The sequence below is a fragment of the Aeromonas caviae genome (assembly GCF_000819785.1).
GTDB classification, from domain to species: domain Bacteria; phylum Pseudomonadota; class Gammaproteobacteria; order Enterobacterales; family Aeromonadaceae; genus Aeromonas; species Aeromonas caviae.
In genome coordinates this window covers 1-57294 of record NZ_CDBK01000048.1, presented here as the reverse complement: position 1 = coordinate 57294, position 57294 = coordinate 1, and the positions used below count along the sequence as shown (strand labels likewise).

Genomic DNA, 57294 nt, shown 5'->3' with positions numbered 1-57294 from the left:
CATGCAGCCATTCCAGTATATCGCCATCCACCAACAAAGAAGCCCCTCGCAAGGGGCCTCTTTCATCATGCTGTGAGCGGCGTCGCCATCAGGCTTTCTTCGCCTTGGGCAGGCTCTCCTGCCATTTTCCGTTGTCGTAATGGGCTGTCCAGCCGGTCGCCTTGCCGTTGACCTCGGTCATCACGTACTGCTCCTTGGTCTTGCGGCTGAAGCGCACCACGGAGGCGTTTCCGTCAGGATCTGACGCCGGGGCATCCGCCAGGTACTGGTGCTTGGGGGAGAGGCGATCACGGAAGCGCTTGAGCTCCTCCACCAGGGGCGCACGGGTCTCGCGGGATTTGGGGAAGTTGCTGGCGGCCAGGAAGAGACCGGCAGCGCCGTCCCGCAGCACGAAGTGGGCGTCGGACTGGGTGCATTTCAGCTCGGGCAGGGGTACCGGATCCTCTTTCGGCGGTGCAATGTCGCCATTTTTCAGGATCTTGCGGGTGTTCTTGCAGCTCTCGTTGGTGCAACCCATGTATTTGCCGAAGCGGCCGTTCTTGAGCTGCATCTCGGAGCCGCAGCGATCGCACTCGATGCTCGGCCCTTCGTAGCCCTTGAGCTTGAACTGCCCCTGCTCCACCTCGTAGCCATCGCAATCCGGGTTGCGACCGCAGACGTGCAGCTTGCGGCTGTCGTCGATGATGTAGGCGTCCATGGCGGTGCCGCAGATCCCGCAACGATGCTTGGCACGCAGGGCATCGGTTTCCGCCTCGTCCCCGTCGGTGGCGGAGACGAACTCGTCCGCACTGACCAGGTTGATGGTCTTCTTGCAGCGCTCCTTGGGCGGCAGGGCATAGCCGGAGCAGCCGAGGAAGACGCCGGTGGTGGCGGTACGGATACCCATCTTGCGGCCACAATCCGGGCAGTCGATGTCGGTCAGCACCATCTGGTTGGCACGCATGCCCCCCTCTTCATGGGGCTTGTCGGCCTGCTCCAGCTCCTGGGTGAACTCGGCGTAGAAGGCGTCGAGCACCTTCTTCCACTCCAGGCTCCCCTCTGCGATGCCGTCGAGCTTGTCTTCCATCTTGGCGGTGAACTCGTAGTTCATCAGCTCGACGAAGTTCTCCACCAGGCGGTCGGTGACGATCTCCCCCATCTTCTCGGCGAAGAAGCGGCGGCTCTCGACCCGCACATACCCACGGTCGACGATGGTGGAGATGATGGAGGCGTAAGTGGACGGACGGCCGATGCCGCGCTTTTCCAGCTCGCGTACCAGGGCCGCTTCGGTGAAGCGGGCGGGCGGCTTGGTGAAGTGCTGGCGCGGATCCAGCTTGACCAGTTTCAGCACCTCGCCGACGGTCACCGCCGGCAGCTGGCTGTCTTCACCCTTGCGGCCCATGGGCGGCAGGGCCTTGGTCCAGCCGGCGAAGCGCAGGGTGCGACCGCGCGCCTTGAGCTCGAACTCCCCTGCCTTGACGGTCAGGGTGGAGGAGTCGTACTGGGCCGGGGTCATCTGGCAGGCGACAAACTGGCGCCAGATGAGGTCATAGAGCCGCATGGCATCGGGCTCCATCCCTTCCAGCATCTCGGCAGTCACCTGGACGCTGGAGGGGCGGATCGCCTCGTGGGCCTCCTGGGCATTGGCCTTGGCGCCGTAGAGGTTCGGATCGCTCGGCAGGTAGGCGGCGCCATACTGCTCGCCGATGTATTCCCGCACCGCGTCCACCGCCTCTTTGCTGAGGTTGGTGGAGTCGGTACGCATATAGGTGATGTAACCCGCTTCATAGAGACGCTGGGCCATCATCATGGTCTTCTTGACCCCGAAGCTCAGACGAGTAGAAGCGGCCTGCTGCAGGGTAGAGGTGATGAAGGGAGCGGACGGCTTGGAGCCGGTCGGCTTGTCTTCACGGTTGACCACCTTGTAGTCGACCCCTTCCAGGGCCGCCACGGCGGCGAAGGTCTCGGCCTGGGTCACCGGCTTGAAGTCGGCACCATTGCGGCTGACCACCTCCATGCGCAGCTCACTCTTCTCGGCGGTGAGCAGGTCGACGTTGAGATCCCAGAACTCCACCGGCACGAACGCCTTGATCTCGCGCTCCTTGTCGACGATGAGGCGCACCGCGACCGATTGCACCCGACCGGCGGAGAGGCCGCGGGCCAGCTTTTTCCACAAGAGCGGGGAGACCATGTAGCCCACCACCCGGTCGAGGAAACGACGGGCCTGCTGGGCGTTGACGCGATGAATGTTCAGCTCGGACGGCTGGGCGAACGCCTCCTGGATGGCGCTCTTGGTGATCTCGTTGAACACCACGCGCTTGTAGCGGCTGTCGTCGCCACCGATGATCTCGCGCAGGTGCCAGGCGATCGCTTCCCCCTCTCTATCCAAGTCGGTTGCGAGATAGATGGTGTCGGCCTTGGCGGCCAGACTTTGCAACTCGCTGACCACTTTTTCCTTGCCGGGCAAAATCTGGTAGTTGGCCTGCCAGCCTGCGGTCGGGTTGATGCCCATCCTTGAGAACAGGGCGTTGCGATCCTTGGCCGCCTTCTCGGATTCGCTGAGCTTGATGCCGCGAATGACAGGTTTTTTGGGCTCGGTGCTGGCGCTGCCGCTGGTCGGCAGATCGCGCACGTGGCCTACGCTGGATTTCACCACGTAGTCCTTGCCCAAATATTTGTTGATGGTCTTGGCCTTGGCCGGAGACTCCACGATGACCAGTGATTTGCCCATGCTGTAACTATTATCCTCATTGCACCCGACGGGGTTGGCGTGCGGTTTTGTGGGGCTGTATAAGAGATTTGACGGGAAAAAGCAATCTTGCGGGTCAATTTGCCCGACAGCCCGAACCGCCCTGCTTCTTTATTTATTAATGCGAAGCCGGGGCGCGGGAAGCAACCGCTTTTTTGTTTTTATGCTATATCCCCCCCTTTTTTAGATTGGAAATGACATATCCAGCCACCCTTGTGACATAAAAACCCATTCTGGTTATCAGCTTGTTACAAAGGATGAAATCTCTTTATAATGGCCGCACACCGCAGCTTTGTGCGCGGAAGGAACCGCTCCCCATATAAAAATCGAAAGGATGTGATCATGAAGCACTTCGAGGTCAACTTCGACGGCCTGGTCGGCCCCACCCACAACTATGCCGGCCTCTCCTATGGCAACGTCGCCTCCCAGAGCAACGCCAAAGAGGCCTCCAACCCCAAGGAAGCGGCCAAGCAGGGGCTGCGCAAGATGAAGGCGCTGACCGACCTCGGCATGGTGCAGGGCGTGCTGGCGCCACAGGAGAGACCGGATCTCGCGACCCTGCGCCGCCTGGGCTTCACCGGCAACGACGCCAGCGTCCTGGCCCAGGCTGCCAGACAGGCCCCCGCCGTGCTGGCCGCCTGCTACTCCGCCTCCAGCATGTGGACTGCCAACGCCGCCACCGTCTCCCCGAGCGCCGACACCCAGGATGGCCGCATTCACTTCACCCCCGCCAACCTGACCAACAAGTTCCACCGCTCCCTGGAGCCCGAGGTCACCGGGCGCATCCTGCGGGCCGTGTTCAACAACGATCGCCACTTCTATCACCACCAACATCTGCCGGAGAACGACCACTTCGGTGACGAAGGCGCCGCCAACCACACCCGGCTGTGCCGCGCCTATGGCGAAGCGGGGGTCGAGCTGTTCGTCTATGGCCGCAGCGCCTTCGACGTCTCCCAGCCCGCCCCCAAACGCTATCCGGCCCGCCAGACCCTGGAGGCGAGCCAGGCCATCGCCCGCCTGCATGGCCTGGGGGATGAGAGCGCGGTCTTCATTCAGCAGAACCCGGACGTGATCGATCAGGGGGTGTTCCACAACGACGTCATCGCGGTGGGCAACCAGAACGTGCTCTTCTTCCACCAGCAGGCGTTCCTCCATACCGAGGCGGCGCTGGCCGAGGTGCGTACCAAATTCGGCGACGGGGAACTGCACTTCATCGAAGTGCCGACCAGCGAAGTGTCGGTGCAGGATGCGGTGAAATCCTACCTGTTCAACACCCAGATCCTCACCCTGCCATCCGGCGAGATGGCGATCATCGCCCCCACCGAATGCCGCGACAACCCGGCGGTGTCCGCCTATCTGGCCAGGCTGGTGACCCTGGGCACCCCCATCAAGGACGTCCACTACATGGACGTGAAGCAGAGCATGAGAAACGGCGGCGGCCCCGCCTGTCTGCGCCTGCGGGTCGCCATGAACGACACCGAGCTCGCCGCGGTCAACCCGGCCTGCCTCATCACCGACAGCCAGTTTGCCCGCCTGGATCAGTGGGTCGAGAAGCACTATCGCGACAGCCTGGCGCTGGACGATCTGCGGGACCCCTCCCTGGTGCTGGAGACCCGCACCGCCCTGGACGAGCTGACCCAGATCCTGAAACTCGGCTCCGTCTACCCCTTCCAGCGCTGAGGATCTGTCACGATCTGACTGCCAGGTCGCGTTCAAGACTCCTGCACTGCTCTTTCCCTTGCTGACGGCTTCTCGCGACAGCTCGTAGACAGGTGCCAAGCCGCAACAAAGCCATCAAAAAGCCGGGCAATGCCCGGCTCTCTTTTTTCATTCAACAAGACGCCTCAGCGCCAGGGGCTTTGTTGCCACAGCCGACCAAGGCCGGCCTCCAGCCCCAGTGCCGCCTGCTTGCCAAGCTTCTGGGTCAGGCTCCTGGGTTTGCTGTAGCGGATGCCGACCACCTTGTGATGGCTGGCCTGGGCCAGCAGGTAGTCATCGCTGGTGCAAAGCGCATCCACCAGTCCGAGCTGCTTGGCCTGGCTCGCCAGCCAATGCTCGCCGGTGGTCACCTTGTCGATGTCGAGACCGGGTCTGTGCTCGGCCACAAAGGCCTTGAACTGTTCGTGGATGGCCCCCAGCTCCTCGCGAAACTTCTCCCGCCCCAGATCGTCGTTCTCGCCGAACATGGTGATGGTGCGCTTGTACTGGCCTGCGGTGTGCATCTCGAATTCGATGTCGTGCTTCTTGAGCAGCTTGTTGAAGTTCGGCATCTGGGCAATGACACCAATGGATCCGACGATGGCGAACGGCGCCGCCAGGATCTTGTCCGCGACGCAGGCCATCATGTAGCCACCGCTCGCCGCCACCTTGTCGATGGCCACGGTCAGCGTGATGTCCTTGTCCCGCAGCCGCTGCAACTGGGAGGCGGCCAGGCCGTAGCCATGCACCACACCGCCGCCGGATTCGAGGCGCAGCAGCACCTCGTCCCCGGGCCGGGCCACGCCTATCACGGCACTCACCTCTTCCCGCAGGGAGGCCACTTCCTTGGCATCCATGCTGCCGTTGAAGTCGATGACGAACAGCCGGCTGCGCTCATCCTCCCCCTTGGCTTTGGCCTTGTGCTCGGCCTTGCGGGTCTTCTCCATCTGCTTGCGCTCGGCCTTGCCCGCCAGGGCTGCCTGCAGTTGATGGCGCCCCTGCTCCAGCTCGCCGGAGAGATCGGTCACCACCAGCTCCCCCTTGCGGGATTTGGGCTGGCGGCTGCTCGCCACCATCAGGATGACGGCGCCGATGGCCAGCAGGAAGGTGAGGGTCTTGGCCAGAAACAGGCCGTACTCGGTCAAAAATGCCACTTGATGCTCCGCGCTATGTTCGGTTTTTTCACATAGTAAGGAGTTTGCCCCCCTCGCGCAAAAACTCTGCCATCTCCCGTGCCAAGGACGGAGGGATCGACGCTATCGCCCTGTTTTATTCACATTTTTGCCGTCTCATACTGGTCAACTGCCGGGCCGGGTCAGTACACTTGCCCACTCGATTCGTTGCGCCAAGCCGCCAGGCATTGTTAACAGGAGTCCACATGCTCGACTATCAGGCCCCCCGTGATCTGCTCAAGGACAAGGTCATTCTGGTGACGGGTGCCGGTGACGGCATCGGCCGCGAAGCGGCCCTCACCTATGCGGCCCACGGCGCCACCGTGATCCTGCTCGGGCGTACCAGTGCCAAGCTGGAGGCGGTCTACGACCAGATTGAAGCGGCCGGTCACCCCCTGCCCGCCATCGTGCCGGTGGACTTGAAAGGGGCTACTGCCGCCCACTACCGCGGCATGGCGGAGACCTTCGCTCAGCAGTTCGGCCGCCTCGACGGCGTGCTGTTCAACGCCGGGCTGCTCGGCACCCTGTCGCCGTTCGAACACATTCAGGAGCAGGAGTGGGACGAGGTGATGCAGGTCAACGTCAAATCCGAATTCCTGCTGACCCAGGCGCTGCTGCCCCTCCTTCGCCAGACCGCCAAGGAGCACGGCGAGGCGTCCATCGTCTACACCTCCTCCAGCGTGGGCCGCAAGGGGCGCGCCTACTGGGGCACCTATGCCATTTCCAAGTTCGCCGTCGAAGGCATGATGGAGGTGCTGGCGGACGAGCTGGAGAACACCACTGTGCGGGTCAACACCCTGAACCCGGGCGGCACCCGCACCAGGATGCGGGCCAGCGCCTTCCCGGCGGAAGATCCGCAAACCCTCAAGACCCCGGCCGATCTGATGCCCCTCTATCTCTACCTGATGGGGCGTGACAGTCAGGGCCAGAGCGGCAAGACCTTCGTGGCCCAGCCCAAATAAATCAACAAATCAACCGGATGGGATTACAGTGAAGAGGGGGTGCCAAGGCGCGCCCTGTTGAATCCCATCGGCCCCAGACAGGTTGCACTATGTTTCGTCCCAAGAGCACGTTTGAGCAATGGCGGATCTTTCAGGCGGTGGTGGACTGCGGCGGTTATGCCCAGGCTGCCGAGGCGCTGAACAAGAGCCAATCCTCCCTCAATCATGCGGTTGCCAAGCTGCAACAGAGTCTGGGGGTGGCCCTGCTGGAGGTGCGGGGGCGCAAGGCGGTGCTGACGCCAGCGGGGGAGATCTTCCTCAAGCGGGCGCGCCAGCTCAGCCAGCAGGTGGAAGAGCTGGAAAACCTGGCCAACAACCTGGAGCGGCAGTGGGAGCCGCAGATCAACCTCTATGTGTCCGTGGTGCAGCCGCGGGAGCGCCTCTACCGGGCGCTGGCCCACTTCTATCCCCGCAGCCGCGGTTGCCGCATCAACCTGCACGAGCGGATCCACTGCCACTTCAATGCGCTGCAGGCGGGAGATCTGATGCTCTCCGAGCACCTGCCCCAGGATCGCACCGGCCTGCCGCTGGACGAAGTCTGTCTGCTTCCTCTGTGCGCAGCGGGCCACCCCCTTGCGGAGCAGGGAGAGCCCATCACCGCCGAGGTGCTGGCCAGCCACAACCAGATAAGCCTGCATCCCCCCATCCACCGCTCGGTGGACTGGAACGATGCGGACGACACCGGCTGGAAGGCGACCCACTATCATGAGGTGCTCAACATGGTGCGCCTTGGCATGGGTTACGCCTGGGTGCCCCGCCACCTGGTGCAGGAGGAGCTCGCCGAGGGCTCGCTGGTGCAGCTCGACCTCACCGGCGGCAACGAGCGCTATCTCTACACCTACCTGCTCACCCCCTCGGTGGAGGCGCTGGGGCCGGCGGCCGAGCTGCTGCTGCGCTGCCTGCGCATCGAATACCAGGGAGACAACCCCAGGTAAGGCCGCTTCTTCCCCGCACGACCGGGGCACTGGTGCCGGCACAGCCGGACATCGGCTCCCCTTTGCATCCCCTATACGTTGGGGACCCGCCAGCAGGCGGCCAGTGCCATCAGCGCCAGGGCCGCCGCCACCATGAAGACCCCGTGGAAGCTCCAGAGCTCCGCCACCGTCCCCGCGATAGCCCCCGCCATGATGGAGCCGGTGCGGATGCTGTTGGAAAAGAGCGTGGTCGCCACCCCGGCGCGCCCCGGCATCAAGTCCTGGAAATAGGACATGCCGATGCCGGCCACGATGCCGATGAAGATGGCATTGAGCAGTTGCAGCGCAATGAGGGCATGCTGGCTCGACAGGGTCACAAGACCGCCATAGAAACCGACCCCGGCCAGCACCGCCAGCAGCATCATGGGCCGCTTGCCGAAGCGCCGGGTGTAGTAGCCCGCCAGCAGCATGAAGGGGATCTCCAGGGCCGCCGCCGTGCCCATCAGCAAACCGGCCAGCTTCTCCTCCAGCCCCAGCTCGCGGGTGATGTAGAGGGGCATGTTGATGAGGTACATGCTGTTGCAGGTCCACATCAGGGTGGAGGCGATGAAGAGCGCCCGCACCGACGGGTCCCGCCAGCTGCTCACCCGCTCCACCTCGCTGTCCATCACCGGCAGCGGCAGGGAGGGAAGCCAGCGCCACACCACGAAAGCGCAGATGACATAGGCCAGCGCCGAGGCCAGATACATCACCTCAAAGCCGTAACCGATGGCGAGCGCGAAGGCGATGGGCGGCCCAATCACCCAGGCCAGGGAGAACTGGGCCCGCAGCACCGAGCTGAACATGTCGGCCTGTTTGTTGCGGCTGTCGGCGTATTCCCGCGCCAGGGCGAACAGCTGCGGGCTGGCGGTGGCGGTCAGGCTCGCCAGCAGCACCCCCAGGCTCACCAGCAACCAGTACTGCCGGTTCCAGGCAAACAGCAGGGAGAGCACGATGCCGGCGAAGCAGCAACGCAGGATCAGCTGCTTGCGATCCCCCTTGTTGTCGGAGCGGTGGCCGAGCCACTGGCTGATGAGGATGCCGATCACCGCGTTCACCGTGTAGAAGAGCCCCACCAGGAAGGGGCGCACCTGCACCTCCTCGGCCAGAAACAGGCTCAAGGTCGGCACCTGCAGCGCCACCGCCACCCCGGTCATGAAGGTCACGGCGAGAAACGAGAGAGAGACGGGATCCGGCCTCTTGCGGGCAACAGACAGCAAACTCATAGAGATACCATTGATATGGAAGAAAAAAAGGAGCCAGATGCGGGCGGGCTTGGCGTATGGCGGCGGCTATTTTATGTCATTATCAACAGCCACCTCAAGGGTTGCGGGGGGGCGTCCAAGTCCGTACATTGGAAGCCCATCCAGCGCCAGTACAAGGATTTAACATGTTTGATTTTGACCGGGAAATAGATCGCAGCGGTACCATGAGCCTGAAATGGGACAAATACAAGGGCCAGGATGTCCTGCCCATGTGGGTCGCAGACACCGACTTCGTCTCTCCCCCCGCCGTACTGGAGGCCCTCACCAAACGGGTCGCCCACGGCATCTTCGGCTATTCGCGCCCCTCTCCCCGGCTCATCGAACTCATCGTATCGCGTCTGGCCAGCCGCTATGGCTGGACCATCCAGCCCGAATGGCTCGTCTTCCTGCCCGGGGTGGTGCCGGGCCTCAATCTCGCCTGCAAGGCCTGGAGCCAGCACGGGCGCGGCATCATCACCCCCAAGCCGGTCTACTACCCCTTCCTGCAGGCGCCGGGGTTCAATGACCGCCCCCTGCTCACCGTCCCCGTGGTGGAGGAAGAAGGCCGCTGGGTGCTGGATCTCGAAGAGCTTGAGCGTCAGGCCCCCTCGGCGGATCTGCTGCTGCTGTGCAACCCCCACAACCCGGGTGGCACCGTCTTCACCCGGGAAGAGCTGCTGGCCATCGACGCCATCGCCGAGCGCCACAACCTGGTGATCTGCTCCGACGAAATCCACTGCGATCTGCTGCTGGACAAAGATGCCCGCCACATCCCCTATGGTGCCCTGAGCCCGGAGGCGGCCGAGCGCTCCGCCGTCATGATGGCGCCGAGCAAGACCTTCAACATCGCGGGCCTGTGCTGCTCCTTCGCCGTGATCCCCAATGCCCGCCTGCGGCTCAAGCTGCAACAGGCGATGCGCGGCATCAGCGCCGACGTCAATCTGCTGGGGTTCGTGGCGGCCGAGGCGGCCTATGAGGGGGGCGAGCAGTGGCTGAATGAACAGCTCGACTACCTGACCGGCAATCTGGCCCTGATCGAGCAGGCCGTGGCCCGCTGGCCCGGCGTCAAGCTGGCCCGCAACCAGGCCACCTACCTCGCCTGGATCGACATGAGCGCCCTGGGGCTGGACGATCCCGTCGCCTTCTTCGAACAGGCGGGCGTGGGTCTCTCCCCCGGAGCCCAGTTCGGCAACGGCCAGTTCGTGCGGCTCAACTTTGGTTGCACCCGGGCCCGTCTCACCGAGGCCCTGGCCCGCATGGAGAAAGCCATTCTCCAGACCCGCTAGCGAACCGTCCCGGGCGGCGGCCCCAGGCCGCCCGGTGCGCGCAAAAGCGGTAAAATCCGTTCAGCTTCCCGTCTGATACGGATAAGATGAGGCTCATCACCGGATGAGCCCGCCTCCTCCTTATGTTCAGCCACGGTTTCGGTCCACTATGCGCCCATTCGCCTTCTCTGCCCTGTTGCGTCTGCCACGTACCGCCCTGCCCTGGCTTGCGGCCGTGCTGGCGCCCTCCCTCTTCGCCTCCCCCGCCTATGTCACCATCGGTACGGGAGCCCTCAACGGCGTCTACTACCCCACAGGGGGGGCCATCTGCCGCCTGCTCAACGAGGAGAGTGCCCGCCACGGCCTGCACTGCACGGTGCAGAGTACCTCGGGCTCCATCGCCAATCTGGCGGCGCTCGCCAAGGGAGAGGTACAGCTCGCCCTGATGCAGTCGGATGTGCTCTACCATGCGGTGCACGGCAGCGGCCCCTTCGCGGGCCAGGCCCCGGGCGATCAGCTGCGCAGCCTCTTGCGGCTCCACAAGGAGTCCCTGACCCTGATTGCCAGCGCCACCAGCAACATCACCACCCTGGCCGACATCAAGGGCAAGCGGGTCGATGTCGGCGCCCCCAACTCCGGGGACAGGGTCACCAGCCGGGCCCTGCTCGATGCCATGGGGTGGCGGATCGCCGACTTCAGCCGCCCGCCCGTGATCTCCCCGGGCAACCGGCTGGAGGGGCTCTGTGACGGCACCCTGGATGCCGCCTTCGTGGTCGCCGGTCACCCCAATCAGGCCATCGGCGATCTCACCGGCCGCTGTCAGGCCCGCCTCATTCCCATCGAGGGGGAACAGGTGGACAAGCTGCTCAAGCAGCACCCCTACTACGATCGCAGCCGCATCGGCGCCAACCTCTATCCGGGGCAGACAAGCGGCGTCAATACCTTCGCCGTCACCGCCGAACTGGTGGCCCTGGCCAGCCTGCCCGAGAGCGAGGTGCGCACCCTGCGGGACGTGCTGAACGAGCGGCTCAAGCAGTTCACCCGGCTGCATCCGGCACTGACCACCCTCACCTGGGAAGGCATGCAGGCGGGCAGCATCGCCCTGCTCCATCCCGGCATGCTGGATGCCGTGCCCACCCTCCCGGCGGACACCCTCACGGCATCCGGGGCCGGGGCGACCTCGGGCGCCCTGCCAACCTTGCCCCCGGCGAGCAGCGCGGCCACACCGACCGATGGGGCAGGCCCCCAGGAAGGCACCGCGCCACTGGAGGGGTCCGACACCTTGCCGGAGCAGCCGACCGCCGCGACCCTCTCAACCAGTTCGGGGGCGGCCTCCACCAACCAGGCCCCGGCCCTGACCGAGCCGCCCACACCGGGCAGCGCAACCCTGGCGCCAGGCCATCCCCTGAGCCCGCCTGAAGCGCCCGCCTCGTCGGCAACGCCGCTGGAGGCGCCATCACCGGAGGCCATGCCGGCCAGCCCGGCCAGCCACGCGGTGGGGACCACAACCCCCGCCGGGCAATGAACACCAACCAAGAGGCCACCCCAGGGGTGGCCTCTTGGTTATCGGGAACGGGCGCCTGGCCTGTCACGGCGCCAGCAGCAGCGCCGGATTCTGGATCTCCTCCTCCACCCAGTGCAGCAGCTGCTTGATGGCCCGGGACAGCACCTGGTTCTGGCGCACCACGTACCCCAGGCTGGTACCGGGAAAATCGGTGAGCCGGGTCACCGGGGCGGTCAGCTTGAGCCTGGGGTGCAGGGAGAAATCCGGCACGATGGCGACGCCAAAGCCCGCCTCGGCCCAGTCGAGCTGGGCATCCACGCTCCCCACCTCCATGATGCGGCAGCTCGGCAGGCCGAGCAGGGGCAGGGAGGGATCGATCAATGCCCGGGTCCGGGTGTCGTGCCCCAGCAGGATCAGGGTCGGCTCGTCCAGAGGATCGCTCTCCCCCGAGCTGGCCCGCGCCTGCCAGCGGGCCAGGCCGTGCCCCAGGGCACACCAGGTCACCTGCTGCAACTCGGTGTAGAAGAGCGGCTCGCTGCGCTTTTGTGCCATCACGAAGCCCAGATCCGCCTTGCCCGCCCGCACCAGATCCGCCGCCTGATCCGAGGTGGTGTTGAACAGGGTGAGGTCGATGCCGGGGAAGGCCTGCTTGAAGCGCTGGAACGGCTGGATGAGCAGCAGGCGCGAGATGATGTCGCTGGCGGCGATGGCGAGCGTCCCCTGGCTCAACTGGCTCAGGGCATTGAGATCGGACTGGCAGAGCTGCAACTCGTTGATGGCGCGCTCGGCGCTTTGCAGCAGCCGCTCCCCCGCCTGGGTCAGGCGAAACGGGCTGCGCTCCACCAGCTTGACCCGGGTCGCCTGCTCCAGGTTCTTGAGGTGCAGGCTCACATTGGGTTGCGTCATGTGCAGTTCGGTGGCCGTCTGGCCGAAGTGCTGCAACCGGGCCAGGGTGACGAAGGTGTGCAGCCAGTGAATGTCCAGCATGGGGTTCCTCTTCTCCCGGGTCGATGGCAGGGCCAGCGCCGCCAGGGCACGGGCACCACGCAAGGGAGCGCGGTGTCGATAATTGCACCGGAATTATATGGCTTCCTTATCGGAATTATAAAGATAATTAATTTTTCTAATCCTCACGGGGCTCCTAGGATGGACGCCTAACGTCTTAGGAGAAAGAGTCATGTCGTCTATCGTAGTCGTAGGTGCTAACTGGGGTGATGAAGGCAAAGGCCGCATCGTCGATTATCTGGCAGGCCAGGCTGGCGCCAGTATTCGTTTCCAGGGCGGCAACAACGCCGGCCACACCGTGGTCAACGATCTGGGCACCTTCAAGCTGCACCAGGTGCCGAGCGGCGTCTTCAACCCGGATTGCCTGGTCGTGCTGGGCCCCGGCATGGTGATCAGCCCCGAGAAGCTCACCGTCGAGCTGGAAGAGGTCAAGGCCTCCGGCGTCATTCCCAAGCTCGCCATCTCTGACCGTGCCACCCTCTGCCTGCCGCTGCACGCGCTGGAAGACACCCTGGAAGAGCAACGCCTGGGTGACGGCGCCTACGGCTCCACCCGTCAGGGCATCGCCCCGGCTTACGGTGATCGGGTCATGAAAAAGGCGATCCTGGTGGGCTGGCTGAAACAGCCGGACGTGCTGGTCGAGCGCATCCAGTTCATGCTGGACTGGAAACTGCCGCAGATGAAGGCTCTCTATCCGGACTTCGAATTCACCCAGACCGCCCAGGAGATGGCCGACTGGCTGCTGGAAGTGTCCGCTCCCTGGCTGGACGCCGTCTGCAACGTCAGCATGCCCCTCAAGGCACTGCAAGCCGAAGGCAAGACCCTGCTGTTCGAAGCCCAGCTGGGTGCCGGCCGTGATCTCATCTACGGCGAATACCCCTGGGTCACCTCCTCCCACGTTTCCGGCGCCTACGCCGGCATCGGTGGCGGTCTGCCGGGCCTGCGCCCGGAGCGCGTCATCGCCGTGGCCAAGGCCTTCAGCTCCTCCGTCGGTACCGGCACCCTGCTGACCGCCATGGAGAACCAGGACGAGTTCCGCAAGATCACCAACGAGTTCGGCGCCACCACCGGCCGTCCCCGTGACGTGGGTTACTTCGATGCCGTCGCCACCAAGAACGGCGTCGAGCTGCAGGCTGCCACCGAAGTAGCCCTGACCAAGCTGGACTGCCTGACCGGTCTGCCGGATCTGAAGATCTGCGTGGCCTACGAAGGTGCCCACACCGAGAACCCGATCTGGCCGCAGACCGCCGCCCTCACCCCCGTCTACGAGAAGATGGAGAGCTGGAGCGAAGACATCAGCGGCTGCCGCACCTTCGCCGAGCTGCCCAAGGCTGCCCAGGACTATGTGCTACGCATCGAAGCCCTGCTGGGCGTGCCGGTGCCCATGGTCTCCGTCGGCCCGGGCCGTGACGAGATGATCCTGCGCTAAGGCCCCTCGCCTCTCCCAAAAACCGGCATCCCAGGATGCCGGTTTTTTATGCCCCTCAAAAGCCCCGAACAGCTCACAAAAGCCACCTCCATGGCATAATTTGAGCCATACGGGCACTCTGTTTTGAGCCAGCCCCCTTAGAGTGAATGCCATATTCACACAAAGGAGTGCCCATCATGAGATCCCCCATTATCCCGCTGCTGCCCCTGTTCTGCCTCGCGGCCCTGCCCGCCGGCGCCATGACCCTCAAGAGTACCGACATCCGCGAGGGTGAACCCATGGACAAGGTCTTCAGCTTCAACGGCTTTGGTTGCAGCGGCGAGAACCGCTCCCCCCAGTTGAGCTGGCAGAGCCTGCCCGCCGGCACCCAGAGCGTCGCCATCACCACCTATGACCCGGACGCCCCCACCGGCAGCGGCTGGTGGCACTGGCTGGTGGTGAACCTGCCGGCCAGCCAGAGCGAGCTGCCGAGCAATGCCTCCGGCAAGATCAAGCAGGGGCTGGAGCTTGGCACCGACTACGGTACCCAGGGTTATGGCGGCCCCTGCCCGCCCGCCGGTCACGGCATGCACCGCTACCAGTTCACCGTCTGGGCCCTGCCCAAGGCGCTGGAGGTGAAGGCCAACACCCCGCCCGCCATGGTAGGCTACATGCTCAACAGCCTGGCCCTTGGCAAGGCCACCCTGACCGCCACCTTCACCACCCCCTAGGAGCCCGCCCGATGAGCACGCCCCTGCTGCAACTGAATCACTACTTCGGGATCCGCCAGCAGCCCCTGCGCCGGGTGCTCATCTACGCGCCGACCCTCATCTGGGTGCAGCAGGGCCGCAAGCAGCTGTGGTGGCGGGAGCAGCGCCTCTCCTTTGACAAGGAGAGCTGGCTGCTGATCCCGGCGGGTCACCGGCTCACCTTCGTCAACCAGCCGGAGCAGGGCACGTTTCGCTCCCAGGCGCTCACCCTGCTGGCCCCGCCACCGGCCGAGTGGCTGGCAGAGAGCCCCCTCGATCTCCTCAAGCCACCGGCCATCAGGGTGACGTCGGCCCTCGCCTTCTGCTTCGATCTCGTCACCACCATGGCGCAGCGGCAGCTCTGCGAGACGGCCCAGACCCAGCTGCTGCAAGGGTTTTATGGCGAGCTCAGGGAAGCGGGGGGCCTTGGCCTGCTCTTTCCTGCCACCACCATGACCCTGGGGGAACGGCTGGCCCGTTACCTCAGTGTGGAGCCTGGTCTTGATCACCGGCTGGAGACGGTAGCGACCCACTTCGCCATGAGCCGCGCCTCTCTGGTCCGCAAACTGGCCGCCGAGGGGCGCAGCTTTCGCCAGGTGCTGACCCAGGTACGCCTGGGGCACGCCCTCACCCTGCTGCAACAGGGGCTCACTCCGCTTCAGACCGCCCTCGCCTGTGGCTACGACTCCCCCGGCCGCTTTGCCGCGCGCTTCAAGGAGGAGTTCGGCCTGACCCCCCACCAATACCTGCGTACCTGCCCCTCCTCTCTCTCACTGACTGCCACCACAAAAGTAAATAATTACTAAAACACAAAGCTATGTAACCTCGTGTAACCGGGTGATCCGGCTCACACTCGCCCCTCCTGCACTGTGACACAGCGCCAATAATCCCGTCATAATCGCCCTATAATGGCTCTCGCAAACGCTTTCACTAAAATAATCACTAAAAAACACCTTCCTTAACCTACAAAAACTGCCATTGGAGCGAGAGATGTTTCGTAAAAATTTACTTTCCATCACCCTGAGCGTCGCCCTGTTCGGCCTCACTGCCTGCAACGGCAATGACTCCAGCAGCTCGGCCGCCCCCAGCGCCACTCTGGCGAACCAGTATCAGAACGTGATCGACCGCAGCGGCACCCCGCTCCAGTTCCGTGACTTTGACAGCTACGCCAACCTCAAATACAACCCGCTGCTCGATCTCGGCGCCTGGCACGGCTTCCTGCTGCCCGCCAGCGACAGCGAATGGGGCGGCTTTACCGGTCCCATGGTCATCGCCGAGGAGTACAGCCTGTTCTTCGCAAGGGAATTGGACAAGCTGACCCTGAGCGACGAGAGCGGCCGCGCCTTCCCGCTCACCAGCGCCAGCAAGCAGGCGCTGTACGCCATCCCGGGGGCGCTGGTGCAGCGCTTCGAATTTGACCCCTTCACCCTGGAGCTGGAGCTGCGCTACGGCGATGCCCGCACTGCGCTGGTTCGCACCCGCCTCATCAACCACACTGACGCCCCCCTCACCCTCAAGCTCAACTGGCAGGGGGAGCTGCTCAACCAGTGGGATGCCAACAAGACGGTCGCCGAGCAGTACCCCGCCTGGACCCGCACCATCAGCCAGACCGAGCGCGGCGTGGCATTCCAGTTCGGCAAACTGCGCAGCACCTGGAACATCATGCAAAGCGGCAGCGCCAGCTACCGCATCGATCGCACCCTGCCGAGTAGCACCACCCTCGACGAGCAGGGGCTCGGCTACGTGAGCGAGGCCAACCTCACCCTGGCCGCCAAGGGCCAGCAGGATATCTACACCCTGCAGAGCTATGTCCACAGCAGTGCTGACGCGAGTCGCTTCGAGCAGAGCCGCCAGGCGCTGCTGGCCGACCCCGCCAGCCATTTCGACGACTCCATCCGCCGCTGGGAGGATTACCTGGCGCGCGGCCTCTCCAATCAGGGGATCCCGGAATCGGAGCGGCGCATCGCGGTCAAGGCGATGGAGACCCTCAACGGCAACTGGCGCTCGCCGGCCGGTGCCATCCTGCACGACGGGGTCACTCCCTCCAACACCGCCCGCTGGTTCGACGGGGTCTGGGCCTGGGACAGCTGGAAGCACGCCTACGCCATGGCCCACTTCAACCCCGAGGTGGCCAAGAACAACGTGCGCGCCATGTATGACTACCAGATCCAGGCCGATGACCCGGTTCGGCCGCAGGATACCGGCATGGTGATCGACGCCGTCTTCTACAACAAGCTCGCCGATCGCGGTGGTGACGGCGGCAACTGGAACGAGCGCGACACCAAGCCGCCCCTCTCCGCCTGGGCCATCTGGGAGATCTACAGCGCCACCCAGGACAAGGCCTTCATCGCCGAGATGTACCCGAAGATCCAGGCCTATCACGACTGGTGGTATCGGGCGCGGGACAACAACCGCAACGGCATCATCGAATATGGCGCCACCCGCCACGTCGAGCACAACGACGAGTTTGGCAACATCACCTTCAAGGTGCAGTACCCGACGGGGGCTCCGGCCGGGCTGGATCTGTCGAGCTGTACCAATGAAGGAGATGGCTGGTATGGCTGCGCCGGCATGGCGCTCTATCAGCAGGTATTGAGCGTTGGCGGCTACGCCGACATGGATATCGGCGCCCAGCACGGGGCCGGCTGGGAGTCCGGCATGGACAACGCCGCCCGCTTCGGCTTTATCGAGCCGGATCAGCTCAAGCGCTATGCCGACAAGACCTATGGCGGCGACATGGCCAGGGCGCGCCAGGACTGGAACGTCTTCTTCTTTGAAAACCATGAGGACGACGGCAACCTCATCGGCTTCTCCATCGATCAGGAGTCGGTGGAGCTCAACGCCTTCCTCGCCAAGGAGAAGCGCATCCTGGCCGACATGGCCGAGCTGCTCGGCAAGCCGGACGAGGCGAGCCGCTACCGCGAAGGGGCGACCCAGCTGGCCGATTACATCAACAGCTGCCTGTTCGATGAGGCCTCCGGCTTCTATTACGACCGCCAGATAGCCCAGGGGGATCTGCCCGACGCCAACGGCTGCGTCGGCAAGCTGTTGACAGCCCGCGGCCGCGGCCCGGAAGGATGGAGCCCGCTCTGGGCCGAGGTGGCAGACAAAGAGAAGGCGGCGCGGGTGCGCGAGGTGATGCTCAATGCCCAGGAGTTTAACACCAAGGTGCCGCTCGGCACGGCGGCGCTGACCAACCCGGCCTACGACCCCGACATCTACTGGCGCGGCCGGGTCTGGCTGGATCAGTTCTACTTCGGGGTGAAGGGGCTGGAGAACTACGGCTATCGCAGCGATGCCCAACAGCTCGTCAACAAGCTGTTTAGCAATGCCGAGGGGCTGGCGGGCAGCGGCCCCATCCGCGAAAACTACAACCCGGAGACCGGCGCCATGCAGGGGGCCAGCAACTTCAGCTGGAGCTCGGCCCACCTCTACATGCTCTATCGCAACTTCCTGAAAACAGAGGGCTGATCCCTCTTTGCAGCAATGAGCCAACAAAAAGGCCTCCGCAAGGGAGGCCTTTCTTATGGCAGCGCCGCAGGTGGCGACTTACTTCACGGTCACCCGGGCAAACTTGCGCTTGCCGACCTGGTAGACGGCGGTACCGGCACCGATGAGGGCCTTGCCATCGTCCAGCTTCTCGCCATCCACCTTGACCGCGCCCTGCTTGATCATCCGCAGCGCTTCGGAGGTGGTGGCCACCAGATCGGCGTCTTTGAGCAGGTTGGCGATGGCCAGCCCTTCCCCTTCCAGCGCCAGCTCGACTTCCGGCATGTCGTCCGGAATGGCGTTCTTGGAGAAGCGCTGGGTGAAATCTTCGTGGGCCGCTTCGGCCGCCGCTTCGTCGTGGTAGCGGGTGATGATCTCTTTGGCCAGCCAGATCTTCACGTCGCGGGGGTTCAGGGTACCGGCTTTGATCCCGGCCTTGAAGCCGTCGATCTCGCTGAGCGGGCGGAAGGAGAGCAGCTCGTAGTAATTCCACATCAGATCGTCGGTGATGGACATGATCTTGCCGAACATCTCCCCCGGGGCATCGTGCACGCCGATGTAGTTGGCAGCGGACTTGGACATCTTCTTGACGCCGTCCAGGCCTACCAGCAGCGGCATCATCAGCACGCACTGGGTCGCCATGCCGGCATCTTTTTGCAGCTCGCGCCCCATCAGCAGGTTGAACTTCTGATCGGTACCGCCGAGCTCGACGTCCGCCTTCAGCGCGACCGAGTCATAGCCTTGCAGCAGCGGATAGAGGAATTCGTGAATGGCGATGGACTGGCCGTTGCTGTAGCGCTTCTTGAAGTCGTCGCGCTCCATCATGCGGGCCACGGTCTGCTTGGCCGCCAGCTTGATCATGCCGGTCGCGCCCAGCTCACTCAGCCAGGTGGAGTTGTACTCGATGCGGGTCTTGGCCGGGTCGAGGATCTTGAACGCCTGCTCGGCATAGGTGAGGGCGTTGTGCTTGATGGCCTCTTCGGAGAGCGGCGGACGGGTGGCGTTCTTGCCGGAGGGGTCACCCACCATGGCGGTGAAGTCACCGATCAGCAGGATCACTTCATGGCCCAGATCCTGGAAGGTCTTCAGCTTGTTGAGGATCACGGTATGACCCAGGTGGATGTCCGGCGCGGTCGGATCCATCCCCAGCTTGATGCGCAGGGGGCGCCCTTCCTTCAACTTGGCGATCAGTTCTTCTTCAACCAGAATTTCTTCCGCTCCGCGCTTGATCTCGGCTAGCGCCACCTCGAGCTGGGACATTTTTTGACTCTCCAATCACGATTCCACAGGGCCAGACATATTACTGGAATGGCGGGCCAATTGGAAAGGCGGTAAACTCCGACCTTCTTCCGGGTTCAACTTTGTCTGCTTCTCATGGTCCTTTGGCACGCCTTCAACTCTCTCCCTCACTGGCACCGCAAGATGGTGCTGATCCTGAGCATCATGGTGATGATGCTGGCGGCCTGGCCGAGCGAACAGGCAGTCGCCACCCGGGTCGATGACAACGAACTGGCCGTCGAGCAGCAGGTCGACGAGGAGGCGCAGCTGGCACGGGCCGAGCCCGTCACCCCGCCCAAACCGCGCTATGTCACCAGACAGGTGAAGGTGCGAAGCGGCGACAACATGGGGGTCATCTTCCAGCGCCTCGGCCTCAGTACCACGGATCTGCACCTCATCGACCAGCTCGAGGGCACGGATACCCTGCGCCTGCTCAAGCCCGGTCAGGAGCTCACCTTCAAGCTCACCAAGGGCGGCGAGCTGCACAGCCTCTATTACCCCCACAGCCTGGAGCAGGCGCTCAAGGTGAACCGCCGGGATGACGGCTTCGTGGCCAGGCCGGTGAAGATCGAGCTCGACACCCGCGAACAGGTGGCCCAGGGGGAGATCCGCTCCAGCTTCTGGGGCGCCGCCGTCGAAGCGGGCATGACGGAAGACCAGATCATGGATCTCGCCGCCATCTTCGGCTGGGACATCGACTTTGCCCAGGACCTGCAACCGGGGGACAGCTTCCGGGTGGTCTACCAGGACAAATACCAGGATGACGAGCGGGTTGCCTCCGGCGACATCCTGGCCGCCGAGTTCGTCAACCAGGGGGCCATCTACCGTGCCGTGCTGAACACGGATGGCAACTACTACACCCCGGACGGCAAGGCGATGCGCAAAAGCTTCCTGCGCGCGCCGGTCAACTTCAAATACATCAGCTCCAACTTCAATCCGCGCCGCCTTCACCCGGTCACCGGCAAGGTGCGCCCCCACAACGGCATCGACTACGTGGCGCCGGTGGGGACTCCCATCATGGCGGCGGGCGGCGGCAGCGTGGTGGCCGCCGGCTACAACCAGTTCAACGGCAACTACGTCTTCATCAAGCACGCGGGCAACTACGTGACCAAGTACCTGCACCTCTCCAAGCGCACCGTCAACAAGGGGCAGCGAGTGAAGCAGGGCCAGACCATCGGCCTGCTCGGCGGCACCGGCCGGGTCACAGGCCCGCACCTGCACTATGAATTCGTGGTGGGCGGCGTGCACAAGAACCCGCGCACCCTCAACCTGCCCCAGGCGGAGTCTCTCAGCGGGCGGGCGCTGGCCAGCTTCAAGGCCCAGGCCATGCCCCAGCTGGCCAAGCTGGACAGCCCCGAGCTGCAACTGGCCAGAAACAAGGGCAACGGCGACGACAGCTGACCGCTGTCGACCAAGGTGGAACACGGTATCAGACCGTTCCTCTGCATCATTGAAAGAGGGTTGTCATGACGGAACGCTATATAGGCTTGATGTCCGGTACCAGCATGGATGGTATCGACGCCGTGCTGGTGCAGATCGAGGGGGATGCACTGCGGGTCGAGGCGGCCCTCTGCCATCCCTGGCCTGCCGATACGGCTCGCACCCTGCATGAGCTTTGCACCCCGGGGGAGAACGAAATCGACCGCATGGGGGTCGCCGACAACCTGGTGGCCCGCGAATTTGCCGCCGCCACCCAGGCCCTGCTCGCGAAGGCGGCGCTGACTCCCAAGGAGATTCGCGCCATCGGCAGTCACGGCCAGACCATACGCCACCGCCCCCAGCTCGGCTTTACCCTGCAGATCGGCAACGCGGCCTTGCTGGCGGCCCTGACCGGCATCGACGTGGTGGCCGATTTTCGCACCATGGACATGGCCCTCGGCGGTCAGGGGGCCCCCCTGGTGCCCGCCTTCCATCAGGCGCTCTTTGCTCGCCCCGGCGCCCTGCGGGTGGTGCTGAACCTCGGCGGCATTGCCAATATCTCGGTGCTGCCCGGCCAGACCGACGGGTGCTCTGGCTCTGGTTCAGGGGTATATGGCTTCGATACCGGCCCCGCCAACACCCTGCTCGACGGCTGGTATCGCCGCCACCATCCACACGGTGACAGCTATGATGCCGGTGGCCAGTGGGCCGCCAGCGGCAAGCCTATCCCTGCGCTGCTGGAGCAGTTGCTGGCTCACCCCTACTTCGCCGCCCCCGCCCCCAAGAGCACGGGGCGTGAGATGTTCACCCTCGACTGGCTCGACGGCGAGCTGGACGGCTGCGCATACGCCCCCGCTGATGTGCAGCGTACCCTGCAATCCCTCACCTGCCACAGCATCGCCCGCCAGTTGCCCACCCACAGTGATGCGCCAACCCGGCCCGAGCTGTTTGTCTGCGGCGGCGGCGCCCACAACGCCCCGCTGCTGGCGGAGCTTGCTGCCCTGCTGCCCGACTGGCATCTGACCAGCACCGCCCAGCTCGGCCTTGCACCGGACTGGGTGGAAGGGGCCGCCTTTGCCTGGCTGGCACAACGCTTTATCCAGCGAAAGCCAGGCAATCTGCCTGCGGTGACCGGTGCGAGCCGCCCGGCGGTGCTGGGCGCCCTCTATCCCGCCTGAGCCGCTTCCCGAGCGCCATCCGCCCCTAATGAAACAAGCCCGAACAGGTGCACCTGTTCGGGCTTGTTGTTATGCCTGACGCCAGATGGCGCAGACCCGTCACTCTGTGCTCCCTACCCGAGCCGCTCCTTCAACCTGGCCGCCTGCGCCTTGAAGGTCTCATAATCGGCGACATGCCGACTCCTGGCGGCGGTGAGCCACTGCACGCCCGTCTCGTCGGCGTGGGAAAATTCGATGCAAAACTCATATTTCGCGCTGGAGAGCAGCCCCATCAGGGCGCCAGACAGAAAACCCACCAGGGGCAGGAAGAGCACGATGAGCCAGTTGCCCGCCTGCTCGTAGGAAGGGGTGAAGTAAAAGAGCACACTGGAGGTGACCACCCCCAGCAACAAGCTCTTCTTGAGCCGATCCATCCAGCCGAGTGCTTTTACCTGCACGCCGACGATGCGGCCCAGATCGTAGCGATCCTTGTTCACCCTCAGTGTGTTGTCCGACTGTTCAATGGCAATGGCCATCCTGATACTCCGTCCTGTTGGCTATGGCGATAAGGGGTTGCCGTGGCGGCCCCGGATTGTGCATCCCGTGATCATGACGGACCAGCGGCCAGCCACGGGGCGATGGGCGGCGCCTCCCCCAACAGGAACACACGCTGCGCATGGTATCGTATGGCGCCAAACATCAAAAGGCGTTCACATCAAAAGGCGAGGTGGATCACCTTCTACCCACCCCTTGTCCCCCGTGCAGCCGTTGGCTTTTCTGGCCATCCCCTCTTGGGCAAGGTAGCCGGGGGATCAGGGGTCAGTGAGATAACAGTCCCGTGATGACCCTCAGGAGGGGCGGGCCGATGGGATGGCACCATGGGCCCGCACCTCGAGAGCACTCCCATGGCCCTAGAAGGCCCACTTCAGGAAGCGGTTTACCTGGCGCTTGACCGGTGCACAGAGCGGCGGTTTGGGAGGCTCCAGGTTGATCTGTCTGCGGCCCACCCTGGCTTCGCCCCGCAGCAGGATCTGGAGATAGTGGGGGTGCTGGCGCTGGATGAATCGAGAGATCTCATGGGCCCAGGGTTTGGGGACTCCCCACAGGGTCGAGGCCAGGGCGCCGACGATACAGAAGAAGGCGGGCTCGTGCATGCCCATCCTGACGCCGTTCTCCAGCGCATCTTTGAAGGAGCCCGAATGGGCGATGCAGGTCATCACATTGACCATGAAGGCGGCATAGTCATCTTCCCCGCCGTGGCCCACCCTGGCCACCAACCCGGCCTGCGGCCTGTAGCCGAACTGGTGGCCGATGTGTTCAAGCACCGCATTGCGCTGGCGAATGACCTTGGCATAGAACATCAGCATGGCGGTACAGTCGAGCGCCTGGCTCAAGGCCGCCTGATGGGGATGGGTCTGGGTGGGACGGGGGGTGGTCAGCAGCGCGATCTCCTCCGAGATGGCGAGCAGACCGATGGGCACCGCCGTGCTGATAAAGGCAAGATCGATGGCGATCGCCAGGTCCTGACCCTCCTCCATTCGGCCGATGACCACCTGCTCGGCAAAGAGGCGACGCTGGCGCTCGATAAAGGCGCCATAGATCAGGGCCCTGAACTTCTTCTGGGGATAGGGGGTATCGAGCAGGGTCTCCATGGTCAGGATGGCGGCACCGGTGCGACCGCGCAGTTGATAGTCGGGGGCGAGGGGGAAGTGCTTGCCTAGGCGGGGGGGTGGCCGAAACCCGCTGGTGCGGCTGTACATGTCACCCAGAATGAATCCAAGCATAAAACCTCCGAAGTCAGATGACGGGGATCGCGATACGATCGCATGTGCCACTCCCGGGCAGATGAGTGCCGATCCGTGCTGCTCGTCGGCAGGGTCCCTGATTTCGTTATTAATCATACAGTTAATAATCCACCCAAACCCCGACCCAGGTCGCAATAACGGCAGTTGATGACAAAGAACGCAAATAAGGATGGTGCGGTGAAGATGAGCCGGCTGCATCGCAAGGAGTGCGGGATACGCCAGGGCGGCAAAGCAGGGCGGACTCCGGGGCCCCCTCACAGGGAGGGTCATGACAGGAGTGATATGCATCGGGAGGCGGCAAGTCGGGGCAGGCAAGGGGAAGGCCCCCTCCCCTTGCTTATGAGCCTTGTTGGCGGGCTGCGTTCGCGCCGCTGAAAAGATATGGCATAGGTGATGTGGCGACCCGCCCATGTCAGCCTCCGCCGCAGGGGCTAAAAAGCGCCCTCTCTTTCTCCCGTATTTATGTCATGACCTGTTGCCATGCAAAGAGGGTGAATGTTATTTCAGTGTGCTCGCCGCAGCATATTTTGGCGGCGCTGAACAGGGCGTCGAGAGAGCGATAAATAGATAGCTATGCAAAACCGGGAGAATAAGCTGCAATTTCGCCAAAAGTATTAACGGAGGATTCACAGGCTGTAACCCTGATGCGCGACAATATGGCGCTATCTGGTTCCACTTTCATGGTAAAGCGGGATCATCATCACCTTTATTTGCCATGTCCGTCATGAATTGAATCGCAAAATGAATATATTTCACTCTGTTGAGCCACCTCATAGAAACAGGATCCCGGTTTGCATCCCCGGATAACCGCCCCCTAGAATTCTCCCGTCTGAATCACCAGGCCAACTTATCTCCCTTGTCTGTTGCACGCGCTGTCTGCATCGAAACAGGGCTCGACACTGTGATGATCGTTCTCCTTTTCTCCGTCGCCCTGCGGCGGGAACGGGCAACTGTTGCCGCAATATCACGAGTCATCAGCGTGCCGCATTCGGCCAGGGAAGAGCAATATGGCCCGGACCCTACATCAAAAACGAAAAAGGAGTATCGCCATGAGTGGTACCATCATCAAATCCGCCAGAAATACCCCCAATGCGCCTCAGGATCTGGGGCCCTATACCCAGAGCGTGGCTTTCTCTCACTACAACAATATTGCCGCCCAGCTCCCGGTCGATCCGAACACGGGCGCGCTGGTCGCAGGGGATATCCAGGCCCAGGCCAGACAATGTCTCACCAATATCCAGGCCATCGTCCAGAGCATTGGCCACGGCATGGAGGACATGGTGAAGGTGACCCTGTTCCTCGCAGACATCGCCGACCTCGATGCCGTCAACGCCGTCTATCGGGCATTCTTCCCCCACTCGCTGCCGACCCGCACAGTGCTCGCCGTCGCCAGTCTGCCGCTCGGCGCCAGGGTGCAGATGGACGCCCTGCTCTCCAACGGGGAAGGCACCTTCCCCCAGGCTCCCTGCCCGCTGCTCAAGATCTCCCGCAATAGCGACAAGGCGCCGCAGGATCCGCTCTCCAGCCAGAGCGTCGCCTTCTCCCACTACAACAATATCGGTGCCCAGCTGCCCCTCGACCCCGCCTCCGGCGCCCTGGTTGACGGTGGCATTCGCGAACAGGCGGCCCAGTGCCTGCGCAATATCAAAACCGTGCTGGAGAGCATCGACGTGCCCTTCGACGACATCGTCAAGGTGACCGTCTATCTGACCAATCTGGCGGATCTGGACGCCGTCAACGAGGTCTACACCACCTTCTTCCCGGACTCCGCCATCGCCCGTGCCGTCGCCTATCTGCCCGCCCGCTCTGTGGTCAGTGCCGCCGCCCTGCCGCTGGGCGCCCGGGTGCAGATGGATGCGGTCATCTCCCACGGTGACGGCACCCCGCCCCAGTTGGTGGAAGACAGGCACAACCTGGTGATCCGTGCCCGCAATACCGACAAGGCACCGAGAAGCCCGCTGCATAGCCAGAGCGTCGCCTTCTCTCACTACAACCATATCGCGGGCCAGCTGCCGCTCGACATGACCACAGGCAAAGTGCTGACCGGTTGCGTCCGTGAGCAGACCGCCCAGTGCCTCGGCCATATCAAGACCATTGTGGAGAGCATCGGCCACGTGATGGACGATATCGTCAAGGTCAATATCCAGCTTGCCAACATCGCGGATCTGGCGGACGTGGATACCATCTACGCCAAATATTTCCCGGGCTATCTGCCTGCCCGCACCGTGATTGGCGTCAGCGAGCTGCCCGCCGGCGCCCTGGTGCAGATGGATGCGGTGATGTCCAATGCGGAAAGTACCCCGCCGCAGGTTTAAAGCTCGCTTTAAATAATGAAAAGACACCGGCTTAGGCCGGTGTCAGGTAATAGCTATATCTGTACAAGCTGTGATTACAACTTTCCGTTAACTTCATCCTTTATTGTAACGGGAATTGAACGCTTACCTTCAAAATGCTCCTTCATCAAGCAATGAAGCTCCTTTTGAGTTTTTAGAGCCTCATCATCACTAGGAAAATAAACAATCGACATTGGGATAGACTTCTTACCAAGAAATACATCCACCAATTGACTTCGGATGTATTTTTGCTCAGTCTCTTGATCAGCGTACGCCTTTGGAAAATATCCAGCTTTCTTGATATGAACCTTATCGAAATCAAAACCTAAGGACTCACCCATTTCATACAAGAGATCAGACAGCTGATCATTTCGCTTTTCCTCCCAAATTTTTTGCATGCTTTCATCATCATTTGGATATGAATTCAGATGATCTAAATATGTCTTCCATGCATTTACAACCTTCGAATACTTCCGCCCATTAAATTCTAACCCAACCATATTAAGAGCCGATACATGCTGAAATGCTAAAGTTGAGGCTCTGGTAGTCATAAGATCTCGAAACACCGCCATTTTTTTATTTCTATCTTCTGATCTACGATCAAGAAACTTTTGAATTTGGACAGCTAAGATAGGACCAAGAATTACTGCTAGCATCATCAACCAGTCACTCATTGTTATCAGCATACTAAACCTCTGTTGATTACATAACTCATGATAAATTAAAAAACATATCACAATGCTGTTCAGCACCACACTATATTTAACTTTATATCAATTTATAAAATATGATCATACGTATGCTAAAACTTATATTTGATAAAATTACTTATACACTAACCCCATAAAAATTACCTTATCAAATAAACAATGACGAACTAACAAAAAACGCCCCCCATCTTGCGATGGAGGGCGTTTTATTTTCCGGCTATTGGGCCTGCGCGGCCCAACGTTCAGGAATTACAAGGGCTATTACAGGGACTCAGCGGTCGCCACCACGTTTTCCACGGTAAAGCCGAATTCCTTGAACAGCAGCTCGGCCGGGGCGGACTCACCGAAGGTGCGCATGCCGATGATCTTGCCGCCGAAACCGACGTACTTGTACCAGTAGTCGGCGATGCCCGCTTCGATGGCCACACGCTTGGTGACGGACATCGGCAGGACGGACTCTTTGTACTCGGCAGACTGGGCGTCGAACACGTCGGTAGACGGGATGGAGACCACGCGCACGGCACGGCCCTTGGCGGTCAGCTCAGCATAGGCAGCCACAGCCAGCTCCACTTCGGAACCGGTGGCGATCAGGATCAGCTCCGGGGTACCGGCGCAATCCTTCAGCACGTAACCACCCTTGGCGGCATCGGCCAGTTGCTGGGCGGTGCGGTCCATCTGGGCCAGGTTCTGACGGGAGAAGATCAGGGAGGTCGGACCGTCGGTACGCTCGATGGCGTGTTTCCAGGCGATGGCGGACTCTACCTGGTCACACGGGCGCCAGGTGCTCATGTTCGGGGTCAGACGCAGGGAGGCGATCTGCTCCACCGGCTGGTGAGTCGGACCATCTTCACCCAGACCGATGGAGTCGTGGGTGTAGACGAAGATGGCGCGCTGCTTCATCAGGGCGGCCATGCGCAGGGCGTTGCGGGCGTACTCCATGAACATCAGGAAGGTGGCGCCGTAGGGGATGAAACCACCGTGCAGGGCGATGCCGTTCATGATGGCGGACATGCCGAACTCGCGCACGCCGTAGTGGATGTAGTTGCCTGCGGCGCTCTCGGGAGTCAGGGACTTGGAGCCGGACCACATGGTCAGGTTGGACGGCGCGAGATCCGCGGAGCCGCCCATGAATTCCGGCAGCAGCTTGCCGAAGGCTTCCAGAGAGTTCTGGGACGCTTTACGGGTCGCGATCTTGGCCGGGTTGGCCTGCAGGGTTTCGATGATCTTGGCGGATTCAGCAGCCCAGTTGGCCGGCAGCTCGCCAGTGGTACGGCGCTTGAATTCGGCAGCCAGGGCCGGGTGAGCGGCTTCATAGGCGGCGAACTTGGCAGCCCAGTCGGATTCGAGCTTGGCGCCCTTCTCCTGACCGTTCCACTCGGCGGCGATGTCGGACGGGATGACGAACGGCGCGTGGTCCCACTTCAGGAAGGCACGGGCGGCGGCGATCTCGTCGTTGCCCAGCGGTGCGCCGTGGCAGTCGTGGGAGCCGGACTTGTTCGGGGAACCGTAGCCGATGATGGTGCGGCAGCAGATCAGGGTCGGCTTGCCGGTCTCGGCCTTGGCGGCTTCGATGGCGGCGTTGATGGCTTCCGGGTTGTGACCGTCAACGGCCGGGATGACGTGCCAGCCGTAGGCTTCGAAGCGCTTGGGAGTGTCGTCGGTGAACCAGCCTTCTACGTGACCGTCGATGGAGATGCCGTTGTCATCCCAGAACGCGATCAGCTTGCCCAGACCCAGGGTGCCGGCCAGGGAGCAGGCTTCGTGGGAGATACCTTCCATCAGGCAGCCGTCGCCCATGAAGGCGTAGGTGTAGTGGTCGACGATGTCGTGACCCGGCTGGTTGAACTGCTCGGCCATGGCCTTCTCGGCGATCGCCATGCCCACGGCGTTGGTGATGCCCTGACCCAGCGGACCGGTGGTGGTTTCAACGCCCGGTGCATAACCGTACTCCGGGTGACCCGGGGTGCGAGAGTGCAGCTGGCGGAAGTTTTTCAGATCGTCGATGGAGAGGTCATAACCGGAGAGGTGCAGCAGGGAGTACAGCAGCATGGAGCCGTGGCCGTTGGAGAGAATGAAACGGTCGCGGTCGGCCCACTTGGGGTTGTTCGGGTTGTGTTTGAGGTGGCTGCGCCACAGCACTTCAGCGATATCCGCCATTCCCATGGGGGCGCCCGGGTGACCGGAGTTGGCTTTTTGAACGGCATCCATACTCAATGCACGAATGGCATTGGCAAGCTCTTTACGAGAAGGCATCTGTATCTCCTGCGATTGCTTCATTTGATGGCCAAGATTAAGGCGCGTTATTGTCCCAGCAGGGGGCGCGGCGTGCAAATATTATCTGGGCGAATAAAGTGGCTTTGGGAGCACAATCGCTTTTCTGGGCGGGGAAAACGATTCAATCCGCCCCCTGCCTTACCTCCATGGAGGTGGATCCCTTCCCCATCCCGCCCCGGGCGGCTCCACCCCCAAATAGTGCTGGCAATCACCGGATGACCTATTTAAAATAGACGTCCAGATGTAGATACCTCTACAGTCATCCCGTCATTATCCGGTTATGGCCAAGGCGATAACCCTTACGAATCGAGAACCAAACATGGCAAAGCTGTTTACTTCCGAGTCGGTCTCCGAAGGCCATCCCGATAAAATCGCCGACCAGATCTCCGATGCGGTGCTGGACGCCATCCTGCAGCAGGACACCAAGGCGCGCGTCGCCTGCGAAACCCTGGTCAAGACCGGCATGGTGATGGTAGCCGGCGAAGTGACCACCTCTGCCTGGGTCGACATCGAACAGATCGTGCGCGACACCGTGCGCGAGATTGGTTACACCCACTCCGACATGGGCTTCGACGCCGACTCCTGCGCCGTGCTGAACGCCATCGGCAAACAGTCTCCGGACATCAATCAGGGCGTCGACCGTACCGACCCGCTGGAGCAAGGTGCCGGTGACCAGGGCCTGATGTTCGGCTACGCCACCAACGAAACCGACGTGCTGATGCCCGCGCCCATCACCTACTCCCACCTGCTGGTGAAGCGTCAGGCCGAAGTGCGCAAGAACGGCACCCTGCCGTGGCTGCGTCCGGACGCCAAGAGCCAGCTGACCTTCGCCTACGACGACGCAGGCAAGATCCTGGGTGTCGATGCCGTGGTGCTCTCCACCCAGCATTGCGACTCCATCAGCCACAGCGATCTGGTGGAAGCGGTGCGCGAAGAGATCATCAAGCCGGTGCTGCCGGCCGAGTGGATCAACAAGGACACCAAGTACTTCATCAACCCGACCGGCCGTTTCGTCATCGGCGGCCCCATGGGTGACTGCGGTCTGACCGGTCGCAAGATCATCGTCGACACCTACGGCGGCATGGCCCGTCACGGTGGTGGCGCCTTCTCCGGCAAGGATCCGTCCAAGGTGGATCGCTCTGCCGCCTATGCCGCCCGCTACGTGGCCAAGAACATCGTGGCCGCAGGTCTCGCGGATCGCTGTGAAGTGCAGGTCTCCTACGCCATCGGCGTGGCCGAGCCCACCTCCATCAGCGTCGAAACTTTCGGCACCGGCAAGGTGGCCGAAGCCCTGCTGGTCAAGCTGGTGCGCGAGTTCTTCGAGCTGCGCCCCTATGGTCTCATCGAGATGCTGGATCTGAAGCGCCCGATCTACCAGGCAACCGCCGCTTACGGCCACTTCGGCCGCGACGAGTTCCCCTGGGAGAAGACCGACAAGGCCGAGCTGCTTCGCGCTGCCGCTGGCCTGTAAGGCTCGAGGTTGTGATAAAAGGGGAGCCTGGCTCCCCTTTTGCTTTTGTGTCCGTCCCGAGGATCCCATGCCTGCCACTGCCACCCGGCTTGACCCCGCCCTCATCGAGATGCTGCTCGCGCGCGTCGAGGCCTGCTTTGTGCAGGCCGAAACGCGCCTTGGCCGCACCTTTCCCCGCCCGCAAGTCCACTGCAACATGCGGGGCCGGGCCGCAGGGTCGGCGCGGCTGCAAACCTGGGAGCTGCGTTTCAATCCGGCGCTCTATCAGGCCAATCAGCAGGCCTTTTTAAGGGAAGTGGTGCCCCACGAGGTGGCGCACCTGCTGGTCTATGCGCTCTGGGGAGAGGGGCGCGGCAAGAGCCGGGTACTGCCCCACGGTCGCCAGTGGCAGTCGGTGATGCGGGAGCTGTTCGGTCTCGAACCCAGCACCACCCACAGCTTCGATCTGGGGGTGCTGGCCCAGCGCACCTTCGTGTATGCCTGCGCCTGCCAGCAGCATCCCCTCTCGGTGCGCCGCCACAACAAGGTGATGCGCGGCGAGGCCCGCTATCACTGCCGCCGCTGTCGCCAGCCCCTGGTGTGGCAGCGCGACACGACGGCGGATTGAGTCACCCCGTGTCGCGCTCCTGTGATAGGGTGCGCGCTTACTTCATTCAACTGTCTCATTGCCAAGGATATTCATGTTTCGCCCTCTGCTCTCCCTCTGCCTGGCCCTGCTGGTCAGCGCCCCGGCTCATGCCGACAACATCCAGACCTTTCGCGCCGCCAAGCAGGATCTGAACAAGCTCTACCAGAGCCACCCCGTCACCTTCTACTGCGGCTGCAACATCAAGTTCAGCGGCAAGAAGATGGCCCCCGACTGGGAGAGCTGCGGCTACCTGCCGCGCAAGCAAGCCGAGCGGGCCTCCCGCATCGAATGGGAGCACGTGGTGCCCGCCTGGGAGTTCGGCCACCAGCTCCAGTGCTGGCAGGACGGGGGTCGCAAGAATTGCGGCAAGAGCGACGAGTTCAACAGGATGGAGGGAGACATGCACAACCTCTTCCCCGCCATCGGCGAGGTGAACGGCGATCGGGCGAACTTCCGCTTCAGCGACTGGAACGGCAAACCGAACCAGTACGGCAAGTGCCAGATGCTGGTGGACTTCAAGGAGCGCCAGGTGCAGCCGCCCAAGGGGCCGGTGCGTGGCCAGATCGCACGCGCCTACCTCTACATGAGCCAGCAGTACGGACTGCGTCTGGCAGCCCAGCAGCGCAAGCTTTACGAAGCCTGGGACAGGCAGTATCCGGCTGATCGCTGGGAGTGCGAGCGCAACCGCCGTATCGGCAAGCTGCAGGGCAATACCAATCCCTTCATTGAAAAGCAGTGCCAGTAACCCCATTTGACCAGGGAGGGGGAGCGTCCCCCTCCTCCTGAATCCCTTCACTCTCTGTCTCGCGAGCCTTGCTCGCCGCCGTGCAGTAGGGTATTGAAGGGTTTCCAAGCAAGAGACTGACTATCAGCCATGCGCATTCCACGTATCTATGAACCGGCCGGCCTGCAGGTTGGCCAGACCCTCGCCCTGTCGGAAGACGGTGCCAATCACATCGGCCGCGTGCTGCGCATGCAGCCGGGCCAGCAGCTCGAGCTGTTCAACGGCGACGGCCACCAGTACCCCGCCACCATCACCAGTGTGGGCAAGAAGTCCGTTGAGGTGACCATCGACAGTTGCGAGACCCGCTCGGTGGAGTCACCGCTGGCCATCCACCTGGGTCAGGTGATCAGCCGCGGCGACAAGATGGACTTCACCATCCAGAAATCCGTGGAGCTCGGCGTCACCTGCATCACGCCCCTCTTCTCCGAGCGCTGCGGCGTCAAGCTGCCCGCCGATCGGCTGGAGAAAAAGCGCGAGCAGTGGCAGAAGGTGGTGATCAGTGCCTGCGAGCAGTGCGGTCGCAATACCGTGCCCGAGGTGCGCATGCCGATGGAGCTGGACGCCTGGCTGGCGGAAGAGACCCAGGAGCTCAAGCTCAACCTGCACCCGCGCGCCCCTTACAGCATCAACACCCTGCCCATCCCCGAGCACGGCGTGCGCCTGCTGATCGGCCCGGAAGGGGGCTTGTCCAGCGACGAGATCGCCCGTACCGTGCAGGAAGATTTCAAGGAGATGCTGCTGGGGCCGCGGGTGCTGCGTACCGAAACCGCCGCCCTGACGGCGATTACTGCGCTTCAGTGCCGCTTTGGCGATCTGGCCTGACAGCCGACCCCACCCCGGCCCTCCCCTTCGCAGGGGAGGGAGCAACAGGCCCCTCCCCCTTGTGAAGGGGGAGGCAGGGAGGGGGTCATCACATCCAATCGAGCCATTAGGAAGGAAACTCGGATGACCATTAAACTCGGCATCGTGATGGACCCCATCTCGGCCATCAACATCAAGAAGGACTCCAGCTTCGCCATGCTCGAAGAGGCGCAAAAGCGCGGCTACGAGCTGTTCTATCTGGAGATGAAGGATCTCTACATGGAGGCCGGTCGCGCCTTCGGTACCATGCGTCCGCTCACCGTCAAATATGACTATGCCGACTGGTATAGCCTGGGCGAGGTGGTGGATCAGCCGCTCTCCAGCCTGGACGTGATCCTGATGCGCAAGGATCCCCCCTTCGACACCGAGTTCATCTACGCCACCTACATGCTGGAGCGAGCCGAGGATGAGGGTTGCCTCATCGTCAACAAGCCCCAGAGCCTGCGCGACGCTAACGAAAAGCTCTACACCGCCTGGTTTGCCGAGCACACCCCGACCACACTCGTCACTCGCAGAGCCGACAAGCTGCGGGCTTTCCACGCCAAGCACAAGGACGTCATCCTCAAGCCGCTCGACGGCATGGGCGGCGCCTCCATCTTCCGCATGAAGGAGGATGACGCCAACGTCGGCGTCATCATCGAAACCCTGACCGCCCACGGTAGCCAGTACTGCATGGCGCAGACCTATCTGCCCGCCATCAAGGATGGCGACAAGCGAGTGCTGGTGGTAGACGGCGAGCCGGTACCTTACTGCCTGGCCCGCATTCCGGCCCAGGGTGAGACCCGTGGCAACCTGGCGGCCGGCGGCCGTGGTGAGGCGCGCCCTTTGAGTGAAGCGGACTGGGCCATCGCCCGCGCGGTAGGCCCGACCCTGAAAGAGAAGGGGCTCATCTTCGTCGGCCTCGACATCATCGGCGATCGCCTGACCGAGATTAACGTCACCAGCCCGACCTGCATCCGCGAGATTGAGGCGGCTTTCGACGTCTCCATCACCGGCATGCTGATGGACACCATCGAGCGCCGACTGGGCCGCTGACCCCTTCGTTGCTGCGGCGAGGACACACACACAAGGGGCCGTGAGGGCCCCTTTGACTACCGCCCTCCTACCGGCAAAAAGCGGTTTTGCCCGCCGCCATCAACTGCCATAATCACCCCAAATACCTTTGCACGCTTAGAGATACATACGCTCCATGCAAACACTGCAAAATCACTTTCTGCTCGCCATGCCGAGCCTCACGGACGCCTATTTCCAGCGCTCCCTGGTCTATCTGTGCGAACACAGCAGCGAAGGCGCCATGGGACTGGTGGTCAACATTCCGGTTGACATGTCCCTGGACGCCATGCTGACCAAGCTCAACCTCAATCCCCCCGCCACCGCCGAGATGAAACAGCCGGTGTTGCAGGGGGGCCCGGTGCACGGGGATCGCGGCTTCGTGTTGCACAGCTTCCGCCCGGGCTTCAACTCCACCCTGCAGGTGAGCGACGAGATGATGGTCACCACCTCCAAGGACATCCTGGAGACCCTGGGCACCGACGAGGCGCCGGACCACTGGCTGGTGGCGCTCGGTTACGCCGGCTGGAGTGCAGGCCAGCTCGAGCAGGAGCTGGTGGATGGCGCCTGGCTGGTGATCCCCCCCAATCCCAAGCTGGTCTTCGATACCCCCATCCACCTGCGCTGGCAGCAAGCCGCAGCGAGCATTGGGGTCAACCCCCTGCACCTCTCCAGCCAGGTGGGCCATAGCTGACACCCCGGCCCTCCCCCACGAGCAGGGGGAGGCAGGGAGGGGGCTTCCCCCTTCATTTATCCATCCATTTCGAGGAGACCCCATGTCATCACGCAGCATCATGGGCTTTGACTACGGCACCAAGAGCATCGGTGTCGCCATCGGCCAGGAGCTCACGGGCAGCGCCCGCCCCCTCCGCTCCCTCAAGGCCAACGACGGCATCCCCAACTGGGACGAGATAGAGAAGCTGATCAAGGAGTGGCAACCGGATCTGCTGATCGTCGGTCTGCCGCTCAACATGGATGGCACGGACCAGGAGATCACGGTGCGAGCTCGCAAGTTCGGCAATCGCCTGCACGGTCGCTTCGGCAAGCCGGTGGAGTTCAAGGACGAGCGGCTCACCACCACGGATGCCCGCGCCCGCCTGTTTGAACGTGGCGGCTACAAGGCGCTGGACAAGGGGAGCGTGGACGGCGTCTCCGCCCAGCTCATCGTCGAAGCCTGGATGGAAGAGCAGTACGACTAAACCGGGGTGCCTCCTCCCCCTTGCTTCTCTTTCGCCGCCCCGCTCTCCATGGGCCCGCCCCAGGCAAAACGCGTCCTCCCCGCCGCGGCCAGTCCATAGAGCCGCCGGATCTCCCCCCGCAACCACATCACCTTGGCATCCTGATTGTGGCGCTTGTGCCACAGCAGGATGAAGGCGATCTCCAGCTGGGCATAGAGGGACTCTTCCAGCGGCAACGGCATGGGGATGAGGTCGGGGTGATGTCTGGCGGCATAGTCCGCGCAATATGAAGGCACCACGGCGATCAGCTCGTGGCTCTTTTGGGCGGCGATATGCAGCGCCTGCTCGAAGCTCGCCACCATGATGGGCACCTGCCGCCTGTGGCCTTCGTCCTCCAGCAGATCATCCAGTGCCCAGCTGTCGCTGGCCTCCCACACCACGCTCACCTGGGGGCAGGCCAGAAAGCGGGTCAGCGACCACGTCTGCCCGAGCAAGGGGTGATCCTTGCGCAGGAACACCACGGGACGATCGCAGAACAGCACCTCGTGATCGATGTAATAGGGCAGCCGGTTGACCCTGGCATGGGAGCGGCCGTGGGTCTCCCGGGCACAGAAGCCGAGATCCGCCTCCCCGTTGACGATGTCGTTGAGGGAGTGGTGATCCCAGCCCAGCATCCTGACCACGGAGTGGGGGTACTTCTGGTAGATGGTCGTGGGCAGCTCGCTCAGGAAGCTGATGCCAAAGGGGGACTCCATCACCAGACTGAAGCGGGCCCCCTCGGGGATCGCCTCGCTGTTGAGGGTGCTGATGCTCTCGGTGAGCTGGAACCAGGTCTTGAGCTCCTCCGCCAGGGTCAGGGAGAGATTGGTCGGCTGCAAACCCTGGCGCACGCGCACGAAGAGGGGATCCCCGAACCAGTCCCGCAGCTTGCCAAGCGCCTTGCTCACCGCCGACGGGGTGACACACAGCTTCTTGGCCGCCCCCGCCACGCTGCGCTCCTGCATCAGGTGCCTGAAGACCACCAGCAGGTTCAAATCGAGTTCACCCAGATTGCGCATCGCGTCTCTCCTATCCCCGAGCCCGTACTCGCCGTACCGCACGCCATGGTAGCAGCACCTTGACCACCAGGTAACCGAGCAGCGCCAGCAGGAGTGCCAGGATCAGCATCCAGAGCGCAGGCATCCCCAGATGGCCCATCCCCCAGATGAAGAGCCCGGACAACCCTATCTGCATAATGCAGAGCAGGGCACTGGCCGATGCCACCTGATCCCCGCACACATCCAGCGCCTCCCCCATCGCCACCCCGAACCCGCAGGAAAACCCGATGCAGACCAGGGCAAACCCCGCCAGCAGCCAGGACAGGCCGCCTTCGGGCCCGCTGCTGCACAACAGGGCGAGCAAAGCCAGCAGGTAGGCGAGGTGGGAGAGCGCCAGCACCCTTGCCTTGCCGAGCCAGCGCAGCAGCAAGGGGGTCAGGAAGGAAGCGGACATGCTCACCCCGGCCATCGCCATCATCAGCCGGGTGTACTGCTCGGGAGGCAGGCCGAACGTGGTCATCAGGACGAGGGGCGAGACGCTCACATAGACCAGGATGGCGGTCACGCTGGCGCTGGTCAGCAAGGCGCGCAGCATGAAGGGGGCCGTGCCCAGCAGGGCCAGCGGCGATGCCCCCGCAGGCTGGCGGGCGGGGCGGGTCTCCTTGAGCAGTCGCAGGTTGACCAGGGCACTGATGGCGGCCACCAGCGCCATGCCCACGAAGATGCCGCGCCACTCGAAGTGCGACAGGATGAGATAACCGAGTACGGGAGCCAGCACCGGAATGACGCAGATCACGCCGTTGATGAGGGAGAGGGCCATCGCGAGGCGCGCCTGGCTCAGCACATCCCGCAGCACGGTGAAGGTCATGATGTAGAGCGCTCCAGCGCCCACCCCTTGCCAGAAACGCCCCAGATAAAACTGTGCGATGCCGGTCGCCTCCGCCGCCACCAGGGAAGCGACCACGAAGATGAGAGCGCCCCCCAGCACCACGGGGCGCCTGCCATGGCGATCCGCCAGCATGCCCCCCGGCAGCACGGTAGCCGCCATGCCCAGCAGATAGATGGAAAAAGCGGTGTGGATCTGCGCCTCGCTCCCCTGCAGGGTTTGCGCAATGCGGGGGACGGCCACCAGATAGAGATCGATCCCGAGGGGATAGAGGATGATCATCAGAAAAGTACACAGCAGAAACATACCCATGAAAGCTCCATAGCAGCAGGTTTCACCATCACAGGTGCGCTGTCAGCGAGATTGACAACTCAATCCTGCAAAAGCAGAGGAAGATGCCGGGCACTATAGAGCGGGCGGCCTGCCGGGGCCTAGTGACGAGATGGCACTCGGTGGATGCCAATCCGGACATCTCCCGCAGGAGAGGTCCGGATTGGCATGCTCATCGACCCGCCCCCTGCCAGGTCGCCCTTGAGGGGTCGGGTCCGAGGTAACGGGCACGCCGCGATGCGACGTGCCCTCAAAGCTCAGCAAAGGCGCACCATTACCTGGCCAGTTGCGTCAGGATGGCGTGAGCCGCCTTGATGCGCGCCTCGTTGGGGTAGTTGCGATTGGCCAGCATGACGATGCCGATCCCTTTGGCCGGCACGAAGGCCACATAGGCCCCGAAGCCGTTGGTCGAGCCGGTCTTGTTGAAGAGCACAGGGTGCCCTGCCGCAGCGGGCGCGGGCACCGCCGGGTTGGCATTGTAAATCATCGCCGGGGAGTTGCCCGCCAGCAGCGTCTGCTCGCTGACGGGATAGGCGTAACGCTCCCAGCCCAGTCCCTGGGTCATCTCCCCCACCGCATACTGGCCCTGGTGAGTCAGGTCGATGGCCTGCTGCATGGCCGCATTATCCACCCCGCTGATGTTCGCCTTCACAAAGCGCAGCAGATCCGCCGAGCTGGTCTTGATGCCGTAGGCCTCGTCCGCCAGCATGCCGGGAGTGACGCGGATCGGCTTGTCCTCCTTCGAGTAGCCGTAGGCGTAGTGCCCCATGGCCTGCTCGGGCACATTGAGGTAGGTATGGTACAGGCCAAGCCCCGGCAGGATCGTCTGCTCCATCAGGCGATCGAACGGCTGCTTCATGCTGCTCGCCGCCAGATAGCCAAAGAGCCCGATGCTGGGGTTGGCGTACTGGCGATGGGAACCCGGCGAGTAGGCTGGGGTCCACTGGCGGTAGTAGGCCTGCATCTTCTCGAGCGAATCCACCTCCTCGGGGAATTGCAGCGGCAAGCCGCCCGCGCTGTAAGTAGCCAGCTCCCCCATGGTGATGTTGTCAAAGGCGGATCCCTTGAGCCAGGGGGCGAACAGACTCGCCTTGTCATCGAGCTCGAAGCTCCCCTGCACCACGGCGTAGGCCCCCAGCGTCGCGGTCAGGGTCTTGCTCACGGAGCCTATCTCGAACAGGGTCTGCTCGCTCACACCGACCGCGCGCTCCCGATCGGCCACACCGTAGTTGAAATAGTGGGCCTTGCCATCCTTGAGCACGGCCACCGCCATGCCCGGGATCCTGTGCTCCTTGAGCAGCGGCCGGATGCTGGTATCCACCACGGGGCGCAGGGGATCGGTCGCCGCCTTGTCACCGGCATGAGCCAGACCGGCCCACATCAGGGTGGCCACGGCCCCCCACAGGATGGATTGTCGTTGTTGCATTGCATGTCTCCTGACTGTCGTTAGCAAGGTATCGCCATGGCGGCGAGTGATGAGCCCAGCATAGTCCCGCGAGGTGTGCTGCCGATGAGGCTCTGTGAAGTCTGTGTGAAGCCACCCCCTCTTTTTACCCATGAAAAAGGGGAGCCATGGCTCCCCTTCAATCACCTTGCAACACGGGCTTATTTCTTGCCCGGGTTGTCCCAGATCCCCTCTTCCAGCTGACTGCGCAGCTCCGGGTACTTGTTGGCATCGAAGGTGGGGACGCGCCCCAGCTTGAGCTGGTCGTTGTAGTCCTTGGCCAGCTTGATGGCGACGCCGGAGAGCAGCAGGATGGCCACTAGGTTGACGATGGCCATCAGCCCCATGGAGACATCCGCCAGAGCCCACACGGTCGGCAGCTCGCCCACGGAGCCGAACATCACCATGCCCAGCACGAACATCCGGAACAGCATCAGGCCGCCCTTGTGGTTGTGCTCGAGGAACACCAGGTTGGTCTCCGCATAGGAGTAGTTCGCCACGATGGAGGTGAAGGCGAAGAAGAAGATGGCCGCTGCGATGAAGATGTTGCCACCGCCGCCCACCTGGGAGGAGAGCGCGCGCTGGGTCAGCTCGACACCGGTCACACCGGAGCCCGGCTCGAACTGGCCGGACATCAGGATGATGGCGGCAGTACAGGTACAGATGACGATGGTATCGAGGAAGACCCCCAGCATCTGCACATAACCCTGGGAGGCCGGGTGCGGCGGATAGGGGGTGGCGGTGGCGGCAGCATTGGGGGCAGAGCCCATGCCCGCCTCGTTGGAGAAGAGGCCGCGCTTGATGCCGTTGATCATCGCCTGGGAGATGGCATAGCCCATGGCGCCGGAACCTGCCTGCTCGATGCCGAAGGCAGACTTGATGATCAGGGCCAGCACGCCGGGCAGCTCGCTGATGTTCATGGCCACCACGAACAGCGCCATCAGGATGTAGGCGAGCGCCATGAAGGGCACCACCAGCTCGGCGAAACGGGCGATGCCGCGGATGCCGCCGAAGATGATGAGGCCGGAGAGCACCACCAGGGCCAGACCGCTCACCCAGTCAGGGATGCCGAAGGCGACGTTCATGGCCAGGCTGATGGAGTTGGCCTGCACCGCGTTGAACACCAGACCGAAGGCCAGCAGCAGGCAGAGGGAGAAGACCACCCCCATCCAGCGCATGCCGAGGCCGCGCTCCATGTAGTAGGCGGGACCGCCCCGGTAATTGCCATCCTCATCCTTGACCTTGTAGAGCTGGGCCAGGGTGCTTTCCACGAAGGCGGTGGCCATGCCGATGAAGGCGATCAGCCACATCCAGAAGACGGCGCCAGGGCCACCCAGATAGATGGCGACGGCCACACCGGCCAGATTGCCCGTCCCGACGCGAGCCGCCAGGCTGGTACACAGAGCCTGGAAGGAGGAGATGCCGGCGCTGTCGGATTTGCGACTGTTGCGCAGGACCGAGAACATGTGGCCGAAGTGGCGGATCTGGATAAAGCCCAGGCGGAAGGTAAAGAAGATACCGACCCCGATCAGCAGGTAAATGAGCACGGCTCCCCACATCAGGTCGTTAATCATTGCAATCAAGGTGTCCATAATTCTCTCGTTGTTATCACATCCATGGCCAGTCTGCGCTGACCGCTCTCTGTCAATTTCCGAACCAGCATTGCGCCGAAGGGGCGGAATCTAGCATAGCGAGGGAATTCAGAATAGTGACAGGGCTCACTGGGGAGACAAAAAACGAGCAATTTGATGCAAAAAAGCTTCATTTAGCACGCAATAAATCAACAAAAATTGATGTGCAACCCAGCCCCTCACAAATTAGAGCCAATAGAGAACCATTTTACAACTCATCCCATGGGGGTAAAAACCGCTGAGTGAAACGAAACCAGGGAGACAAGCGTTTGCCTCTCATGCCTCATCGGCAAGGGGTTGTAACGCAAAACGTTTTACACGTAATTAAATTTCAAGTAGCTGACAGAACTATTTATGTGACCTCCCGCACAAATTCATGAATCCACCAAAATAATTGCGCTTTTCCATGTCGGAGCCAGCCGCCACACCATGAATAAAACTCGTTTTTTATCAAACACTTTCACTCGACAGCCGGTACCGCTTTCACCACCTGGCTGATTCGCATACAAGCCCCCCTATTGCAGGATGCGCCACATCCGTATTAATTAGGCAGGCAATGACGATGGGGCCTGCCCATCGCCCCTTTCTGAGCCTGAGCCGCCGGGATCTTGTAATTTAATTTCAGAACTGCCGTCTCATGCCCGCCACCCTGGGATTGCTCCCTCATAAAGAGATGATATTTGCCATGGCCGATAAATTGACCCAGCTGAAAGCCCTGACCACAGTGGTTGCCGATACCGGCGACATCGAAGCCATCAAGCGCTACCAGCCCATCGATGCCACCACCAACCCCTCTCTGGTACTCAAGGCCTCCGAGATCCCCGAGTACGCAGCCCTGATCCAGGACGCCATTGCCTGGGCCAAATCCCAGAGCCAGGACAAGGCACAGCAAATCATCGACGCGGGCGACAAGCTGGCGGTCAACATCGGCCTCGAAGTGCTGAAAATCGTCCCGGGCCGCATCTCCACCGAAGTGGACGCCCGCCTCTCCTTCGACACCGACGCCAGCATCGCCAAGGCCCGCAAGCTGATCCGCCTCTACAACGAAGCCGGTATCAGCAATGATCGCATCCTGATCAAGCTGGCCTCCACCTGGGAAGGGATCCGTGCCGCCGAGGTGCTGGAGAAAGAGGGTATCCAGTGCAACCTGACCCTGCTGTTCTCCTTCGCCCAGGCTCGTGCCTGTGCCGAAGCTGGCGCCTTCCTCATCTCCCCCTTCGTGGGCCGCATCCTCGACTGGTACAAGGCCAAGAACGGCCGTGACTACACCGCCAGTGAAGATCCGGGCGTGGTCTCCGTCACCGCCATCTACAACTACTACAAGCAGCACGACTACCCGACCGTGGTCATGGGCGCGAGCTTCCGCAACACTGGCGAAATCCTGGAACTGGCCGGCTGCGACCGCCTGACCATTGGCCCCGCTTTGCTGGAAGAGCTGAGCAAGGCCGAAGGCACCGTGGTGCGCAAGCTGGACTACACCGGCGAGCGCACAGCCAAACCGGCCCCGATGACCGAAGCCGAATTCCGCTGGGAGCTGAACCAGGACGCCATGGCCGTCGAGAAACTGGGGGAAGGCATCCGCCTGTTCGCCATCGACCAGGGCAAGCTGGAAACCATGCTGGCAAGCCACCTGTAAGGCCGCTCGCCACACGGCTCTCACAGAGCGAAGTGGCGCCGCAAATACCGGGCTCCCGAAAGGGCAGCCCGGTTTTTTTGTGCCTGTTTCCGGTTGTCACAACTTCGTCATAAAAACGTTTTATTTTCAAAGGCGTCGTGTTATACGGATGGTGAAAACCATAAAACCAAGGAGGGAGCCATGGACATGTTCAACTTCGATTTTGACGAGGTCGTTGAGCTGGGTTCACGTAGCCGCGGGACAACGGGAAAAAAACGCAAATGGCGTGAGATTGAGGCGCTTAAAGACAAGCACCGCCTGCAAAAGGAGCTGCAGGCCATCGACATCGCCTATGAAGGATCGGACGACCTGGAGCTCTGATACGCCCACGTCGCCCATGTTTCACTCCAGCGAGTGGAGCCATAAAAACAGCGCCCCGGATTGACCGGGGCGCTGTTTTTATGGGTGAACCTCCTGTCAGGCTGCAGGCAGCGAGAGCTGTTTGGCCAGCGCCTGGAAATGCTGGCTCACCTCCGCCCCGAACAGGGGATCATTGATGGCCCGGTTCTGCCAGAGCTGTTCGAGATGACGCCAGTCATCCTCGGTCAGGGAGTCGCGCAGATGGGGGAAGATGACCCCTTCCTCATAGTTCATGTGCGCCTCCTGCTGCTCGATGAACTGCTCCAGACGGGCCACGAACTGATCCAGCGGGATGACCGCATCCATCAGGATCATCTCCACCATCTCCTTGAGCTCGGTCCCTGCATCCAGCAGACGGGCGTGCTCCTCGTGCAGCCGGTTGGCCACCTCCCCCTCCACCACCCTGTATTTCAGGTAGTAGTCATAGATCATGTCTTCCTTCGGGTGGTGGTACTTGTCGGATACCTCGCGCAGATAATCCACCACATCCCGCAGCAGGAAGTAGCTCACCGGCTGCTCATTGCGAATGGCCGCCAGCTTTTGCTTGAGCAGCGTCAGCAACCGGGTGATGTTGAGGTGGTCCTTATGCAGACTGGATAACATGGGCACTCCTTGCACTGAAATGAGAAAACGTCTGTCTCGAGTATACGGTCATTTATTGCCTGAACTTTGCACTCAATCAAGTCGGATGCAGACAGCGGCTGCACCAGCCTCTCACCACAGGGGGCACAGGGGAGACCATTTCCCCTGTGCATTTACGGCGTCAGGCCGCCGGATCGGCGCAGACCGAGAGCCAGTCGATGGGACTGCGTCCCTGCTGGACCAGCAGGCGATTGGCCTCGGAGAAGTGGCCGCAACCGATGAAACCGCGATGGGCAGAGAGCGGGCTGGGATGGGGGGCGCTCAGCACATGGTGGCGCGACCGGTCGATGAAGCGCCCTTTCTTCTGGGCATGAGCGCCCCACAGCAGGAAGACGACGCCCTGGCAATGGGCATTGATCCGCTCGATGACTCGATCGGTAAAAGTCTCCCACCCCAGGTGGGCGTGAGAGTGCGCCATGCCAGCCTGTACCGTCAACACCGTATTGAGCAGCAGCACTCCCTGTCTGGCCCAGGATTCCAGGAAGCCATGATTGGGTGTGACAAAACCCGGCAGATCCCGCTGCATCTCCTTGTAGATGTTGACGAGGGACGGCGGCGTGCGCACTCCGGGCAAGACGGAGAAGCAGAGGCCGTGCGCCTGGTCCGGTCCGTGATAGGGATCCTGCCCCAGGATCACCACCTTGACGTCATCCAGCTCGGTCAGTTTGAAGGCATTGAATACCTCGGTCGCCGGGGGATAGATCACCTTGCCCGCCTCCCGCTCGGCCCTGACGGTGGCCAGGGTGTCCATGAAATACGCCTGCTCTTTCTCCGAACCAATCACATCTTTCCAGGTCAGCACACCCGTCTCCTCTCGTTGCGAATCCACTCCTTCCATCCTGGCTGGCATGCCAGCCTCTCCCCACTCCCCGCCTTCTGTCCAGCTTGGCACCGCTATCTCCTCGGTCAATAGAGCAAGGGGCTCAGGATAGGGTCCTCGCCCCCAAGACGCAACCGCATGGAGGTCAGGCTCAGCCTTGCCAGCCTGGGAAGTGGCGGCGGCGTTCACGGGCAATGACCGGTGCTGCGTCGACACAGGAATAACAGGACGTCCTTCGGACAGGTCTCTGGGCAGGCCGGTTTTCGCTGACGCCAGAAATAAACCCTAAAGGTGTAGTTAAATTACTAGATATGAATAATAAAAAATGCATAATTCATATATCTTACAAAAACAGAAAAATGATCTGTTTTTGATTCAACTCAATGATTTAATCCCTTTCAATGCACGCAAAATGGGGTTTTATTGATTTGGATCAATTTTCGTAATATTACCGTCGTGGTATATATGGCCCCAACGAAGTAAAGGTGTAAGGCAAGGCCCCGTTAAATCATTCCTTCCAAGAGGTGGTTTAAAAACATCAGGGTAATGTGCTTACCGTTGAATCCGCTTTCCTATGAGGAGTCATACCATGATCAAGGGCATCCAAATCACCCAGTCCGCCAACGCCGCTCTGCTGAACTCTTTCTGGCTGCTGGACGAAGAGAAACAACAGGCTCGCTGCATCTGCGCCAAGGGCGACAGCTTTGCCGCCGATCAGGAAGTCAGCCTCTCCGACCTGGGTCAATTCGAATACCGTGAACTGCCGGTTCAGCAAGAGCCTGTGGTCGAAGGGGGTCAGCACCTGAACGTCAACGTACTGCGCCGCGAAACCCTGGAAGACGCCATCGCCAACCCGGAAAAATACCCGCAGCTCACCATCCGCGTCTCCGGTTACGCCGTGCGTTTCAACGCCCTGACCCCGGAGCAGCAGCGTGACGTGGTCACCCGCACCTTCACCCAGAGCCTGTAAGGCGCCCTGCGTAAAGAGATAAAAAACGGCCCCCTCGGGCCGTTTTTTCATGGGTGATGATCGCCGCCGGAACCTGGGTCAGCTTCGCAGGTCCACCGGCCTTGCTACCACGGGTTTCGCCAGGGCGTCCTGCATGGTGGCCTCGTCGAGCTGATCGCAGTAACGGGCCACCACCAGGGTCGCCACCCCGTTGCCGATGAGGTTGGTCAGGGCGCGCGCCTCCGACATGAAGCGATCAATCCCGAGGATCAGCGCCAGCCCGGCCAGCGGCAGATGCCCTACCGCCGAGATGGTGGCTGCCAGCACGATGAAGCCACTCCCCGTGACTCCGGCCGCCCCCTTGGAGGAGATAAGCAGCACCACCAGCAGGGTGAGCTGATGGAACAGGTCCAGCGGGGTGTTGGTCGCCTGGGCGATGAAGACGGCTGCCATGGTCAGATAGATGGAGGTGCCGTCCAGGTTGAATGAGTAACCGGTCGGGATCACCAGACCCACCACCGATTTCTTGCAGCCCAGCGCCTCCATTTTCACCAGCATGCGCGGCAATACGGATTCCGACGAGGATGTTCCGAGCACGATCAACAGTTCTTCCCGGATATAGGCAATAAAGTGCACAATGCTGAAGCCATTGGCTTTGGCGATACTGCCGAGCACCAGAAAAATAAACAGCAGGCAGGTCAGATAGAAGCTAGCAATTAATTGCCCCAGCTGCACCAAAGAACCAATACCGTATTTCCCTATGGTGAATGCCATGGCACCAAATGCCCCGATCGGCGCCAGTTTCATGATCATGTTGATGATGCCGAAAATAACCTGAGAGAAACCATCGATGATATTGAAGATGGGTTTTCCCTTCTCCCCGATATGATGCAGGGAAAATCCGAACAGGACGGCAAACAGCAACACCTGGAGTATATTGCCGCCGGCAAAGGCACCGATGACGCTGGCCGGTATCACATCCAGCAGGAAGGGAATTATCCCCTGGGACTGGGCCTGATCCGCATAGACGGAGATGGCGCTGGCGTCGAGTGAGGAGGGATCCACATTCATACCGGCCCCGGGCTGCAGCACGTTGACCACGCACAGACCGATGATGAGGGCCAGGGTGCTCACCACTTCAAAATAGATCAGCGCAATGGCACCGGTTTTGCCCACCGCCTTCATGCTTTCCATGCCGGCAATGCCGGTGACCACGGTACAAAAAATGACGGGGGCGATGATCATCTTGATTAATTTAACGAAGCCATCACCAAGGGGTTTCATATCTGCGCCCAGACTCGGATAGACATGTCCCAGACATATTCCGATGGTGATTGCCAATATCACCTGAAAATAGAGGCTACTGACAATTTTCTTGTGCATGCTCAACGTCCTGTTAATAAGTGTGACTCCACTGACAGCAAATAACGCATGCAGCAGTCTGCGGCGAGAAATAGGGTTATCTCACCCGCTTCATACCTTTTTGCCATCCTGACGGTCGCTACTTTTGCATGTCATAAGAAGCAAATAAGAGACATCAATCACACAACATATTTAACATCATTAACACCACGGAAACATGGTCGCAATGGACGCCGAAGAGCACCAAATGAAAATGACGGAAATAAAAATGCCCCGCATGGCGGGGCATTTTTGATAGTAAAAATCGCGATCAGGCGGAGGTATCGAGGGGCTCGAAGCCCTTGACGAGATCGTCGATGGCCTTCATCTGCTTGAGGAAGCCTTCCAGCTTCTCCAGCGGCAGAGCGCTCGGGCCGTCGCAGCGGGCAATTTTCGGGTCCGGGTGGGATTCGATAAAGAGACCGGCCAGGCCCACCGCCATGCCGGCACGAGCCAGCTCGGTCACCTGCTCGCGGCGACCGCCGGAGGCCGCCCCCAGGGGATCACGGCACTGCAGGGAGTGGGTGACGTCAAAGATGACCGGATAGCCGCCAGTGCTCTTCTTCATGACGCCCAGGCCCAGCATGTCCACCACCAGGTTGTCATAGCCGAAGTTGGCACCGCGCTCGCAGAGGATCAGGCGATCGTTGCCACACTCCTCGAACTTGTCGGTGATGTTCTTCATCTGGCTTGGGCTCAGGAATTGCGGCTTCTTGATGTTGATGACGTTGCCGGTGCGGGCCATGGCCTCCACCAGATCGGTCTGGCGCGCCAGGAAGGCGGGCAGCTGGATGACGTCGACCACCTCGGCGACCGGTTTGGCCTGATGGGGCTCATGCAGATCGGAGATCACCGGCATGCCGAAGGTCGCTTTCAGCTCCTGGAAGATCTTCATCCCCTCTTCCAGACCCGGGCCGCGATAGGAGTGGATGGAGGAGCGGTTGGCCTTGTCCCAGCTCGCCTTGAACACGAACGGGATGCCGAGCTTGCTGGTCACTTCCACGTACTTCTCGCACACCGCCATCGCCATGTCGCGGGATTCCAGCACGTTCATGCCGCCGAACAGCACGAAAGGTTTGTCGTTGGCGACGTCGATCTGGTTGACCTTGATATTCTTCTGTTCCATCTCAGGGATCCTTAATGGAGGGGTTTGGGACTGAGGTCCAGGGTGGCCAGCTGGGTTTTCAGCACATCGGCCACGGGATCATCAGGGCATTGTTCAATAAAGTATTCGAAATCGTCGGCGGCAAAGCGCGGGCAATCGAGTTGCTCATAGATGAAGCCCCGATCCCGCGTCTCCAGCGGATCGCCGGGCTTCATGCGCAGCAGCAGCTCGCTGCAGCGCAACGCCTCCGTCATGCGCTCCTCGCGCAGCAGGGCGCCCTTGCTGACATTGAGCAAGCGCTCGATGATCTCCCACTGCCCCGATGGCTGCAGATGATCATCGCTCAGACTCGCCAGGTTGCCGAGGGCACCGCGCAGCAGCAGTTCGATGCGGTGCCGGCTCAGTTCATCACCGTTGAAGGGGTCCACATAGACCTCCCCGTCCAGACCGGCAAAACTCAGGAGGAAATGGCCGGGGAAGCAGATCCCCTCCACATCCAGCCCTATCTTGCGACCCAGCTGGATGAGGAGGATGCCGAGACTGACCGGGATCCCCTTGCGCCTTGCCAGCACCTGGTCCAGATCGCAGTTGGCGGACGAGAAGTAATCCTGCCAGTCGCCACGAAAGCCCAGGGTCTGGTAGAAACCCTGCAACAGCTGACGGCGCACCTCGTCGCAGTCTCCCTCGGCAATCGTTTCGTCCAGCCAGGCATCGAGGAGGGCAAGCTCGGCCTCTCCCGTGCCGCCATGGCCCCGGATCTCGTCGCTCACCGACAGCGCCAGCTCGGCCAGATCGTGAGCCTCGAAGTCGGTCCACTCATCCACACGTATCATCGTCATCCTTCCTAGCCGAACAGGCTGGCCTGCTTTTGCACCGCAAGCTTGGCGATAAAGAAGATCCACCCCAGTGCGCCCAGGAAGGCAAACCAGCGGATGCCGTTGCTGCGGGCCAGACGCAGCGCCATCATGGCCAGAAACGCCACCACCAGGATGGACGTCAGCTTCTCGGCCAGCCAGGGAATGGCGTTGTTGAGGGGGTTGAGACCCAGCACCATGCAGAGCAGCACACCGGAGAGCACCACCAGGCCGTTGAGCCAGCCGCTGATCTTGAGGGTGCGGGCGCCCCCTGCCAGCGCGGAGCCGGTCTGCAACCAGTAAAAGCGCAGGATAAACATCAGCACGGCCCCGGCAATCAGGGTGAGGTGCAGATGCTTGAGAACAACATACATAAGATTTCCTTGAACAGGGGCAGACCGGGCCCGCCCGTCATATCACTGAGCCAGGCGCCCCAGGGTCACCCGCTCGTTATCGCCGTAATCGCGCACGGTTTCCACCTGGACGTAGCCTTGTTGCAGCAGGAGTTGACGCACCGCCTCCCCCTGATCCCAGCCGTGTTCCAGCAACAGCCAGCCACCTGGCACCAGATGGGCGGGCGCCTGGGTGACGATGAGGCGGATATCCGCCAGCCCCTGCTCCTCCGCCACCAGGGCGGAGCGCGGCTCGAAGCGCACGTCCCCCTCGTGAAGATGGGGGTCCGTCCCGTCGATGTAAGGCGGGTTGGAGACGATCATCGCAAAGCGCGGTGCATCCGAGAGCGGCGCAAACCAGCTGCCGTCGCGCACCTCGATGGGCAACCCCAGGGCGGCGCTGTTGGTGCGGGCCAACGCGGCCGCGGCCGGCATCCTGTCCACCGCCCATACATCGGCATCCGGTCGCTCAGACTTGAGCGCAAGGGCGATGGCACCGGTGCCCGTGCCCAGATCCAGCAGGGCGCAGGGGCCGCCCGGCAGGCGGGCCAGCGCCTGTTCCACCAGCACCTCGGTATCGGGGCGCGGGATCAGGGTGGCCGGGCTCACTTTCAGCGGCAGCGACCAGAACTCCCGCTCGCCGATGAGGTGGGCAATGGGCTCACCATTGAGGCGACGGGCAAGCCAGCCCGCCAGGGTCGCCTGCTGGGCGGCATCGAGCTCGTGCTCCGGCCAGGTCATCAGATAGCTGCGCCGGCAATCCAGCAGATGACAGAGCAGGGCATCGGCGTCGGCACGGGGGGATTCCCCGGAGGCCAGGGTCGCCATGATATGGGCACGGGCCTGCTGGATCTGCATCAGTTGCTCTCGGCCAGGGAGGCGAGCTGATCCGCCTGATACTCCTGCACCAGGGGGGTGATCACGCAGTCCAGATCCCCTTCCAGGATGTCGCCCAGACGATACAGGGTGAGGTTGATCCGGTGCTCGGAGAGACGCCCCTGGGGATAGTTGTAGGTGCGGATGCGCTCGGAGCGATCCCCGGAGCCCACCAGGTTGCGGCGGGTACTCTGCTCGGCGGCGCGGTGGCGTTCGTCCTCGGCCGCCTGCAGGCGGGCAGAGAGCACCGACATCGCCTTGGCGCGGTTCTTGTGCTGGGAGCGCTCGTCCTGGCACTCCACCACCAGCCCGGTGGGCAGGTGGGTGATGCGGATGGCGGAGTCGGTCTTGTTGACGTGCTGGCCGCCGGCACCGGAAGCGCGGAAGGTGTCGATCTTCAGCTCGGAGGGGTTGATCTCCACCTGCTCGGCTTCCGGCACTTCCGGCAGCACGGCCACGGTACAGGCGGAGGTGTGCACCCGGCCCTGGGATTCGGTCTCGGGGACTCGCTGCACCCGGTGGCCGCCGGACTCGAACTTGAGGCGGCCGTAGACGTGCTCGCCGTCCACCTTGGCGATCACCTCCTTGTAGCCGCCGTGTTCGCCGTCATTGCAGCTGACGATGGAGACACGCCACCCCTGACGCTCGGCGTAGCGGGAGTACATGCGGAACAGATCCCCCGCGAAAATGGCCGCCTCGTCGCCACCGGCACCGGCGCGGATCTCCAGATAGCAGTTGTTGTCATCCTTGGGGTCGCGCGGCAACAGCATCACCTGAAGCGCCTGCTCCTGCTCCTCGAAGGTCGCCTTGGCGAGCGGCAGTTCCTCCTGCGCCATCTCCCGCAGCTCGGCATCCTCTTCCTCCAGCATCAGCCGGGTGGTGTCGAGGTTCTCTTCGGCCTGGCGGAAACGCTGGAAGGCGTGAACGATATCTTCCAGCTGGGCGTATTCCCGGGTCAGGGCGCGGTATCTGTCCTGATCCGAGGCGACCCCGGGCTCCCCGAGCAGGGCCTGTACTTCTTCATGGCGCTCGATGAGGCCTTCCAGCTTTCTGATCAATGAGGGGTTCATGACTCTTGGATTCTCGATGGAGGACGGGACGGCAAAGGGCCGTCCCAACACTATGATTCTTGTGACAATCCCAGCACCTGACGCAGTTGGGCCAGCTTGTGGCTGTCCCCCTGGGCGGCGGCCTGGCGCAGGGCCTGGGTCGGTGCGTGGATCAGCTTGTTGGTGAGGCGATGGGCCATGGCCTTGAGCGCCTGCTCGGCATTTTCACCCTGTTGCAGGGCCAGCAGGGCCCGCTGCAACTCTTCGTCGGCGACCTGCTGTGACTGATGGCGATAATCGCGAATGAGATCCACCGAGTGCTGGCTGCGATACCAGCCCATGAACTCGTCGCGCTCTTCCTGCACGATGAGTTCCGCTTCGGCGGCCGCCCGCTTGCGGGTCTCCAGGTTCTGCTCGATGATGCCCTGCAGATCGTCCACCGTGTAGAGATAGGCATCGGAGAGCTCGTCCACCTCGGCTTCGATGTCGCGGGGCACGGCGATATCCACCAGGAACATGGGCTTGAAGCGACGCGCCTTGAGCGCCCGCTCCACCATGCCCTTGCCGATGATGGGCAGGGGGCTTGCCGTGGAGCTGATGACGATGTCCGCCTCGTGCAGGTAGTCCGGGATCTCCTCCAGGGTCATTACCTGGGCACCGAACTCCTCTGCCAGCAACTGGGCCCGTTGCAGGGTCCGGTTCGCCACCATCATCCGGGTCACGCTCTGCTCGCGCAGGTGGCGGGCCACCAGTTCGATGGTTTCGCCGGCGCCCACCAGCAGCACCTTGGTCTGGGAGAGATCGGAGAAGATACGGCGGGCCAGGCTCACGGCGGCGAAGGCCACCGACACCGCGCTGGCGCCGATCTCGGTGTCGGTGCGCACCCGTTTGGCCACCGAGAAGGATTTCTGGAACAGGCGCTCCAGGGATCCTTTCACCGCATCCGCCTGCTGGGCGTGGGCGTAGGATTGCTTGATCTGCCCCAGGATCTGCGGCTCCCCCAGCACCAGGGAGTCGAGGCCGCAGGCCACCCGCATCAGGTGTCGCACCGCTTCCTCGTCCTGGTGCCGGTAGATGGCGGAGAGCACCTCGCTCGCCTCCAGCGCGTGGAACCGCTGCAACCAGTTCAGCACCTGCTCCCCCTGCCCCTGCTCCAGGCTGCAATAGAGCTCGGTGCGGTTGCAGGTGGAGACAATCACCGCCTCGCTGACGCCAGGCTGCTCCACCAGCTCACGCAGGGCGCGATCGATGCGGTCCGGGCCAAAGGCGACCCGCTCCCGCAAGGCGACACTGGCGGTGTTGTGGTTGATTCCGAGGGCAAGCAGACTCATGGGTGGGTGATGATCGTTTCATGCACAGGGTGTAGAGGCCGACAATTGTACGAGAAAGGGTAAGTCTTTAAAAGCAATACGGCCGCCCCTTATACTGTCGCAAACCTCATCTGCGGAGCTCCACCTTGTTGTTGCGTATCTTCTCCCTCGCCTGCCTGCTGGTGCTGGCGGGCTGTACCACCACCCAACCCCAGCGGGATCAGGTCAACTGGCAGCAGGAGCGCGCCCGCCTCGAACGCCTCACACACTGGCAGTTGTCGGGCAAGATGGCCATCATCACCGCCCGCCAGAAGGGCAGCGCCCGCCTCAACTGGCAGCAAAACGGCGATGACTATCGCCTCAACCTCACCAGCCTCATCGGCACCCATATTCTGGAACTCTCCCGCACCGGCGGCGAGGTGACTCTGCTCGACAACGACGGAAAACAGCACCAGAGCCAGGATGCCGAGCTCCTGGTCTATCAGCTCACCGGCTGGCACATTCCGGTGGCCGGGCTGCCTGAGTGGATCAAGGGATTGCCGGGGCAGGCCGAATTCGAGCTCAACCCCGATGCCAGCCTCGCCAGCGTGCGCGACGGCCAGTGGCAGATCGTCTACGGGGACTATCGGGATCAGGACGGCTATCGCCTGCCCCACCTGCTCACCATGACCGGGCAGGAGAGCCGTCTCAAGCTGCAGATCAACGAGTGGACCCTGACACCATGATGCACGACCAGGCGCCGATCCGCTGGCCCGCCCCGGCCAAGCTCAACCTCTTCCTGCACGTCAACGGCCGCCGCCCCGATGGCTACCACGAACTGCAGACCCTCTTCATCTTCCTCAACCACGGCGACTGGCTCGAATTCGAGCCGATCCCCGGCAGCGACCAGCTCACCTTGAGCCCGGCCATACCCGGCGTGCCCGATGAACAGAACCTCATCATCCGGGCTGCCCGCCTGTTGCAGAGCCGGTTGGCCAGTCCGCAGGGAGCCCATATCCGGCTGGAGAAGATACTGCCCATGGGCGGTGGCATCGGGGGCGGCTCGTCGGACGCGGCCACCACCCTCGTGGCCCTGAACCACCTCTGGCAAGCCGGCTTGAGTGAAGACGAGCTGGCCGAGCTCGGCGTACAGCTGGGCGCCGACGTGCCGGTGTTCGTGCGGGGCAAGGCCGCCTTCGCCGAGGGCGTGGGGGAGCGGTTGCAACAGATCGAGGTACCGGATGCCTGGTACCTGGTACTCAAGCCGGATTGCCATGTGGTCACCGCCGCCGTGTTCCAGGATCCCGACCTGCCCCGCAACACCCCCAAGATGACCCTGGACAATCTGCTGGCAGGAGAGTGGAAAAACGATTGCGAACTGCTGGTGAAAAAGCGCCACCCCGAGGTTGCCAATGCGCTCGGCTGGTTGCTAGAATACGCGCCGTCAAGAATGACGGGCACTGGCGCCTGCGTCTTTGCTCGATTTGAAGACGAAATGGCTGCTCGAAAGGTGTTGGCAAGAGTGCCGGAAGGCTGGGATGGGTTTGTCGCCAAGGGCGAGAACATATCACCACTCTTCGTCACTTTGCAACAAGTGAGTGATTGGGGTATCGCCAAGCGGTAAGGCAGCGGGTTTTGATCTCGCCATTCCTAGGTTCGAATCCTAGTACCCCAGCCAACTCTCTCCTTGTTGAGGCCGCATCGGGAGGTGTTGACCTCGTCGATGTGTCTTGGGCCAATCTGACGCGATGGCGCTCAAGGTGGATTCCCGTCCACCCACCCTGCGGGTGATGAGACGCCATCCTCGACATCGCCCAGAGACCTTGTCCGTCATCTTGCTAAATCGTTTGCCCCCAAACGATACGGGTCTAAAATCAGACTCCCCACATACTGGATGCAACCCCGAGGTTTCAAACCGTGCCTGACATGAAGCTGTTTGCTGGTAACGCAACGCCGGAACTAGCCCAGAAGATCGCAGATCGCCTGTTTATCAAACTCGGCAATGCTGCCGTAGGTCGCTTTAGCGACGGCGAGATCAGCGTACAGATCAACGAGAATGTACGCGGTGGCGATATCTTCATCATTCAATCCACCTGTGCCCCGACCAACGACAATTTGATGGAATTGATCGTCATGGTGGATGCACTGCGTCGTGCTTCAGCTGGCCGTATCACTGCCGTTATTCCCTACTTTGGTTATGCCCGTCAGGACCGCCGCGTCCGCTCCGCCCGTGTGCCCATCACCGCCAAGGTCGTCGCAGACTTCCTCTCCAGCGTGGGTGTGGACCGTGTGCTGACCGTTGACCTGCATGCCGAGCAGATCCAGGGCTTCTTCGACGTCCCCGTCGACAACGTGTTCGGCAGCCCGGTGCTGCTGGAAGACATGAAGGCCAAGAACCTCGAATCCCCCGTGGTCGTGTCACCGGACATCGGCGGCGTAGTCCGTGCCCGTGCCATCGCCAAGCTGCTGGACGACACCGACATCGCCATCATCGACAAGCGTCGTCCCCGTCCGAACGTCTCCCAGGTCATGCACCTGATCGGCGACGTGGCCGGTCGTGACTGCGTCATCGTCGACGACATGATCGACACCGGCGGCACCCTGTGCAAGGCGGCCGAAGCGCTGAAAGAGCGTGGTGCCAAGCGCGTGTTCGCCTATGCGACCCACCCTGTCTTCTCCGGCACCGCCGTTGAAAACATCAAGAATTCGGTCATCGACGAGCTGATCATCACCGACTCCATCCCGCTCACCCCGGAGATGAAGGCAGTCGGCAAGGTCAAGCAGCTGACCCTCTCCTCCGTGCTGGCCGAAGCGATTCGCCGCATCAGCAACGAAGAGTCCATCTCTGCCATGTTCGAGCATTGATAGACCCTGTCGTGACAAAAACCGCCGAATGGCGGTTTTTGTTTTTTTGGGTGCCTGGCGCCAACCGCCAGCCTTCACTCGGCAAGAGACGAAAACCTCGGACGAGCCACCCCACCCGAGCCCTTCTGTCCGGCTTTTCCCCGACCTTGCCGCACTTTGGTTGAGTGATCGCCACTCGGCGGCTAGAATATTGCGTCCCATTGCCCCGGGTCATCCGCCCATGGCAAGTAGCGAGTGAAGACATCAAGCGTGACAAGTCAAATCAAACTGATTGTCGGGCTGGGTAATCCCGGCCCCGAATATGCCAAGACCCGCCACAATGCGGGCGCCTGGTATGTGGAGCAACTGGCACGCTGGCACAATGTCAGCCTGCGCGAAGAGCCCAAGTTCTTCGGCCACACCGCCCGCTTCCTGGTGGACGGACAGGATGTGCGGCTGCTCATCCCGAACACCTACATGAATCTCTCCGGCAAGGCCGTGGCGGCGCTCGCGCGCTTCTACCAGATCGCCCCGGAAGAGATCCTGGTGGCCCACGACGAGCTGGACCTGCCTCCCGGCATCGCCAAGTTCAAGCAAGGGGGCGGTCACGGCGGCCATAACGGCCTCAAGGACATCATCGCCAGGATGGGCAACAACAATAACTTCTTCCGGCTGCGCCTTGGCATCGGCCATCCAGGCGCCAAGGAGCTGGTCGCCGGCTTCGTGCTGACCAAGGCGCCCAGCAGTGAGCAGAGTCTGATCGAGGCCGCGCTGGACGAGTCCCTGCGTGCCACCGACATCCTGTTCAAGCAGGACATGACCAAGGCCATGAATCGCCTGCACAGTTTCAAGGCCGAGAAAGTCTAGGCCTTCAGCCTGCATCGCCAGGCAGTTCAAGATGACCGGCCCCCTGGCGAGATCCCTCGCCTCGAGGTCAAGCAACACGACACGGGCCGCCCGCGCGGCCCCTTGAAGCATCCACCAACAAGGTAACAATCCATGGGTTTTAAATGCGGTATCGTGGGCCTGCCCAATGTAGGCAAATCCACCCTGTTCAATGCGCTGACCAAAGCCGGCATCGAAGCCGCCAACTTCCCGTTCTGCACCATTGAGCCGAACACGGGTGTGGTCCCCATGCCGGATCCCCGCCTCGACCAGCTGGCGGCCATCATCAATCCGCAGCGTGTCGTGCCGACCACCATGGAGTTCGTGGACATCGCCGGCCTGGTGGCCGGTGCCTCCAAGGGCGAAGGCCTTGGCAACCAGTTCCTGGCCAACATCCGTGAAACCGAAGCCATCGGTCACGTGGTGCGCTGCTTCGAGGACGAGAACATCGTCCACGTGGCGGGCAAGGTCTCCCCGGCCGACGACATTGAGGTGATCAACACCGAGCTGGCCCTCTCCGACCTGGATGCCTGCGAGCGCGCCATCAATCGCCAGTCCAAGCGTGCCAAGGGCGGCGACAAGGATGCCAAGCTGGAAGTGGAAGTGCTGGAGAAGATCAAGGTAGCCCTGGAAAACGGCCAGATGATCCGCGGCATGAAGCTGGACAAGGATGAGCTGGACGCCGTCAGCCACCTCAACTTCCTGACCCTCAAACCCACCATGTACATCGCCAACGTGGCGGAAGATGGCTTCGAGAACAACCCCTACCTGGATCAGGTCCGTGAGATAGCCGCCGCCGAAAACGCCGTTGTCGTGGTCGTCTGCTGCGCCATCGAGGCGGACATCGCCGAGCTGGACGACGAAGACCGTGCCGAGTTCATGGCGGATCTCGGCATCGAGGAACCGGGCCTGAACCGGGTGATCCGTTCCGGATACGAGCTGCTCAAGTTGCAGACCTACTTCACCGCCGGTGTGAAAGAAGTGCGCGCCTGGACCATTCCGGTAGGCGCCACCGCCCCGCAGGCCGCAGGCAAGATCCACACCGACTTCGAAAAAGGCTTTATTCGCGCCCAGACCATCGCCTTCGACGACTTTATCACCTACAAGGGTGAGCAAGGCGCCAAGGAAGCAGGCAAGATGCGCGCGGAAGGGAAAGACTACATCGTCAAGGATGGCGATATCATGAACTTCCTGTTCAACGTCTAACCCCATGAGAGGCCAGCATTTGCTGGCCTCTTTTTTATCTGGCCAGAGGCGCGATCTGGGTGCGAATGTCGTAAAAAAAACCAGATTGTTGGGCTTTTGCACGACAGCGGCCAATAACTCGCCAAACGCACCCAAATTCGTTTTTTCAAACAAAAAAAGGGTTGACGCCCCAGAGCCAGATACGCATAATTCCGGCCGCACAGTGACGAGGCAACGACTCACTGGAAGCAAGGTTGGCTATGTAGCTCAGTTGGTTAGAGCATCGCACTCATAATGCGGGGGTCACAGGTTCGAATCCCGTCATAGCCACCATCTCTAGTTGGGGTATCGCCAAGCGGTAAGGCAGCGGGTTTTGATCTCGCCATCCCTAGGTTCGAATCCTAGTACCCCAGCCATTTTTTGAATGGTGTTTGATGGTCTCTGTCAGGCATCGTCGTTGGGGTATCGCCAAGCGG

General features: G+C 62.1%; 49 protein-coding genes and 3 tRNA genes. 30 read left to right on the top strand and 22 right to left on the bottom strand.

Going from position 1 to position 57294, the window contains the following annotated elements:
- Nucleotides 1-88: 88 nt before the first annotated feature.
- Nucleotides 89-2710 (bottom strand): type I DNA topoisomerase, encoded by a 2622-nt coding sequence (gene topA / locus BN1120_RS08495; RefSeq protein WP_042015614.1) that lies wholly within the window; start codon nucleotides 2708-2710, stop codon nucleotides 89-91.
- Between the two features lie 360 nt (nucleotides 2711-3070).
- Between topA and astB the strand changes: the two genes are divergently transcribed.
- The gene (gene astB / locus BN1120_RS08490; protein WP_039040522.1) at nucleotides 3071-4408 is read left to right on the top strand and encodes an N-succinylarginine dihydrolase; all 1338 of its coding nucleotides are present in this window, start codon (nucleotides 3071-3073) and stop codon (nucleotides 4406-4408) included.
- A 164-nt stretch (nucleotides 4409-4572) separates the two neighbouring features.
- Here astB and sohB read toward each other — a convergent pair whose 3' ends face one another.
- Nucleotides 4573-5580 (bottom strand): protease SohB, encoded by a 1008-nt coding sequence (sohB, locus tag BN1120_RS08485; protein WP_039040521.1) that lies wholly within the window; start codon nucleotides 5578-5580, stop codon nucleotides 4573-4575.
- Nucleotides 5581-5804: 224 nt separating this feature from the next.
- Between sohB and BN1120_RS08480 the strand changes: the two genes are divergently transcribed.
- Both BN1120_RS08480 and BN1120_RS08475 read left to right on the top strand, forming a co-directional pair.
- Nucleotides 5805-6560: a YciK family oxidoreductase gene (locus tag BN1120_RS08480; RefSeq protein ID WP_042015611.1), complete on the top strand. Its 756-nt coding sequence runs from the start codon at nucleotides 5805-5807 to the stop codon at nucleotides 6558-6560.
- A gap of 89 nt (nucleotides 6561-6649) precedes the next feature.
- Nucleotides 6650-7534, top strand: coding sequence for a LysR family transcriptional regulator (locus BN1120_RS08475; protein ID WP_042015608.1), 885 nt, complete (start codon nucleotides 6650-6652; stop codon nucleotides 7532-7534).
- A 71-nt stretch (nucleotides 7535-7605) separates the two neighbouring features.
- On the opposite strand, the gene BN1120_RS08470 is transcribed toward BN1120_RS08475, so the two are convergent.
- A complete protein-coding gene (locus BN1120_RS08470) occupies nucleotides 7606-8778 on the bottom strand; it encodes an MFS transporter (RefSeq protein WP_039040518.1) in 1173 nt (390 codons plus the stop codon).
- Between the two features lie 164 nt (nucleotides 8779-8942).
- Here BN1120_RS08470 and BN1120_RS08465 point away from each other — a divergent pair, with 164 nt between their 5' ends.
- Nucleotides 8943-10082: a MalY/PatB family protein gene (locus BN1120_RS08465; protein WP_041212604.1), complete on the top strand. Its 1140-nt coding sequence runs from the start codon at nucleotides 8943-8945 to the stop codon at nucleotides 10080-10082.
- A gap of 148 nt (nucleotides 10083-10230) precedes the next feature.
- A complete protein-coding gene (locus BN1120_RS08460) occupies nucleotides 10231-11586 on the top strand; it encodes a TAXI family TRAP transporter solute-binding subunit (protein ID WP_042015607.1) in 1356 nt (451 codons plus the stop codon).
- 63 nt (nucleotides 11587-11649) lie between these two features.
- Here the strand turns inward: BN1120_RS08460 and BN1120_RS08455 are convergent, their stop codons facing one another.
- Nucleotides 11650-12552, bottom strand: a complete 903-nt coding sequence (locus BN1120_RS08455; protein ID WP_041212603.1) for a LysR family transcriptional regulator — start codon at nucleotides 12550-12552, stop codon at nucleotides 11650-11652.
- 190 nt (nucleotides 12553-12742) lie between these two features.
- Between BN1120_RS08455 and BN1120_RS08450 the strand changes: the two genes are divergently transcribed.
- The 4 genes from BN1120_RS08450 (at nucleotide 12743) to ygjK (ending at nucleotide 18198) form a co-directional block, all read left to right on the top strand.
- Entirely contained in the window at nucleotides 12743-13999 is a 1257-nt protein-coding gene (locus BN1120_RS08450; protein ID WP_010673886.1) for an adenylosuccinate synthetase, read from the top strand.
- Between the two features lie 176 nt (nucleotides 14000-14175).
- Entirely contained in the window at nucleotides 14176-14709 is a 534-nt protein-coding gene (locus BN1120_RS08445) for a YbhB/YbcL family Raf kinase inhibitor-like protein (RefSeq protein ID WP_042015604.1), read from the top strand.
- Between the two features lie 11 nt (nucleotides 14710-14720).
- On the top strand, nucleotides 14721-15533 hold the full coding sequence (locus tag BN1120_RS08440; RefSeq protein ID WP_042015603.1) for a helix-turn-helix transcriptional regulator: 813 nt from the start codon (nucleotides 14721-14723) through the stop codon (nucleotides 15531-15533).
- 184 nt (nucleotides 15534-15717) lie between these two features.
- Complete coding sequence (gene ygjK, locus BN1120_RS08435; protein WP_042015601.1) at nucleotides 15718-18198, top strand: alpha-glucosidase; 2481 nt, start codon at nucleotides 15718-15720, stop codon at nucleotides 18196-18198.
- Between the two features lie 78 nt (nucleotides 18199-18276).
- Here ygjK and tyrS read toward each other — a convergent pair whose 3' ends face one another.
- Nucleotides 18277-19476, bottom strand: coding sequence for a tyrosine--tRNA ligase (gene tyrS, locus BN1120_RS08430; RefSeq protein WP_042015600.1), 1200 nt, complete (start codon nucleotides 19474-19476; stop codon nucleotides 18277-18279).
- A gap of 114 nt (nucleotides 19477-19590) precedes the next feature.
- Between tyrS and BN1120_RS08425 the strand changes: the two genes are divergently transcribed.
- Nucleotides 19591-20895, top strand: coding sequence for a peptidoglycan DD-metalloendopeptidase family protein (locus BN1120_RS08425; protein ID WP_042015597.1), 1305 nt, complete (start codon nucleotides 19591-19593; stop codon nucleotides 20893-20895).
- 65 nt (nucleotides 20896-20960) lie between these two features.
- Nucleotides 20961-22091, top strand: a complete 1131-nt coding sequence (locus tag BN1120_RS08420) for an anhydro-N-acetylmuramic acid kinase (protein WP_042015596.1) — start codon at nucleotides 20961-20963, stop codon at nucleotides 22089-22091.
- 113 nt (nucleotides 22092-22204) lie between these two features.
- On the opposite strand, the gene BN1120_RS08415 is transcribed toward BN1120_RS08420, so the two are convergent.
- A complete protein-coding gene (locus BN1120_RS08415; protein ID WP_231959391.1) occupies nucleotides 22205-22606 on the bottom strand; it encodes a hypothetical protein in 402 nt (133 codons plus the stop codon).
- Between the two features lie 375 nt (nucleotides 22607-22981).
- Entirely contained in the window at nucleotides 22982-23854 is an 873-nt protein-coding gene (locus tag BN1120_RS08410) for a hypothetical protein (RefSeq protein WP_042015595.1), read from the bottom strand.
- A 1070-nt stretch (nucleotides 23855-24924) separates the two neighbouring features.
- On the opposite strand from BN1120_RS08410, the gene BN1120_RS08405 reads away from it, so the two are divergent.
- Complete coding sequence (locus BN1120_RS08405; RefSeq protein WP_042015593.1) at nucleotides 24925-26190, top strand: RidA family protein; 1266 nt, start codon at nucleotides 24925-24927, stop codon at nucleotides 26188-26190.
- 74 nt (nucleotides 26191-26264) lie between these two features.
- Here BN1120_RS08405 and BN1120_RS21695 read toward each other — a convergent pair whose 3' ends face one another.
- Together BN1120_RS21695 and tkt are read right to left on the bottom strand one after the other, a co-directional pair.
- The gene (locus BN1120_RS21695) at nucleotides 26265-26894 is read right to left on the bottom strand and encodes a DUF6680 family protein (RefSeq protein WP_231959392.1); all 630 of its coding nucleotides are present in this window, start codon (nucleotides 26892-26894) and stop codon (nucleotides 26265-26267) included.
- A gap of 285 nt (nucleotides 26895-27179) precedes the next feature.
- Nucleotides 27180-29171, bottom strand: coding sequence for a transketolase (gene tkt / locus BN1120_RS08395; RefSeq protein ID WP_042015591.1), 1992 nt, complete (start codon nucleotides 29169-29171; stop codon nucleotides 27180-27182).
- A 340-nt stretch (nucleotides 29172-29511) separates the two neighbouring features.
- On the opposite strand from tkt, the gene metK reads away from it, so the two are divergent.
- The 7 genes from metK (at nucleotide 29512) to ruvX (ending at nucleotide 35185) form a co-directional block, all read left to right on the top strand.
- On the top strand, nucleotides 29512-30663 hold the full coding sequence (metK, locus tag BN1120_RS08390) for a methionine adenosyltransferase (RefSeq protein WP_010673869.1): 1152 nt from the start codon (nucleotides 29512-29514) through the stop codon (nucleotides 30661-30663).
- Between the two features lie 67 nt (nucleotides 30664-30730).
- On the top strand, nucleotides 30731-31270 hold the full coding sequence (locus BN1120_RS08385) for a SprT family zinc-dependent metalloprotease (protein WP_039040145.1): 540 nt from the start codon (nucleotides 30731-30733) through the stop codon (nucleotides 31268-31270).
- A 73-nt stretch (nucleotides 31271-31343) separates the two neighbouring features.
- Entirely contained in the window at nucleotides 31344-32036 is a 693-nt protein-coding gene (locus BN1120_RS08380; protein WP_039040144.1) for an endonuclease, read from the top strand.
- Nucleotides 32037-32165: 129 nt separating this feature from the next.
- A complete protein-coding gene (gene rsmE, locus BN1120_RS08375; protein ID WP_042015589.1) occupies nucleotides 32166-32897 on the top strand; it encodes a 16S rRNA (uracil(1498)-N(3))-methyltransferase in 732 nt (243 codons plus the stop codon).
- Nucleotides 32898-33020: 123 nt separating this feature from the next.
- Entirely contained in the window at nucleotides 33021-33971 is a 951-nt protein-coding gene (gene gshB / locus BN1120_RS08370) for a glutathione synthase (protein ID WP_042015588.1), read from the top strand.
- A gap of 154 nt (nucleotides 33972-34125) precedes the next feature.
- Nucleotides 34126-34680: a YqgE/AlgH family protein gene (locus BN1120_RS08365; RefSeq protein ID WP_010673864.1), complete on the top strand. Its 555-nt coding sequence runs from the start codon at nucleotides 34126-34128 to the stop codon at nucleotides 34678-34680.
- Nucleotides 34681-34762: 82 nt separating this feature from the next.
- Nucleotides 34763-35185 (top strand): Holliday junction resolvase RuvX, encoded by a 423-nt coding sequence (gene ruvX / locus BN1120_RS08360; RefSeq protein WP_010673863.1) that lies wholly within the window; start codon nucleotides 34763-34765, stop codon nucleotides 35183-35185.
- On the opposite strand, the gene yidZ is transcribed toward ruvX, so the two are convergent.
- The 4 genes from yidZ to BN1120_RS08340 all read right to left on the bottom strand — a co-directional run bounded on the left by yidZ (nucleotide 35182) and on the right by BN1120_RS08340 (nucleotide 40453).
- Complete coding sequence (gene yidZ, locus BN1120_RS08355; RefSeq protein ID WP_042015587.1) at nucleotides 35182-36222, bottom strand: HTH-type transcriptional regulator YidZ; 1041 nt, start codon at nucleotides 36220-36222, stop codon at nucleotides 35182-35184. The two genes, ruvX and yidZ, sit on opposite strands and share 4 nt — an antisense overlap.
- 10 nt (nucleotides 36223-36232) lie before the next feature.
- Nucleotides 36233-37399, bottom strand: coding sequence for an MdtL family multidrug efflux MFS transporter (locus BN1120_RS08350; RefSeq protein ID WP_039040141.1), 1167 nt, complete (start codon nucleotides 37397-37399; stop codon nucleotides 36233-36235).
- A 292-nt stretch (nucleotides 37400-37691) separates the two neighbouring features.
- Complete coding sequence (gene blaMOX, locus BN1120_RS08345) at nucleotides 37692-38843, bottom strand: CMY-1/MOX family class C beta-lactamase (RefSeq protein ID WP_042015586.1); 1152 nt, start codon at nucleotides 38841-38843, stop codon at nucleotides 37692-37694.
- Nucleotides 38844-39022: 179 nt separating this feature from the next.
- On the bottom strand, nucleotides 39023-40453 hold the full coding sequence (locus BN1120_RS08340) for an alanine/glycine:cation symporter family protein (protein WP_010673860.1): 1431 nt from the start codon (nucleotides 40451-40453) through the stop codon (nucleotides 39023-39025).
- A 724-nt stretch (nucleotides 40454-41177) separates the two neighbouring features.
- Between BN1120_RS08340 and tal the strand changes: the two genes are divergently transcribed.
- Nucleotides 41178-42128 carry a transaldolase gene (tal, locus tag BN1120_RS08335; protein WP_010673859.1) on the top strand — a complete coding sequence of 317 codons (951 nt, stop codon included), beginning with the start codon at nucleotides 41178-41180 and terminating at the stop codon, nucleotides 42126-42128.
- A 180-nt stretch (nucleotides 42129-42308) separates the two neighbouring features.
- On the top strand, nucleotides 42309-42488 hold the full coding sequence (locus BN1120_RS08330) for a DUF3545 family protein (protein ID WP_010673858.1): 180 nt from the start codon (nucleotides 42309-42311) through the stop codon (nucleotides 42486-42488).
- A 96-nt stretch (nucleotides 42489-42584) separates the two neighbouring features.
- Here BN1120_RS08330 and BN1120_RS08325 read toward each other — a convergent pair whose 3' ends face one another.
- Both BN1120_RS08325 and ung read right to left on the bottom strand, forming a co-directional pair.
- Nucleotides 42585-43130, bottom strand: coding sequence for a hemerythrin domain-containing protein (locus BN1120_RS08325; RefSeq protein ID WP_041212588.1), 546 nt, complete (start codon nucleotides 43128-43130; stop codon nucleotides 42585-42587).
- 160 nt (nucleotides 43131-43290) lie between these two features.
- Nucleotides 43291-43971 (bottom strand): uracil-DNA glycosylase, encoded by a 681-nt coding sequence (ung, locus tag BN1120_RS08320; protein WP_010673856.1) that lies wholly within the window; start codon nucleotides 43969-43971, stop codon nucleotides 43291-43293.
- A 607-nt stretch (nucleotides 43972-44578) separates the two neighbouring features.
- Between ung and grcA the strand changes: the two genes are divergently transcribed.
- Entirely contained in the window at nucleotides 44579-44959 is a 381-nt protein-coding gene (gene grcA / locus BN1120_RS08315; RefSeq protein WP_010673855.1) for an autonomous glycyl radical cofactor GrcA, read from the top strand.
- Between the two features lie 78 nt (nucleotides 44960-45037).
- Here grcA and BN1120_RS08310 read toward each other — a convergent pair whose 3' ends face one another.
- The 7 genes from BN1120_RS08310 to hemA all read right to left on the bottom strand — a co-directional run bounded on the left by BN1120_RS08310 (nucleotide 45038) and on the right by hemA (nucleotide 51946).
- Nucleotides 45038-46321 carry a dicarboxylate/amino acid:cation symporter gene (locus BN1120_RS08310; RefSeq protein WP_042015582.1) on the bottom strand — a complete coding sequence of 428 codons (1284 nt, stop codon included), beginning with the start codon at nucleotides 46319-46321 and terminating at the stop codon, nucleotides 45038-45040.
- A gap of 289 nt (nucleotides 46322-46610) precedes the next feature.
- Nucleotides 46611-47465: a 3-deoxy-8-phosphooctulonate synthase gene (gene kdsA / locus BN1120_RS08305; RefSeq protein WP_039039605.1), complete on the bottom strand. Its 855-nt coding sequence runs from the start codon at nucleotides 47463-47465 to the stop codon at nucleotides 46611-46613.
- Between the two features lie 11 nt (nucleotides 47466-47476).
- Nucleotides 47477-48277, bottom strand: coding sequence for a SirB1 family protein (locus BN1120_RS08300; protein ID WP_042015581.1), 801 nt, complete (start codon nucleotides 48275-48277; stop codon nucleotides 47477-47479).
- Between the two features lie 11 nt (nucleotides 48278-48288).
- A complete protein-coding gene (locus BN1120_RS08295; RefSeq protein WP_039039603.1) occupies nucleotides 48289-48672 on the bottom strand; it encodes a SirB2 family protein in 384 nt (127 codons plus the stop codon).
- A 42-nt stretch (nucleotides 48673-48714) separates the two neighbouring features.
- Nucleotides 48715-49548 carry a peptide chain release factor N(5)-glutamine methyltransferase gene (prmC, locus tag BN1120_RS08290; protein ID WP_039039602.1) on the bottom strand — a complete coding sequence of 278 codons (834 nt, stop codon included), beginning with the start codon at nucleotides 49546-49548 and terminating at the stop codon, nucleotides 48715-48717.
- Nucleotides 49548-50636 carry a peptide chain release factor 1 gene (gene prfA / locus BN1120_RS08285; protein WP_039039601.1) on the bottom strand — a complete coding sequence of 363 codons (1089 nt, stop codon included), beginning with the start codon at nucleotides 50634-50636 and terminating at the stop codon, nucleotides 49548-49550. The genes prmC and prfA overlap by 1 nt, the downstream gene beginning before the upstream one ends.
- Before the next feature lie 50 nt (nucleotides 50637-50686).
- The gene (gene hemA / locus BN1120_RS08280; RefSeq protein ID WP_041212583.1) at nucleotides 50687-51946 is read right to left on the bottom strand and encodes a glutamyl-tRNA reductase; all 1260 of its coding nucleotides are present in this window, start codon (nucleotides 51944-51946) and stop codon (nucleotides 50687-50689) included.
- 125 nt (nucleotides 51947-52071) lie between these two features.
- Between hemA and lolB the strand changes: the two genes are divergently transcribed.
- The 8 genes from lolB to BN1120_RS08240 all read left to right on the top strand — a co-directional run bounded on the left by lolB (nucleotide 52072) and on the right by BN1120_RS08240 (nucleotide 57234).
- Entirely contained in the window at nucleotides 52072-52650 is a 579-nt protein-coding gene (gene lolB / locus BN1120_RS08275) for a lipoprotein insertase outer membrane protein LolB (RefSeq protein ID WP_042015579.1), read from the top strand.
- Nucleotides 52650-53528, top strand: coding sequence for a 4-(cytidine 5'-diphospho)-2-C-methyl-D-erythritol kinase (gene ispE, locus BN1120_RS20420; RefSeq protein WP_052455406.1), 879 nt, complete (start codon nucleotides 52650-52652; stop codon nucleotides 53526-53528). The genes lolB and ispE overlap by 1 nt, the downstream gene beginning before the upstream one ends.
- Nucleotides 53508-53582 (top strand) — tRNA-Gln (locus BN1120_RS08265). Before ispE ends, BN1120_RS08265 begins: the two co-directional genes overlap by 21 nt.
- Nucleotides 53583-53821: 239 nt before the next feature.
- The gene (locus BN1120_RS08260) at nucleotides 53822-54769 is read left to right on the top strand and encodes a ribose-phosphate pyrophosphokinase (protein WP_010673845.1); all 948 of its coding nucleotides are present in this window, start codon (nucleotides 53822-53824) and stop codon (nucleotides 54767-54769) included.
- Nucleotides 54770-55018: 249 nt separating this feature from the next.
- Complete coding sequence (gene pth / locus BN1120_RS08255; protein WP_041215615.1) at nucleotides 55019-55615, top strand: aminoacyl-tRNA hydrolase; 597 nt, start codon at nucleotides 55019-55021, stop codon at nucleotides 55613-55615.
- Between the two features lie 132 nt (nucleotides 55616-55747).
- The gene (gene ychF, locus BN1120_RS08250; protein WP_010673843.1) at nucleotides 55748-56839 is read left to right on the top strand and encodes a redox-regulated ATPase YchF; all 1092 of its coding nucleotides are present in this window, start codon (nucleotides 55748-55750) and stop codon (nucleotides 56837-56839) included.
- 235 nt (nucleotides 56840-57074) lie between these two features.
- A tRNA-Met gene (locus tag BN1120_RS08245) sits at nucleotides 57075-57151 on the top strand.
- An 8-nt stretch (nucleotides 57152-57159) separates the two neighbouring features.
- Nucleotides 57160-57234, top strand: a tRNA-Gln gene (locus tag BN1120_RS08240).
- Nucleotides 57235-57294 lie beyond the last annotated feature (60 nt).

Coding starts and splice junctions, on each gene's coding strand:
- rsmE (WP_042015589.1), top strand. CDS start 32,166: ATGCGCATTCCACGTATCTATGAACCGGCCGGCCTGCAGGTTGGCCAG.
- BN1120_RS08440 (WP_042015603.1), top strand. CDS start 14,721: ATGAGCACGCCCCTGCTGCAACTGAATCACTACTTCGGGATCCGCCAG.
- BN1120_RS08405 (WP_042015593.1), top strand. CDS start 24,925: ATGAGTGGTACCATCATCAAATCCGCCAGAAATACCCCCAATGCGCCT.
- tyrS (WP_042015600.1), bottom strand. CDS start 19,476: ATGTCCCAGCTCGAGGTGGCGCTAGCCGAGATCAAGCGCGGAGCGGAA.
- prmC (WP_039039602.1), bottom strand. CDS start 49,548: ATGCAGATCCAGCAGGCCCGTGCCCATATCATGGCGACCCTGGCCTCC.
- tkt (WP_042015591.1), bottom strand. CDS start 29,171: ATGCCTTCTCGTAAAGAGCTTGCCAATGCCATTCGTGCATTGAGTATG.
- BN1120_RS08480 (WP_042015611.1), top strand. CDS start 5,805: ATGCTCGACTATCAGGCCCCCCGTGATCTGCTCAAGGACAAGGTCATT.
- BN1120_RS08385 (WP_039040145.1), top strand. CDS start 30,731: ATGCCTGCCACTGCCACCCGGCTTGACCCCGCCCTCATCGAGATGCTG.
- yidZ (WP_042015587.1), bottom strand. CDS start 36,222: ATGCGCAATCTGGGTGAACTCGATTTGAACCTGCTGGTGGTCTTCAGG.
- prfA (WP_039039601.1), bottom strand. CDS start 50,636: ATGAACCCCTCATTGATCAGAAAGCTGGAAGGCCTCATCGAGCGCCAT.
- gshB (WP_042015588.1), top strand. CDS start 33,021: ATGACCATTAAACTCGGCATCGTGATGGACCCCATCTCGGCCATCAAC.
- BN1120_RS08310 (WP_042015582.1), bottom strand. CDS start 46,321: ATGCACAAGAAAATTGTCAGTAGCCTCTATTTTCAGGTGATATTGGCA.
- grcA (WP_010673855.1), top strand. CDS start 44,579: ATGATCAAGGGCATCCAAATCACCCAGTCCGCCAACGCCGCTCTGCTG.
- BN1120_RS08415 (WP_231959391.1), bottom strand. CDS start 22,606: ATGGCCATTGCCATTGAACAGTCGGACAACACACTGAGGGTGAACAAG.
- BN1120_RS08450 (WP_010673886.1), top strand. CDS start 12,743: ATGTCGTCTATCGTAGTCGTAGGTGCTAACTGGGGTGATGAAGGCAAA.
- BN1120_RS08350 (WP_039040141.1), bottom strand. CDS start 37,399: ATGGGTATGTTTCTGCTGTGTACTTTTCTGATGATCATCCTCTATCCC.
- BN1120_RS08470 (WP_039040518.1), bottom strand. CDS start 8,778: ATGAGTTTGCTGTCTGTTGCCCGCAAGAGGCCGGATCCCGTCTCTCTC.
- BN1120_RS08445 (WP_042015604.1), top strand. CDS start 14,176: ATGAGATCCCCCATTATCCCGCTGCTGCCCCTGTTCTGCCTCGCGGCC.
- BN1120_RS08380 (WP_039040144.1), top strand. CDS start 31,344: ATGTTTCGCCCTCTGCTCTCCCTCTGCCTGGCCCTGCTGGTCAGCGCC.
- BN1120_RS08325 (WP_041212588.1), bottom strand. CDS start 43,130: ATGTTATCCAGTCTGCATAAGGACCACCTCAACATCACCCGGTTGCTG.
- BN1120_RS08475 (WP_042015608.1), top strand. CDS start 6,650: ATGTTTCGTCCCAAGAGCACGTTTGAGCAATGGCGGATCTTTCAGGCG.
- BN1120_RS08410 (WP_042015595.1), bottom strand. CDS start 23,854: ATGCTTGGATTCATTCTGGGTGACATGTACAGCCGCACCAGCGGGTTT.
- BN1120_RS08465 (WP_041212604.1), top strand. CDS start 8,943: ATGTTTGATTTTGACCGGGAAATAGATCGCAGCGGTACCATGAGCCTG.
- ygjK (WP_042015601.1), top strand. CDS start 15,718: ATGTTTCGTAAAAATTTACTTTCCATCACCCTGAGCGTCGCCCTGTTC.
- kdsA (WP_039039605.1), bottom strand. CDS start 47,465: ATGGAACAGAAGAATATCAAGGTCAACCAGATCGACGTCGCCAACGAC.
- BN1120_RS08420 (WP_042015596.1), top strand. CDS start 20,961: ATGACGGAACGCTATATAGGCTTGATGTCCGGTACCAGCATGGATGGT.
- ychF (WP_010673843.1), top strand. CDS start 55,748: ATGGGTTTTAAATGCGGTATCGTGGGCCTGCCCAATGTAGGCAAATCC.
- ispE (WP_052455406.1), top strand. CDS start 52,650: ATGCACGACCAGGCGCCGATCCGCTGGCCCGCCCCGGCCAAGCTCAAC.
- BN1120_RS08455 (WP_041212603.1), bottom strand. CDS start 12,552: ATGCTGGACATTCACTGGCTGCACACCTTCGTCACCCTGGCCCGGTTG.
- tal (WP_010673859.1), top strand. CDS start 41,178: ATGGCCGATAAATTGACCCAGCTGAAAGCCCTGACCACAGTGGTTGCC.
- astB (WP_039040522.1), top strand. CDS start 3,071: ATGAAGCACTTCGAGGTCAACTTCGACGGCCTGGTCGGCCCCACCCAC.
- BN1120_RS08460 (WP_042015607.1), top strand. CDS start 10,231: ATGCGCCCATTCGCCTTCTCTGCCCTGTTGCGTCTGCCACGTACCGCC.
- BN1120_RS08425 (WP_042015597.1), top strand. CDS start 19,591: ATGGTCCTTTGGCACGCCTTCAACTCTCTCCCTCACTGGCACCGCAAG.
- metK (WP_010673869.1), top strand. CDS start 29,512: ATGGCAAAGCTGTTTACTTCCGAGTCGGTCTCCGAAGGCCATCCCGAT.
- topA (WP_042015614.1), bottom strand. CDS start 2,710: ATGGGCAAATCACTGGTCATCGTGGAGTCTCCGGCCAAGGCCAAGACC.
- BN1120_RS08300 (WP_042015581.1), bottom strand. CDS start 48,277: ATGATACGTGTGGATGAGTGGACCGACTTCGAGGCTCACGATCTGGCC.
- hemA (WP_041212583.1), bottom strand. CDS start 51,946: ATGAGTCTGCTTGCCCTCGGAATCAACCACAACACCGCCAGTGTCGCC.
- BN1120_RS08295 (WP_039039603.1), bottom strand. CDS start 48,672: ATGTATGTTGTTCTCAAGCATCTGCACCTCACCCTGATTGCCGGGGCC.
- BN1120_RS21695 (WP_231959392.1), bottom strand. CDS start 26,894: ATGCTGATAACAATGAGTGACTGGTTGATGATGCTAGCAGTAATTCTT.
- BN1120_RS08340 (WP_010673860.1), bottom strand. CDS start 40,453: ATGGACACCTTGATTGCAATGATTAACGACCTGATGTGGGGAGCCGTG.
- BN1120_RS08365 (WP_010673864.1), top strand. CDS start 34,126: ATGCAAACACTGCAAAATCACTTTCTGCTCGCCATGCCGAGCCTCACG.
- BN1120_RS08330 (WP_010673858.1), top strand. CDS start 42,309: ATGGACATGTTCAACTTCGATTTTGACGAGGTCGTTGAGCTGGGTTCA.
- ruvX (WP_010673863.1), top strand. CDS start 34,763: ATGTCATCACGCAGCATCATGGGCTTTGACTACGGCACCAAGAGCATC.
- blaMOX (WP_042015586.1), bottom strand. CDS start 38,843: ATGCAACAACGACAATCCATCCTGTGGGGGGCCGTGGCCACCCTGATG.